Annotated in this window: 52 protein-coding genes, 1 other RNA gene and 1 pseudogene; 14 read left to right on the top strand and 40 right to left on the bottom strand. The window is 44.8% G+C overall.

The window, feature by feature from the left end; genetic code table 11:
• The first annotated feature begins 9 nt into the window (after positions 1–9).
• The 3 genes from recN to bamE all read left to right on the top strand — a co-directional run bounded on the left by recN (position 10) and on the right by bamE (position 2,780).
• The gene (recN, locus tag R7070_RS17875) at positions 10–1,674 is read left to right on the top strand and encodes a DNA repair protein RecN (RefSeq protein ID WP_005383750.1); all 1,665 of its coding nucleotides are present in this window, start codon (positions 10–12) and stop codon (positions 1,672–1,674) included.
• 21 nt (positions 1,675–1,695) lie between these two features.
• Complete coding sequence (locus tag R7070_RS17870) at positions 1,696–2,178, top strand: GNAT family N-acetyltransferase (protein ID WP_005381636.1); 483 nt, start codon at positions 1,696–1,698, stop codon at positions 2,176–2,178.
• Between the two features lie 242 nt (positions 2,179–2,420).
• Positions 2,421–2,780 (top strand): outer membrane protein assembly factor BamE, encoded by a 360-nt coding sequence (bamE, locus tag R7070_RS17865; protein ID WP_017820585.1) that lies wholly within the window; start codon positions 2,421–2,423, stop codon positions 2,778–2,780.
• Positions 2,781–2,881: 101 nt separating this feature from the next.
• On the opposite strand, the gene R7070_RS17860 is transcribed toward bamE, so the two are convergent.
• Together R7070_RS17860 and R7070_RS17855 are read right to left on the bottom strand one after the other, a co-directional pair.
• A complete protein-coding gene (locus R7070_RS17860; protein ID WP_256900439.1) occupies positions 2,882–3,241 on the bottom strand; it encodes an RnfH family protein in 360 nt (119 codons plus the stop codon).
• Positions 3,231–3,674, bottom strand: coding sequence for an SRPBCC family protein (locus R7070_RS17855; RefSeq protein ID WP_005381641.1), 444 nt, complete (start codon positions 3,672–3,674; stop codon positions 3,231–3,233). The genes R7070_RS17860 and R7070_RS17855 overlap by 11 nt, the downstream gene beginning before the upstream one ends.
• A 119-nt stretch (positions 3,675–3,793) precedes the next feature.
• On the opposite strand from R7070_RS17855, the gene smpB reads away from it, so the two are divergent.
• The 3 genes from smpB (at position 3,794) to R7070_RS17840 (ending at position 5,726) form a co-directional block, all read left to right on the top strand.
• Positions 3,794–4,279, top strand: coding sequence for an SsrA-binding protein SmpB (smpB, locus tag R7070_RS17850; protein WP_005381642.1), 486 nt, complete (start codon positions 3,794–3,796; stop codon positions 4,277–4,279).
• 66 nt (positions 4,280–4,345) lie between these two features.
• Positions 4,346–4,713, top strand: a transfer-messenger RNA (tmRNA) gene (gene ssrA, locus R7070_RS17845).
• A gap of 527 nt (positions 4,714–5,240) precedes the next feature.
• Positions 5,241–5,726, top strand: coding sequence for a DUF6795 domain-containing protein (locus R7070_RS17840; protein WP_053302978.1), 486 nt, complete (start codon positions 5,241–5,243; stop codon positions 5,724–5,726).
• A 683-nt stretch (positions 5,727–6,409) separates the two neighbouring features.
• On the opposite strand, the gene R7070_RS17835 is transcribed toward R7070_RS17840, so the two are convergent.
• A complete protein-coding gene (locus R7070_RS17835; protein WP_005381668.1) occupies positions 6,410–6,973 on the bottom strand; it encodes a porin family protein in 564 nt (187 codons plus the stop codon).
• Between the two features lie 398 nt (positions 6,974–7,371).
• On the opposite strand from R7070_RS17835, the gene R7070_RS17830 reads away from it, so the two are divergent.
• The 4 genes from R7070_RS17830 (at position 7,372) to R7070_RS17815 (ending at position 12,246) form a co-directional block, all read left to right on the top strand.
• Positions 7,372–8,250: a LysR family transcriptional regulator gene (locus R7070_RS17830; RefSeq protein WP_193837486.1), complete on the top strand. Its 879-nt coding sequence runs from the start codon at positions 7,372–7,374 to the stop codon at positions 8,248–8,250.
• A gap of 120 nt (positions 8,251–8,370) precedes the next feature.
• Entirely contained in the window at positions 8,371–9,906 is a 1,536-nt protein-coding gene (locus R7070_RS17825; protein WP_005381670.1) for a bifunctional GNAT family N-acetyltransferase/carbon-nitrogen hydrolase family protein, read from the top strand.
• Between the two features lie 204 nt (positions 9,907–10,110).
• Complete coding sequence (locus R7070_RS17820) at positions 10,111–10,698, top strand: DedA family protein (protein ID WP_005383738.1); 588 nt, start codon at positions 10,111–10,113, stop codon at positions 10,696–10,698.
• A 180-nt stretch (positions 10,699–10,878) separates the two neighbouring features.
• Complete coding sequence (locus tag R7070_RS17815; RefSeq protein WP_005381672.1) at positions 10,879–12,246, top strand: Na+/H+ antiporter NhaC family protein; 1,368 nt, start codon at positions 10,879–10,881, stop codon at positions 12,244–12,246.
• 75 nt (positions 12,247–12,321) lie between these two features.
• On the opposite strand, the gene R7070_RS17810 is transcribed toward R7070_RS17815, so the two are convergent.
• From R7070_RS17810 to R7070_RS17795, 4 genes are all read right to left on the bottom strand, one after another.
• Positions 12,322–13,161, bottom strand: a complete 840-nt coding sequence (locus tag R7070_RS17810; protein WP_318141267.1) for a 3-keto-5-aminohexanoate cleavage protein — start codon at positions 13,159–13,161, stop codon at positions 12,322–12,324.
• Complete coding sequence (locus R7070_RS17805) at positions 13,152–14,483, bottom strand: aspartate aminotransferase family protein (protein ID WP_137281745.1); 1,332 nt, start codon at positions 14,481–14,483, stop codon at positions 13,152–13,154. The genes R7070_RS17810 and R7070_RS17805 overlap by 10 nt, the downstream gene beginning before the upstream one ends.
• Before the next feature lie 207 nt (positions 14,484–14,690).
• Complete coding sequence (locus R7070_RS17800) at positions 14,691–15,959, bottom strand: O-acetylhomoserine aminocarboxypropyltransferase/cysteine synthase family protein (protein WP_005381677.1); 1,269 nt, start codon at positions 15,957–15,959, stop codon at positions 14,691–14,693.
• 117 nt (positions 15,960–16,076) lie between these two features.
• Positions 16,077–16,988 (bottom strand): LysR substrate-binding domain-containing protein, encoded by a 912-nt coding sequence (locus tag R7070_RS17795; RefSeq protein WP_053302974.1) that lies wholly within the window; start codon positions 16,986–16,988, stop codon positions 16,077–16,079.
• Positions 16,989–17,094: 106 nt separating this feature from the next.
• On the opposite strand from R7070_RS17795, the gene R7070_RS17790 reads away from it, so the two are divergent.
• Both R7070_RS17790 and R7070_RS17785 read left to right on the top strand, forming a co-directional pair.
• A complete protein-coding gene (locus R7070_RS17790) occupies positions 17,095–18,351 on the top strand; it encodes a D-amino acid dehydrogenase (protein WP_256900449.1) in 1,257 nt (418 codons plus the stop codon).
• 307 nt (positions 18,352–18,658) lie between these two features.
• Positions 18,659–20,206 (top strand): alanine/glycine:cation symporter family protein, encoded by a 1,548-nt coding sequence (locus R7070_RS17785; protein WP_005381681.1) that lies wholly within the window; start codon positions 18,659–18,661, stop codon positions 20,204–20,206.
• A gap of 100 nt (positions 20,207–20,306) precedes the next feature.
• Here the strand turns inward: R7070_RS17785 and R7070_RS17780 are convergent, their stop codons facing one another.
• From R7070_RS17780 to guaB, 5 genes and pseudogenes are all read right to left on the bottom strand, one after another.
• Positions 20,307–20,897, bottom strand: a complete 591-nt coding sequence (locus tag R7070_RS17780; RefSeq protein WP_005381682.1) for an acetate uptake transporter — start codon at positions 20,895–20,897, stop codon at positions 20,307–20,309.
• Positions 20,898–21,079: 182 nt separating this feature from the next.
• Positions 21,080–22,783, bottom strand: coding sequence for a chitinase (locus R7070_RS17775; RefSeq protein WP_258647244.1), 1,704 nt, complete (start codon positions 22,781–22,783; stop codon positions 21,080–21,082).
• Between the two features lie 212 nt (positions 22,784–22,995).
• Positions 22,996–24,518 (bottom strand): annotated as a pseudogene (locus tag R7070_RS17770) (Na+/H+ antiporter NhaC family protein).
• Between the two features lie 163 nt (positions 24,519–24,681).
• A complete protein-coding gene (guaA, locus tag R7070_RS17765; RefSeq protein WP_005381685.1) occupies positions 24,682–26,235 on the bottom strand; it encodes a glutamine-hydrolyzing GMP synthase in 1,554 nt (517 codons plus the stop codon).
• A 99-nt stretch (positions 26,236–26,334) separates the two neighbouring features.
• Positions 26,335–27,801, bottom strand: coding sequence for an IMP dehydrogenase (gene guaB, locus R7070_RS17760; protein ID WP_017633908.1), 1,467 nt, complete (start codon positions 27,799–27,801; stop codon positions 26,335–26,337).
• A gap of 232 nt (positions 27,802–28,033) precedes the next feature.
• Between guaB and xseA the strand changes: the two genes are divergently transcribed.
• Positions 28,034–29,365 (top strand): exodeoxyribonuclease VII large subunit, encoded by a 1,332-nt coding sequence (gene xseA, locus R7070_RS17755; RefSeq protein WP_017633909.1) that lies wholly within the window; start codon positions 28,034–28,036, stop codon positions 29,363–29,365.
• A 13-nt stretch (positions 29,366–29,378) separates the two neighbouring features.
• Here xseA and R7070_RS17750 read toward each other — a convergent pair whose 3' ends face one another.
• The 20 genes from R7070_RS17750 to trmJ all read right to left on the bottom strand — a co-directional run bounded on the left by R7070_RS17750 (position 29,379) and on the right by trmJ (position 48,162).
• On the bottom strand, positions 29,379–29,603 hold the full coding sequence (locus tag R7070_RS17750; RefSeq protein WP_012842112.1) for a zinc ribbon domain-containing protein: 225 nt from the start codon (positions 29,601–29,603) through the stop codon (positions 29,379–29,381).
• Positions 29,604–29,912: 309 nt separating this feature from the next.
• Positions 29,913–30,788, bottom strand: a complete 876-nt coding sequence (locus tag R7070_RS17745; protein WP_047102174.1) for a metal-dependent hydrolase — start codon at positions 30,786–30,788, stop codon at positions 29,913–29,915.
• A gap of 59 nt (positions 30,789–30,847) precedes the next feature.
• Positions 30,848–32,344: a ribosome biogenesis GTPase Der gene (gene der, locus R7070_RS17740; RefSeq protein ID WP_005381694.1), complete on the bottom strand. Its 1,497-nt coding sequence runs from the start codon at positions 32,342–32,344 to the stop codon at positions 30,848–30,850.
• Between the two features lie 167 nt (positions 32,345–32,511).
• Positions 32,512–33,672 carry an outer membrane protein assembly factor BamB gene (bamB, locus tag R7070_RS17735; protein WP_005381696.1) on the bottom strand — a complete coding sequence of 387 codons (1,161 nt, stop codon included), beginning with the start codon at positions 33,670–33,672 and terminating at the stop codon, positions 32,512–32,514.
• Between the two features lie 12 nt (positions 33,673–33,684).
• Positions 33,685–34,299 carry a YfgM family protein gene (locus tag R7070_RS17730; RefSeq protein ID WP_005381697.1) on the bottom strand — a complete coding sequence of 205 codons (615 nt, stop codon included), beginning with the start codon at positions 34,297–34,299 and terminating at the stop codon, positions 33,685–33,687.
• Positions 34,300–34,425: 126 nt separating this feature from the next.
• A complete protein-coding gene (hisS, locus tag R7070_RS17725; RefSeq protein ID WP_256900451.1) occupies positions 34,426–35,694 on the bottom strand; it encodes a histidine--tRNA ligase in 1,269 nt (422 codons plus the stop codon).
• Positions 35,695–35,720: 26 nt separating this feature from the next.
• Positions 35,721–36,839, bottom strand: coding sequence for a flavodoxin-dependent (E)-4-hydroxy-3-methylbut-2-enyl-diphosphate synthase (gene ispG, locus R7070_RS17720; protein WP_005381699.1), 1,119 nt, complete (start codon positions 36,837–36,839; stop codon positions 35,721–35,723).
• A 6-nt stretch (positions 36,840–36,845) separates the two neighbouring features.
• Complete coding sequence (gene rodZ / locus R7070_RS17715) at positions 36,846–37,796, bottom strand: cytoskeleton protein RodZ (RefSeq protein WP_005381700.1); 951 nt, start codon at positions 37,794–37,796, stop codon at positions 36,846–36,848.
• Positions 37,797–38,232: 436 nt separating this feature from the next.
• Positions 38,233–39,360, bottom strand: coding sequence for a bifunctional tRNA (adenosine(37)-C2)-methyltransferase TrmG/ribosomal RNA large subunit methyltransferase RlmN (locus tag R7070_RS17710; protein ID WP_017633913.1), 1,128 nt, complete (start codon positions 39,358–39,360; stop codon positions 38,233–38,235).
• A gap of 373 nt (positions 39,361–39,733) precedes the next feature.
• Complete coding sequence (gene ndk, locus R7070_RS17705) at positions 39,734–40,159, bottom strand: nucleoside-diphosphate kinase (RefSeq protein WP_005381702.1); 426 nt, start codon at positions 40,157–40,159, stop codon at positions 39,734–39,736.
• A 95-nt stretch (positions 40,160–40,254) separates the two neighbouring features.
• Positions 40,255–41,553: an aminopeptidase PepB gene (gene pepB, locus R7070_RS17700; protein ID WP_206954192.1), complete on the bottom strand. Its 1,299-nt coding sequence runs from the start codon at positions 41,551–41,553 to the stop codon at positions 40,255–40,257.
• Positions 41,554–41,714: 161 nt separating this feature from the next.
• Positions 41,715–41,909, bottom strand: a complete 195-nt coding sequence (gene iscX / locus R7070_RS17695; RefSeq protein WP_005381711.1) for a Fe-S cluster assembly protein IscX — start codon at positions 41,907–41,909, stop codon at positions 41,715–41,717.
• Positions 41,910–41,953: 44 nt separating this feature from the next.
• Positions 41,954–42,292: an ISC system 2Fe-2S type ferredoxin gene (gene fdx / locus R7070_RS17690; RefSeq protein ID WP_005381713.1), complete on the bottom strand. Its 339-nt coding sequence runs from the start codon at positions 42,290–42,292 to the stop codon at positions 41,954–41,956.
• A gap of 13 nt (positions 42,293–42,305) precedes the next feature.
• Positions 42,306–44,159: a Fe-S protein assembly chaperone HscA gene (gene hscA / locus R7070_RS17685; RefSeq protein WP_053302969.1), complete on the bottom strand. Its 1,854-nt coding sequence runs from the start codon at positions 44,157–44,159 to the stop codon at positions 42,306–42,308.
• Between the two features lie 21 nt (positions 44,160–44,180).
• Positions 44,181–44,696, bottom strand: coding sequence for a co-chaperone HscB (gene hscB / locus R7070_RS17680; RefSeq protein WP_017820566.1), 516 nt, complete (start codon positions 44,694–44,696; stop codon positions 44,181–44,183).
• 55 nt (positions 44,697–44,751) lie between these two features.
• Positions 44,752–45,075 (bottom strand): iron-sulfur cluster assembly protein IscA, encoded by a 324-nt coding sequence (gene iscA, locus R7070_RS17675; RefSeq protein ID WP_005381717.1) that lies wholly within the window; start codon positions 45,073–45,075, stop codon positions 44,752–44,754.
• A gap of 70 nt (positions 45,076–45,145) precedes the next feature.
• Positions 45,146–45,529 carry a Fe-S cluster assembly scaffold IscU gene (iscU, locus tag R7070_RS17670; protein ID WP_005381718.1) on the bottom strand — a complete coding sequence of 128 codons (384 nt, stop codon included), beginning with the start codon at positions 45,527–45,529 and terminating at the stop codon, positions 45,146–45,148.
• A gap of 38 nt (positions 45,530–45,567) precedes the next feature.
• Positions 45,568–46,782 carry an IscS subfamily cysteine desulfurase gene (locus R7070_RS17665; RefSeq protein WP_005381719.1) on the bottom strand — a complete coding sequence of 405 codons (1,215 nt, stop codon included), beginning with the start codon at positions 46,780–46,782 and terminating at the stop codon, positions 45,568–45,570.
• 28 nt (positions 46,783–46,810) lie between these two features.
• Positions 46,811–47,317, bottom strand: coding sequence for a Fe-S cluster assembly transcriptional regulator IscR (gene iscR, locus R7070_RS17660; protein ID WP_005381720.1), 507 nt, complete (start codon positions 47,315–47,317; stop codon positions 46,811–46,813).
• Between the two features lie 125 nt (positions 47,318–47,442).
• Entirely contained in the window at positions 47,443–48,162 is a 720-nt protein-coding gene (gene trmJ / locus R7070_RS17655) for a tRNA (cytosine(32)/uridine(32)-2'-O)-methyltransferase TrmJ (RefSeq protein ID WP_017633919.1), read from the bottom strand.
• Positions 48,163–48,393: 231 nt separating this feature from the next.
• Between trmJ and suhB the strand changes: the two genes are divergently transcribed.
• Positions 48,394–49,197, top strand: coding sequence for an inositol-1-monophosphatase (gene suhB / locus R7070_RS17650; RefSeq protein WP_005381722.1), 804 nt, complete (start codon positions 48,394–48,396; stop codon positions 49,195–49,197).
• Positions 49,198–49,267: 70 nt separating this feature from the next.
• Here suhB and R7070_RS17645 read toward each other — a convergent pair whose 3' ends face one another.
• The 8 genes from R7070_RS17645 to R7070_RS17610 all read right to left on the bottom strand — a co-directional run bounded on the left by R7070_RS17645 (position 49,268) and on the right by R7070_RS17610 (position 57,421).
• Positions 49,268–49,579: a hypothetical protein gene (locus R7070_RS17645; RefSeq protein WP_017633920.1), complete on the bottom strand. Its 312-nt coding sequence runs from the start codon at positions 49,577–49,579 to the stop codon at positions 49,268–49,270.
• A 141-nt stretch (positions 49,580–49,720) separates the two neighbouring features.
• The gene (locus R7070_RS17640) at positions 49,721–50,137 is read right to left on the bottom strand and encodes a hypothetical protein (protein WP_017633921.1); all 417 of its coding nucleotides are present in this window, start codon (positions 50,135–50,137) and stop codon (positions 49,721–49,723) included.
• Positions 50,138–50,302: 165 nt separating this feature from the next.
• Positions 50,303–51,250, bottom strand: coding sequence for a protein translocase subunit SecF (gene secF, locus R7070_RS17635; RefSeq protein ID WP_005383689.1), 948 nt, complete (start codon positions 51,248–51,250; stop codon positions 50,303–50,305).
• A gap of 14 nt (positions 51,251–51,264) precedes the next feature.
• The gene (gene secD / locus R7070_RS17630) at positions 51,265–53,121 is read right to left on the bottom strand and encodes a protein translocase subunit SecD (protein WP_005381724.1); all 1,857 of its coding nucleotides are present in this window, start codon (positions 53,119–53,121) and stop codon (positions 51,265–51,267) included.
• Between the two features lie 21 nt (positions 53,122–53,142).
• On the bottom strand, positions 53,143–53,472 hold the full coding sequence (gene yajC, locus R7070_RS17625) for a preprotein translocase subunit YajC (protein ID WP_005381725.1): 330 nt from the start codon (positions 53,470–53,472) through the stop codon (positions 53,143–53,145).
• A gap of 177 nt (positions 53,473–53,649) precedes the next feature.
• Positions 53,650–54,786, bottom strand: a complete 1,137-nt coding sequence (gene tgt / locus R7070_RS17620) for a tRNA guanosine(34) transglycosylase Tgt (RefSeq protein WP_054575095.1) — start codon at positions 54,784–54,786, stop codon at positions 53,650–53,652.
• 147 nt (positions 54,787–54,933) lie between these two features.
• Positions 54,934–55,986 (bottom strand): tRNA preQ1(34) S-adenosylmethionine ribosyltransferase-isomerase QueA, encoded by a 1,053-nt coding sequence (gene queA, locus R7070_RS17615; RefSeq protein WP_005381728.1) that lies wholly within the window; start codon positions 55,984–55,986, stop codon positions 54,934–54,936.
• A 268-nt stretch (positions 55,987–56,254) separates the two neighbouring features.
• Complete coding sequence (locus R7070_RS17610) at positions 56,255–57,421, bottom strand: trypsin-like serine protease (protein ID WP_213915296.1); 1,167 nt, start codon at positions 57,419–57,421, stop codon at positions 56,255–56,257.
• Positions 57,422–57,671: the final 250 nt, after the last annotated feature.

The following is a 57,671-nucleotide window of genomic DNA, read 5'->3' as shown; positions in this document are numbered from 1 at the left end:
GTAAATAAAATGCTGGCTCATCTAAGTGTTAATAATTTTGCGATTGTTAAGTCTTTACAACTCGAGCTTTCTAAGGGCATGACCACCATTACAGGTGAAACAGGCGCGGGTAAATCCATTGCTATCGATGCTTTAGGGCTCTGCTTAGGCGGACGAGCCGATGCCGGCATGGTGCGACAAGGTGAAGAGAAAACCGAAGTTAGCGCCGCTTTTTTATTGGACAACAACTTACATGCAACACGTTGGTTAGAAGATAACGATCTGCTAGATGGCAGTGAGTGTATTTTGCGTCGTATTATCACAAAAGAAGGCCGCTCAAGAGCCTTCATTAATGGCAGCCCTGTTCCACTATCACAACTCAAATCTCTAGGGCAGCTACTTATCAATATCCATGGGCAGCACGCTCATCATCAATTGATGAAAAGTGAGCACCAAATGGCCATGCTCGACCAATATGCTGGGCATTTAAACCTACTAAAAAGCACACGAAGTGCTTACCAGCATTGGCGTCAGGCGGATAATAACCTCAAGCAGCTAAAAGAAAATAGCCAGCAAAACCAGGCGCAAAAACAGTTGCTTGAATACCAAATCAAAGAACTGAATGAGTTATCGCTAGGTGAAGAAGAATTTGCAGAGCTCGAGCAAGAGCATAAACGACTATCCAACAGTGGTGAACTCGCCACTACCTGTCAGCAAGCCATCGAACTTATTTACGAAGGTGAAGAAGTCAATGCGCTTGGTATTTTGCAATCGGCCAATCACTCCCTAATTCAATTAGCCGAATTAGATGAAAAGCTATCTGAGCTACCTAACATGCTGTCAGAAGCGATGATTCAACTTGAAGAAACGAAGAATGAATTACGCAGCTACTTAGATGGCATCGATGTTGATCCAGCTCGTATGGCTTATGTAGAAGAACGTTTTTCTAAAGTGATGTCTGTAGCTCGTAAACACCACGTAATGCCAGAAGAACTCTACCAGCATCATCAAGATCTTCTGGCCCAAGTAGAAGCGTTAGATTGCTCCGATGAACGTTTAGATGAACTTGCTCAAGAAGTAGAACACAAGTACCAAAGCTTTCTAACACAAGCAGAAAAACTGCACAAATCACGCAGCCGTTACGCAAAAGAACTGAACAAACTGATCACACAAAGCATGCACGAATTGAGCATGGAGAAAGCAGTATTCAGTATCGAAGTTAGCAATGACAACACGCACCCATCGCCGCTTGGCATGGACAGCGTGTGCTTCTTAGTATCGACCAACCCGGGACAACCATTGCAACCTATAGCAAAAGTTGCGTCAGGCGGTGAGCTATCACGTATCTCTCTAGCTATCCAAGTGATCACCGCTCAGAAAGTAGATACACCAAGTTTAATCTTCGATGAAGTGGACGTAGGTATTAGTGGCCCAACAGCTGCCGTAGTGGGCAAAATGCTACGCAAGCTTGGCGAATCTACTCAAGTATTGTGTGTCACTCACCTCCCTCAAGTTGCCGGATGCGGCCATCAACAAATGTTTGTTGCTAAGCAAACCAAAGCAGGCCAAACCGAAACCCAAATGCACGCATTAGATGAACAACAACGTGTGGCAGAATTAGCTCGCTTACTTGGTGGTAGTCAAATAACCGACTCAACGTTGGCAAACGCAAAAGAACTGCTTATCGCCGCTTAATAAATCGACAAGGGATGAGATATGGATATCAGAGCAATACACAAAACCAACTGCTTAGATCTCATCCCTATTTTTATTGAGTTAGAACATTACTACTTCAAAGAAAAAGCTTCATCAAAACACGATCTGGTCCATTATCTAAAGAGCCAAGTCTTCTCTGAACATTCTGGTGTTAATATCATTGCGGTTTACGATAATGATGACGTCGTAGGCTTTGCATCTTATACCGTCATGTTCCCTGCCCCAAAACTCTCAGGGCAGATGTACTTAAAAGATCTGTTCGTATCTTCGAAGGTTCGAGGAAAAGGGGTTGGTCTCAAGTTAATGAAGTATCTGGCATCTTTGGCGATCAAGTGTGGATGCCAAAGGTTGGACTGGACAGCTGAAAGTAGTAACCCTACCGCAGGTCAGTTTTACCGCTCAATTGGTGCAACACTAATTCATGAAAAAGAGTATTATCGTTTTTCAGGTGATGCATTACGCGAATTCGCCAAAACCGACTAACGAGTCACTAGGCTTGGCTCACCGCTGAAAGCGTCCATCACCCTACTTCCGATTGAAATTTGCTCTTCGTCACCTAACTAATACGTCATGTGGTGACATTTACCGTCTAATATCGGTGAATAAATGCAACTCAACTCAAAATTCGTTGTCAGATTGTCTACCATACGACGCATAGCTTTTTACATCTGCGTCGAGCTTGTTTATTATCAGCGCAGTATTTTAAAGGTTACTAAGAAATTATTATGCAATTAAAGAAGTGGTTAGTTGCCGTACCATTAGCAATGACATTGCTGACAGGATGTTCGGTATTGGAAAGACTGGTTTATCGTATTGATATCAACCAAGGCAACTATGTAGAACAAAGTGCGGTTGATAAATTAAAGTTTGGGATGACTAAAGCACAGGTTCGCTTCGTATTAGGGTCGCCAATGCTTATTGAAAACGGCTATCCAAACACTTGGTATTACATCTATCATCATACTCCTGGCCATGGCGAACCAGTACAGAAAGATCTGATTGTAAACTTTAATGACCAAGGCACGCTCGCAGACATCAGTGGTGACTTTCCAAAAAGTGACGCATTTTACGAGCAAATTCAGTAAACTGACTTTTGCAAAAAAACCTCCCGTTTGGGAGGTTTTTTATTATATAGAAATCATGTTAGTCAAACTTTGAGTAACTCACATGAGCTATTGGGTTAATATTAATCCTGCTTATTTTTACGTACAGAACTAGGCTTGCCACCGGTGACTGGGTCTGCACTCCCCTCGGTTTTAGCCTGCTCCGCCCGCTTACGGCGAATCTCTTTCGGATCGGCAAGTAACGGACGATAAATCTCTATTCGATCTCGATCTCGAACGGTCGCATCCAACTTCACGTTACGACTAAACACACCCACTTTGTTCTTGGACAAATCAATTTCAGGGTACAACTCCAATACACCGGATTGTCGAATGATATCTTCTACCGTTGCGTGATTATTTACCACTAAGTTAAATACACGCTGTTCATGAGGAAGAGCGTAGACAACCTCAACGTGAATCATATCTGACTCAATACTCATAACACTCGTAGACCTGTTTTGCGCGTTTAGTAAATGCATTTACCATATTACTAGTAAGCTCGTTAAAAATCTTACCGAAGGCCATCTCAATCATTTTACTTGAGAATTCAAACTCAAGCTTTAGTTCCACCTTGCAAGCTTGCTCATCTAACGCGGTAAAAATCCAACCACCACGCAACGTCTTAAACGGGCCATCCACCAAGTTCATCATAATTGCCTGACCGGGGATCAACTCATTTGAAGTCGTAAACGTTTTGCTGATTCCAGCCTTCGCCACATCGACAGAAGCCACCATACCATTCCCCGAAGACTCAATGATTCTAGAGCCCGAGCAACCAGGCAGAAATTCAGGGTATTTAGCAACATCATTAACCAGATTGAACATCTGTTCGGCGCTAAAAGACACAAGCGCAGAACGGCTGACTTGCTTCATACATACTCCTATCGATACATGTACAGATTTAAAGCTACTCGCCAATTTTACTTTTATTCCACGATTGCGCAAATAAAAGGATTTCCTATCCGATATCCAACCCGTATAATGACGCTATTATGGCAAAGAAAAAAACGAAACAAAAAGCGGGTAGCAATACTATCGCGCTGAATAAAAAAGCTCGCCACGAGTATTTCATCGATGATGAAATCGAAGCTGGCTTGGAGCTCCAAGGTTGGGAAGTGAAAGCCCTTCGCCAAGGTAAAGCCAATATTTCTGAAAGTTACGTATTTATGCGTGACGGTGAAGCCTTTGTGAGTGGCATGACAATCACTCCTTTAAATCAGGCATCGACACACGTTGTGGCGAACCCTACACGTGTGCGTAAACTACTAATGAGTCGTCGTGAGCTGGATAACCTATTCGGACGTGTAAACCGTGAAGGTATGACATTAACGGCCCTCTCACTGTACTGGTCTCGCTCTTGGGTGAAACTAAAAATTGGCGTAGCAAAAGGTAAAAAGCTGCACGATAAACGTACGGATCTAAAAGAAAAAGACTGGGCAAGAGAAAAAGCACGCGTAATGAAGAGCGCGCTGCGTTAATCTTGACCACTTAAACGCATAGTACTGGACAGCCAATGCTTTTCTGTTACTATGCGAATATTACCTGGGGCTGATTTAGGATTCGACGGGAATTCAGAAGTCTGAGGTGCATGCCGAGGTGCGGTAGGCCTCGTTAACAAACCGCAAAAAAATAGTCGCAAACGACGAAAACTACGCACTAGCAGCTTAATAACCTGCTAAGAGCTCTCTCGCCCTAGCTTCCGCACGTAAGACGGGGATCAACGAGGGATCAAACCCAAACGCGCTAGCCCGGATTCTCCCGCCTGAGAGATGAACGGCGAATTTTAATTCAGGCTAGTCATTCATTAGCGTGTCGGTTCGCAGGTGGGTGGCGAAATTAAAGATCGACTAAGCATGTAGTACCAATGATGAACGGTTTTCGGACGCGGGTTCAACTCCCGCCAGCTCCACCAAACGTTTGGAAAAGGCCACCTTCGGGTGGCCTTTTTTGTATCAACTAAAATAGTCTCTTTTTTCAAACATTCATGCTTTCTGAAATCTTACTACATGGATTACCGCATACCTTTGGCCCATGTAGGTTTACAAACTCGTTGAGTATTAATCAGTAAACAAGAAGTTCATAAGTACTAATCAAAAAGGCAGAAAGCATGGTACTAAAAGCCCTGCAACTTAAAAGTCTTCTGCTTACCTATCCTTTCTAAGAGATAACTAGATCTAAGTCTAAAGTCTATACTCATCTCCCTCGATGAATTGATTGATGTATTCATTGTTAGTCCCTACTCGCTTGTTTCATTACAACTCTATAGATGTAATGACTACAAACAGTAGTTACAAAAAATAATGTAACTCTAATCACAAAGTTAACCTTAGATATTGAACAGAAACACAACATATATAGATTTTTAAATTTCAAAATGAAAATATTGTTGTGAAAAATTAAGTTGCTGGAATTATTACAGTCATATTAGTGAGCATTGTAATGAATTTTGAAGAAAGTAAATTGAATGACGAACACGTTAATCAATACACACCGCAAATCAATGGTGTGTTAACAAAGAAAGGAAAACCACTTAGTAGCCTAAAGGTTAGCCTTAGTATTGGTTTAAGCATGTCAGGGAAATCAATAGACTTATCAACATTCACAGACAGTACTGGTCGCTTTGAGTTTTCTCCAGTCTATGAAAATAAAGACGTCATAAGCACTCCTCTCATTGATCGCTATGTAACTATTGTTTTAGTCGCAGAACTCAGCAATGATGAAAGTACTATTATTTGGGAAGGAAGCTTTGATGGTTATAAAATAGAGGATTACGTAAAAAATAACATGGCTAACCTTGCTTGTGACACTGAGAACCCTCTTAAGTACTTTGCTTTTTCAATTGATGATGAAGAAAACGATGACTACTACGTGAACAGCCAATGTAACTTATTTGGTTATATAGACTCTGACTTGTATGGAAATTAAATAATGCACTCATGATGCAACTCCAGTTCCTATGCCTCCTCTTTGGCCATTCATTCACGGGGGCATTGAGTATCGGTTAGAAGGAGGTTCTGGTATCGACTTCCACGCTCATGGACTAGGAAAAAATCTGTTCCGGGTTATGTCAATAACGCTACAAGTAATGAGTGATCGGCACTACAATCTAAGCCTTAAACTTATCTAGAACGCAACGTATTTCTTGACTTCAACAAGAGATATAACGCTCGGATGACTGATGGTTGGGTAAGTAAAATAGTCTCTTCAACTTTGACTTTACTAAGAATTTCAGGTCTGGGTCATATAATACAACAGATGCGACCGTAGGCCTTGCTACTTGGGTTCAATTAGCTAATTTCAGAGCTAAAAAATGAACGTAACGAACACGTACGCGGTATTATAGGCCACATAAATGTAATGTCAGGCAATGCGGAAATTAACCTATCTAATATTACTTGTAGAGCAATAAAGCTTTGTTTTTCAAGGTTAGTAAAAAGGCTAGGCAGTCATGCTAGTAACGTATTAAATACCCTGGAGTAACAATAAAATAAATTAGCCATCGTTTTATATATACGCTTCATCGGTCTTAAATTATTTGAATGATAAATAATAAAAGTGCGAAGCTATTTTGCTTCGCACTTTTATTGAGTCCAGCACGGCTAACTATATTAGAAGCGATACTCTACACCTAGTGATGCTTGGTTAAAGTCTGTTTCCGTGTTTGCACCGTTCGCGACATTCTCCGCATTGAGTTCTACGTCGTACCACATATATTCTGCGTTAACTAAGAAGTTATCAGTAACTTTAAAACCCACACCGGCACCAGCGAATACACCTTCATCATCTTTGTTGCCTTGGAAGCCCGCAACGTTGTAATCCGTCGAGTACCACATTTGACCGCCTTTTGCGTAAAGGTCGACACGATCAGCAATGGGAGCGGTAACTTTTAGAGCCGCTGTATAGCCGTCCGTTTCGGCATTTGCTAGGTTATTACCATAGCTACCGAAATCAATGTAACCACCTTCCAACGCTAAGTAAGGATTAAAACGGTAACCAACTAAACCTTGAATAACATCGCTGTCATCATCAAAGTCATCTTGTCCATCAACTTTTAAGTAACCGTAGTTGGCGCCAACATATACACCATGATCGTTGGAGTCCGCAGCATGTGATAAAGTACTAAACGTTGCTAAAGAAAAAAGGCTAATCAAAGTAACAACATTGCTTTTCATTTCGTTCTCCTAATATAAGTTCCATTGAAGGTTCGAATAGTAAAGAGCAAATGCAATGCCAACTTTAAATTAATGAAAAATATATTTAATTTTATATAATACTGACAATCCTCTAAAGAACGCCGAACAAAAACAGAAAAAAAGATCTGTCTGTTTACTTTATATAAACAATACTAAATTGAGGTTAATCGATGATGTGAAAAAGATTCTTGTCAATTTGTAGATTTTTCAAAGAAATTAAATAAACATCTAAAATACTCTTGTAGATTAATCAGTCAAAAAACGCTTAGCTAGTTTTTATAAGAAAGGAAGCTAATCACACATACGTTGCATCTTACTTTGCTTCAAGCCGTGAATACTCTACTCTTTGCCTAAGCAGAGTTTAATGGAACTGAAGTATGTTAAAAGGCAGTGAATACCCTTCTATTCGAGCATTAAGGACGTTTGTCGCGGTCTCTAATTACCTCAGTTTCTCTAAAGCAGCGGATGCCCTATGTATTACGCAAAGCGCAGTAAGCAAACAAATCGCATCGCTGGAGCAATTGGTGGGTTTACCTTTAATACAAAGAAGGGCGAGTGGTATTGAGTTAACCGAAGAAGGCAAGCGTTATCTGCCGCAAGTCACAGAAGCTTTGGAGCTTATTCAGCATGCAACTGCCAACTTAATCCAGTCAGATTCAAAGCAAGAATTACTCACCGTGGACGTAACCCCTTCTTTTGCCAGTCTTTGGTTGATACCTAATATTGATGACTTCCACCAGCAACATCCTAACATCCGAGTAAGAGTCTGTACTGGGGATGGGAACGTCAAAGATTCGAGCAACGAAAGTGACTTACATATTCGCTGCCTTCCATTATCCACGCATTATGAATACAGCCACTTACTATGCGAAGAAATACTACTATTGGTCGGTACTAACGCTCCTGCACTCAAGAATGTGCACGCTGTTAGCGACTATCCGCTGATACCTCAAATCACTCGTCCTCAGTTGTGGGAGCAATTTAAGGCGGCACATGCAGTAGAATCAACCGTTACCTATCACTCTGTAGGCTTTGAACATTTTTACCTAGCTTACGAAGCCGTCAAAATGGGAAAAGGACTCGCCTTACTTCCTGATTTTATGGCGCAGAATTCTATTTTAAGAGGGGATATCCAACATATTCTCAACCTAACTTTACAGAGCGGTTATGGTTATTACGTGATGATCCCAAATTATCGCCTTTCGGCTAAAAAAGTAGCGGTGTTTCACGAATGGCTGAAGAGCAAGCTAAGTTAATGTTGTTTCTTTAAGCTCGTTTAGGTAAACCAAAACAACTCAAAGACTTCGGTATCTGTCTGCTCAAATTTATGGCATTCTCATCCATACTATTTAAAAAGGATAAATGGATAGTAGGATATGGACAGCAACACGCCAAGACTCTCTTTACGCACCATTGAGCCGACCGATTACCCAGAGCTCGCGGAATTAATGGACCTTGTTTTTCCTGATGTTGGTGGCTCATGGCCACGCCTGACCATCATGGATCTCATTCATCAGTTTCCTGATGGACAAATCTGTATTGAGGATAACGGAAAAATTGTCGGCGCAGCGCTAACAATCAAAGTGGACTACAACCGATTTTCACTTCCTCACCTATACACCGACATCATCACCGAGAACAACGTCATCCAAAACCAAGTGACCGGTGACGCCATGTATGGTCTCGATGTATTTGTTCACCCGGACTACCGTGGACTGCGTTTAGGTCGCCGTCTGTATGATGCGCGTAAAGAACTTTGCCGGAGTAAGAACTTCAAAGCAATTTTGGCCGGTGGCCGCATCCCGAATTACCACAAATATGCTGACGAATTGAGCGTGGCTGAATACATCGACAAGATAAAACGCCGTGAGCTTCACGATCCTATTTTGTCTTTTCAGCTTGCAAATGACTTCGATGTAAAGCGTATTATGCGTGGTTACTTGCCAGAGGATAGTGCTTCTAAAGGCTACGCAACTCTACTGGAGTGGGATAACTTCTTCTACGAAGAGGATATTCAATCCGTCCATGATGTAGAAAAAACGCTGATTCGTATTGGTGTTGTGCAGTGGCAAATGCGCGCCATGAATGACTTAGAGGACTTGCTCGATCAGGCTGAGTTCTTCATTTCTTCTCTTGCGAACTACAAAGCCGATTTCGCCCTATTCCCTGAATTCTTTAACGCGCCGCTGATGGGCTTGCAAAACGACCAAAATTCCGTCGAAGCAATTCGCTTTTTGGCTAGCTTTACAGAAGAGATCAAAAACCGCTTCTCGCAGATGGCAGTCACCTACAACATCAACATTATTGCTGGCAGTATGCCCGTCATCGAAGATGGCAAGTTGTATAATGTGGCCTACTTACTGCAACGAGATGGTGAAATAAACGCTCAATATAAGATTCACATCACGCCCCATGAGCAAAAAGACTGGGTGATCGACGGTGGTGACAATGTTCAGGTGTTCGAAACCGATGCAGGCAAAGTCGGCATACTGATTTGTTATGACAGCGAGTTCCCAGAGTTGGGAAGAATGCTCGCCGAGCAAGGCGCACAAATTGTGTTCGTTCCTTTCTGGACAGACACAAAAAATGGCTACCAACGAGTACGAATCTGTTCCCAATCACGAGCCATCGAAAACGAATGCTACGTTGCAATTGGGGGCAGTGTCGGCAACTTACCTCGTGTTGATAATGTCGATATCCAGTACGCACAATCTGCCGTATTCTCACCGTCGGATATCTATTTCCCACACGATGCGACCTTGACAGAAGCAAGCGCCAACACCGAAATGATAATCTTCGCTGATGTTGATTTGACTAAGTTGAAACAGCTTAATACCGAAGGCTCTGTCACCAACTTACGTCATCGCCGCCTTGATTTGTATGGCGCATTCACCAAAGCCAAAGAGTCATAAGGATCTCCCTAGTTCGCCGCTACCAAAGAGCGTGGCGGCGAGTAAAGCCAGCTGCAGGTTGATTCTGCGCAATTATCAGAGGCATGTCAGTTTTTCTCAACGGTGAGAAACAAGAATTGACCCAATAGGACATTCGGAGTATCACTCCAACTTCGTTCCGCTTTTATTAGGGGAAAGCTTTTGGAACATATTAACGAACTTCTCATGTCAATGAAGCCTTTGCTTGAGCAATACGGCTACGTTGCGCTGATTGTCAGTATATTTCTAGAAGGGATAGGTATCCCGATGCCTGGTCAATCACTGATGATCGCGGCATCTTTGCTCTCGTCAGAACAAGTCATGAACCTAAGTATGGTAATGATGGTATCGTGGCTGAGCTGCTTTTTTGGTAATACCTGTGGCTACTTAATCGGTTATTACTTTGAGGGGTGGTTAGATAAAAAAGGCTACATTTCCGGCCCGAAGATGCAAACGCTTCAATTGACTATCCAGAAATACGGCCCTACGTGCTTGGTGGTCAGCCGCTTTATTGAAGGAATGAAGCAATTTATGCCTCTTGCATGCGGTATCGCGAAAATGCCACGTAGAGAGTTTTTGCTCGGTAACGCCCTCGCGGCGACGGTTTGGGTATTGGTATTCAGCTTGTTAACTCACTTTGCATTTGAACATTTAAGCGTGTTGAGCAACCTGTACACCGAATACAAATATCTGGTATGGGCATTTGCTGCTGTCTTATTTACGTGGATGGTTTTAGGTATTGTTAAACGCAAAAAAGCCAAATCAATGCAATAACGACAGTCTCTTCATTAGCGCATAACTAAAGCTCGTGGTATCAGTGAGATACGCAACACGAGCTTTTATCTTTTTCTTTACGTGTAAAATTTAAACAGCCATTTAGACGTCTAGACGTTGACAATGCGTAAATGTGATATTAGTCTGCTCTTCTCTCTTATTATTAACATTGTCGTTTACATGTCCGGTTCCCAACAAACAACTAAAACAGTTGCACCGTCTGCGGTCGCACTGATCCCATTAATTGTATTCCTTGCGCTATTTATTGGCGTAGGCACTTACTTATCTTTGCAAGGCGTGGAATTTGCCTTCTACCAGCTGCCTGCACCCATCGCGGTATTACCAGCCATCATCATTGCGTTTCTTTTAAGTAAAGAGAAACTTAACCGCTCAATCGAACACTTCATGCGTGGTGTTGGCCACCCAGACATCATCGCAATGTGTATGATCTATCTGCTTGCTGGTGCCTTTGCTGCGGTAGCAAAAGCCTCTGGCGGTGTTGATGCAACGGTGAACCTTGGTTTATCCGCAATTCCAACCAGTATGATTTTACCGGGCATTTTTCTGATTTCTGCTTTTATCGCAACAGCAATGGGCACTTCGATGGGTACCATCGCAGCCGTTGCACCCGTAGCCTTAGGCATTGCTGAATCAGCCGGGATGAGCTTACCGTTAACCGCAGGCGTTGTGCTGAGCGGCGCTATGTTTGGTGACAACCTTTCTATCATCTCTGACACCACGATCGCGGCGACACGCTCTCAAGGTTGTGAGATGAAAGACAAGTTTAAAGAGAACATTCGTATTGCTTTGCCTGCCGCGTTGATCGCGATTGCAGTGTTCGCTTTCAACAGCACCGCGACTCAAGTGCCTGCAACTGGCGATATTGAGTGGCTAAAAGTCTTGCCGTACATCACTATTTTGATCCTAGCGGTATCTGGTGTGAATGTGTTTGTGGTTCTGTCGATTGGTATCCTTTTGGCTGGCGGCGTGAGCTTGGCATCAATTGACAATTACGGACTGACTAATCTAGCCCAAGACGTTTATAAAGGCTTTGGTAACATGCAAGAGATCTTCTTGTTATCCATGCTGATTGGTGGTTTGAGTGAACTGATGCGTCGCCAAGGTGGTCTTGCTTTTCTAACAAATTTCGTTAGTAGCCTTATCCACGCGTTTGGCTCTAGCCACTCTAAGCATGCGAACAGTCGTGCAAGCGAGCTAGGTATTGCAGGTTTGGTTTCAATGGTCAATGGCTGTACGGCAAACAACACCGTAGCCATCATTGTATCGGGCAGCGTTGCTCGCCAACTGGCGGAAGAGAATAATGTCTCTCCTCGCCGCTCAGCAAGCTTATTAGACATTTTCTCATGCGTGGTGCAGGGCGTGTTGCCTTACGGTGCTCAAGTATTGCTGCTAGGTTCCGTGTTCAACCTCTCGCCACTTGAAGTAGTTGCCAATTCTTACTACTGTTTTGCATTAGCGATAGCGGCTGTTGTCGCGGTGTTTATCAAACACCCCGCTCGTCAACCTGTAGCGCAAACTGAGAACTAACGACAAATACCGAAAAGGCTCCGATGGAGCCTTTTTACTTTCCTTTCTTCTTTTTTTTCTTTTCCGCGAGCAGATTTACTTCAAAGCTGAACGCAAACTTTGCGCACTGTGTAAAGGAATAGCAAAGCGATGCGCCACATCGCGTAGAGCTTCCACCTGAGCCGCGTTACTGATTGCTAATTCGCCTGCCACATCGACGTGGTTATTCTCAAACCCCACTCTCACATCGAATCCAAGTAACATCGCACTCGCTAAACAGTCTTGCTCTCGCGCGCCAAAAGCACAAATGGCACATCGAATTTCTTCCTCGACAAAACGCGCCAAATTCAAACCTCGTAAATCCCATGGCGAAGACTGTTGAGCTTGGTGATAACGCCCTAACACCACTAATGCATGCTGATGCGTTTTAGGTAACACGCCCGCATCACGCAGTTGGAAATAACGTTCAATGTCGGTTGCATCGTAGAGAATAATTTGGCTCACGATGTTGTGTTCTGCCACCCAATGGAAAAAGGCATGCCCTTCTTTCTCACTTGCGCGATCAGGGATTAACTCCCTCAATGCAAAAGAAGCCGCTTCTGGTTTCACAGCTTTAACTAACGCCATCTGTTGTGGCGGAGAATACAAGCCCACCGCCTCTGTGGTGAGCTGTACCATCATGTTTTGTCCCACCGCTTCTTTCACGGCATGGTAAATTGCCATGTTGTCGTCGATGTCTAATGAATGACGTCCGTTGGCGTCTCTAGCATGCAAATGGATCATGGCAGCCCCTGCCGTTTGACAAGCGATAGCCTCTGCAACCAGTTCGTCTGTTGTCATGGGTAAGCTGGCGTGATCGTGCTTAGTTTTTCTTGCACCGTTTGGGGCCACGATAATAGCGATAGGCTCTCGTATAGATCGATTTTCTAATTCCATTCCTTCGCTACCTCTTTTAGCGTTAATGAGAGTTTGCCAACTAGCTCATCAATATGGTGAGGCTGAATAATGAATGGCGGCGCAAGCAAGATATGGTGCCCATTAACGCCATCAATCGTTCCGCCCATTGGATAGCACATTAAGCCATTTTCCATTGCTCGCTGTTTGATGCGTTTGTCTGCCAATGTGGCTTTACTCAGAGGCGCCTTGCTTTCTTGATCCGCCACCAGCTCAATGCCAAAAAACAAACCTTTACCACGAATGTCGCCAATGTACGGTAAATGGGCCAATGCAGAAGTAAGCTCATTACGCAGCAAAGCACTTTGCCGATTCACCGCCGTTAACAAATTATCTTGGAAGATGGTTTGAATGGTCGCCACGGCAGCAGCGCACGCCACAGGGTGCGCCATAAAAGTATGACCATGTTGGAAAAAACCGCTTCCATCAGCAATAGCTTGATAGACTCGATCATTCGCAACCACCGCGCCAATAGGTTGATAACCCGCACCAAGCCCTTTAGCCATACACACCAGATCGGGTTCTGCCTCTTCTTGCTCAAACGCAAAAAAACTGCCACTGCGTCCAACGCCACACATGACTTCATCCAAGATCAATAACACATCGTATTGGTCGCATATTTCGCGAATACGCTTGAAGTAACCTTGTGTGGCAGGCACAGCTCCAGCGGTGGCTCCCACAATGGGCTCAGCGACAAAAGCCATGACATTATCAGCCCCCAACTCAAGAATTTTTGCCTCTAGCTCATTCGCCGCTCGCAATGAGTAATCCAATTCCGACTCATGACTCTGCTGATAACGATAAGCATAGCAAGGGGCGATATGATGGCTCGGGTGTAAGATGGGTTTGAACGGTTCACGTCGCCATTCATTACCTCCGACAGCCAGAGCCCCCAAGGTATTACCGTGATAACTTTGCTGACGCGCGATGAATTGCTTTTTCTCTGGCTTACCTGATTCCACGAAATACTGCCGCGCCATTTTTAGTGCCGACTCCACCGCTTCTGATCCTCCACTGACTAAATACACATGGTTGAACTGTTCAGGCATATGCTGACAAATCAATTCTGCTAGGCGCTCACTGTTGTCACTAGTAAAAAATCCAGTATGAGCAAATGGCACTCGCTCGATCTGTTCCAACATGGCTTTTTTAACGGCGTGATGACTGTGGCCAAGGTTTGATACCGCAGCACCACCACAAGCATCGAGATACTGCTTTCCATGCTTATCGAATAGATAAACACCTTCACCTCTATCGATGATTGGTAGCGTGGCATGGCAATGACGGTGAAATACGTAAGACATTTGAGTCCCTTCCAATGTGTAATACTTGCACACATCATCAGGAACAAACCCAAACGTGACAAGAGAATAAATCTCACCCTCTATGAGCTTTTGGAATGCCACAAACCAAAAACACCAAAACCCTTGATATTTAAACAATAAAATAAAAATAGGCCAGCTTTTTTAAAGGCTGGCCTATGGGTAACCCAAAGCTAAAAACAGAATCGTTTACGCGTTTAGTGCCTGTTCTAAATCGGCTAGAATATCGTCAATATGTTCAATACCCACCGATAAACGAATCATCTCTGGAGACACACCAGCTTGTTTTTGTTCTGCTTCGCTCAATTGACGATGAGTCGTCGATGCAGGATGACAAGCCAATGATTTTGCATCGCCAATGTTCACCAAACGCTTAAAGATTTTCAAAGCATCATAAAAACGCACACCAGCGTCATAACCATCTTTTAAACCAAACGACAAAATCGCAGAAGGCTTACCTTTCATGTATTTTTCGGCGAGATGGAAGTGTTCAGAACTTGGCAATCCGGCATAACTTACCCAACTGACTTTGTCATTCTGTTCCAAGAATTCAGCCACTTTGAGTGTGTTCTCGGTATGGCGCTCCATACGCAGCGGTAACGTTTCTAGCCCTTGCATAAGCATAAATGCATTCATCGGTGATAATGCGGCTCCGGTATTACGCAGTGGTACGGTACGCGCACGCCCGATAAATGCCGCCTCACCAAACGCTTCGGTATACACCACGCCGTGGTAAGAAGGTTCTGGTTGGTTGAAAACAGGAAAGCGGTCTTTGTGCTGCGCCCAAGGGAATTTACCTGAATCCACAATCACGCCACCCAATGTGGTGCCATGCCCACCAACGTATTTAGTGAGAGAGTGAACTACGATATCCGCACCGAACTCGATGGGTTTGCACAGCACTGGCGTCGCGACGGTGTTATCCACAATCACAGGCACGCCTTGTGCGTGAGCAAGCTCCGCCACACGTTCTAAATCGATGATATTGCCCGCAGGGTTCCCAATGCTCTCGCAGTACACCGCTTTGGTATTTTCATCAATTAATTCGGCCAAACTTTCTGGCTTGTCATCTTTAGCAAACTTCACCTGAATACCTTGATTTGGGAGCATGTGCGCAAACAAGGTATAAGTACCGCCATAAAGTTGCGGCGTAGAAACGATGTTATCGCCCGCTTGCGCTAACGTCAGAATCGCATAGTTAATCGCTGCACTCCCCGCACTCACGACCAATCCAGCAATGCCGCCTTCTAACGCTGCCATGCGTTTTTCCAGAACATCGTTAGTCGGATTCATGATGCGAGTGTAGATATTCCCCGGCACTTCCAAGTTAAACAGATCAGCACCATGCTGCGCGTTGTCAAACTCGTACGCGACTGTTTGATAAATCGGCGTCGCGACAGATTTAGTGGTAGGGTCAGTTTCGTAACCAAAATGGATGGATAGCGTTTCGTCTTTCATGTTCTTCCCTGTCTTTCATCACTCAAATAGCGGCAAGAAAAGCACTTACCTTGCTTAAAACTTATATTGCCCAATTTTTCAACAAATAACGTAGGGATGAATCACAGAGATAAAACGCTATTTCAACTGTCCAAGTAACCAGTGACGAAACGTTTCTGTCGCATTCGTACGTGTGTTCATGATCAAGTAATACCCTGCATTAGCAGGAATCGGTTTGAATGGAGAAACCAAACGCTCTGTCGTCAATTCATCCTCAATCAGTGCCATTCGTGCCATCGCAATCCCAACGCCTGCTTCGGCTGCAGACATTGCCATATCCGTTCGATTAAAAAAGTGTCCGATATCGGTTTTAAAATCCAACCCCATCGCTGACGCCCAATATAGCCACTCATAGTCACGCGTCGCTTTTTCCCATGGCATCGCATCGTGTAGTAGCGTCGCCTCTTGCCATTGCTTCACTGGCATTGAGTTTTTTTGCTCACCAAACAACGTTTTTAGCCAGCCATGATCCTCAAGGTATTTTGGACTCATCACCGGTAGCAGATGCTCATCCAAAATCAGCTCCGCGTTAGCATTTCTATAAGGATGAAGACCATAGTCAATTGCGACGTCATAGTCTTTTATCTCACTATTTACCAGCGCACCTTCCGCAAAGATTTGTACTTGGATATCCGGATTATCATGATGGAAGCTTTCGAGCTTTGGGACTAACCATTTGAAAGCAAAAGAAGGCGTCAACTTCAAACGAATTTCATTGGTTTGCTTTTCTACTTTGAGCTCATCAAGCAATTTGCTCAGTTCCGAAAAGTGAAACTGCGTCGCTTGGTGTAACTGAGTGCCTTTTACGGTTAAACGAATACCGCGAGAATGGCGTTCAAATAAAGTAAAACCTAATAACGCTTCCAAATGAATAATTTGTTGGCTTATGGCACCAGTGGTGAGGTGTAAATGTCTTGCAGCACCAGTAAAGCTGTTGTACTCCGCGACTTGGCTAAATAAACACAAACCACTTATCAGATTACTTTTCATCCTTGAGCCTATAGTTTTTCTAAACGCTGTGTGTAATTTATATCGATTGTTAACAAAAGGTAAAGAAAAGAAACTGAGCACTCTGATAAATGTGTGGAGTGCATCAATGGAAGTCATCGTATTAGGCAGCGGCGTTATCGGCTTAACCTCTGCTTGGTATTTATCTCAAGCAGGCTATCAAGTTACCGTCATTGACCGCCAAGCAAGCAGTGCCATGGAAACGAGCTTCGCCAATGCCGGGCAGATCTCATATGGCTATTCTTCGCCTTGGGCTGCGCCTGGTGTTCCTGTTAAAGCCATTAAGTGGTTAATGGAGGAGCATGCTCCACTTAAAATCAAACCCACTCTGAATGCCGACATGATCCGCTGGGCAAGTAAAATGGTCGCGAACTGCACCCTACCTCGCTATCAAGTTAACAAGGCTCGCATGCTTTCGATCGCCAACCACAGCCGTATTTGCTTAGAACAGTTACGCCAAGAACACGCCATTGAGTATCAAGGGCGTCAGTTTGGGACCTTGCAAGTATTCCGAACACATCAACAGCTGCAAGCTATTGAAAAGGACATGCAGCTCCTTGAACAAAGCGGAACCCGATTTAAGCTAATGGACGTCGAACAATGTATTGAACAAGAGCCAGGGCTTGCACTTGTGAAAGACAAACTGGTTGGTGGCTTGCATCTACCTGATGACGAAACGGGCGATTGCCATCAATTTTGCCAACAACTAACAGAGCTTGCTAAGGCACACGGTGTCCGATTTGAGTTCGATACTGAAGTAAGCAATTGGGTTACAGTAGGCAAAAAGATCATAGGTGTCCAAACGAACCGAGGACAATTTAAAGCAGACCAATATGTGGTGGCCTCTGGCAGCTACTCTACAGCGCTACTCAAGCAACTCGATATTGATATTCCGGTCTACCCTGTCAAAGGCTATTCACTCACCATCCCGATGGAAGATGAACACTTCTCTCCTCGATCTACTGTGATGGATGAAACCTATAAAGTCGCTATAACTCGATTTGATGACAGAATTCGCGTAGCTGGCACCGCAGAATTAGCAGGGTTTGATGCTTCCCTTCCACAAAAGCGCAAAAACACCATCGAAATGGTCATCCGTGATCTTTTTCCTCGTTGTGGTGACTTCAGCCAAGCTGAGTTTTGGAGCGGCTTTAGGCCAATGACGCCTGATGGCACACCAATTATCGGCGCGACTAAATACGATAACCTTTTTACTAACACCGGACACGGAACTCTGGGTTGGACGATGGCTTGTGGTTCAGGTCAATTGCTAGCAAGCGTAATGAAAGGTGAAAAAACAAAAGTGATGGATAATGCGGAGCTTAACCTTTGTCGTTACGCCTGAGGACATGACTGAACAAAAAACAGGCAGACACTTACTCCACAAAATGCATAACCACTGGCATTTTTAACTCATCAAAATCGCAGCACATTTAAATGACAATGTGCTGCATAATTAATCATCAGGCAAATCTTCTACCTAAAAGGAGCAAATAAGCAACAAGAACCAAATTTTAACAACTACTCTCCATTCTGTGTTCATCATCACGCTACAAAGGATTTGTAGCTAAAAAAGTTAACAATTGCATTACATAAAGGGTAATGTATTGTGTGAAAAACAACCACAAACACAACTAACAGGGAAAATACTCATGCAGTCATTAGTTGATTTTCTGAATGGAATTATTTGGAGCCCGGTACTGATCTATTTGTGCCTTGGCGCAGGTTTGTTCTATTCAATCATGACGCGTTTTGTACAAATTCGTCACTTCTTTGAGATGTGGCGCTTATTACTTTCAGGGAAGAGTTCAACAAAAGGGATATCATCATTTCAGGCACTTGCCGTTTCACTGTCTGGCCGTGTAGGTACAGGTAACATTGCTGGTGTTGCTGCTGCTATCGGTTTCGGTGGCCCAGGCGCCGTATTCTGGATGTGGGTCGTAGCCTTCTTTGGCGCTGCAACCGCATACGCAGAATCAACACTTGCACAAATTTATAAAGAAGAAGACGAAGGCGAGTTCCGTGGTGGCCCTGCTTACTATATTGAGAAAGCAATGGGACAAAAATGGTACGCTTGGATCTTTGCTATCGCGACCATCTTTGCTTGTGGTGTCCTACTTCCTGGCGTTCAATCGAACAGTATCGGTAACGCAGTAGAAGCCGCATTTGGCTCAGGTGACATGATTGAAACCGCTATTGGTACCTTCAGTTTTGCTAAAATTTTCACTGGTACGGTTGTTTGTGTCATTTTGGCTTTCATCATTTTTGGTGGCGTAAAGCGTATCGCGAACTTTACCCAAGTCGTTGTGCCATTTATGGCGTTAGCTTACATCATTACTGCGTTTGTCATCATCCTTCTAAACATTGGTGAGGTTCCACGCATTTTCGGCATGATCATTGGTGACGCATTCACACCAATGGCAGGCGTTGGTGCAGCAATCGGCTGGGGTGTAAAACGTGGTGTCTACTCCAACGAAGCAGGTCAAGGTACTGGTCCTCACGCAGCAGCAGCAGCGAGTGTTGATCACCCAGCTCAGCAAGGTCTTGTTCAATCTTTCTCTATTTACATCGATACACTACTTGTGTGTTCAGCAACCGCGTTCATGATTCTTATCACTGGCGCGTACAACGTAAATGGTGCGATTGAAGGTACATTCCTGGTTCAAAACCTACCAGCGGATATTGGTGCAAATGGTCCTGTGTTTACACAGATGGCGATCGAAAGCGCACTACCTGGCGTGGGTAAACCATTCATCGCAATCGCTCTATTCTTCTTCGCGTTTACGACCATTCTGGCTTACTACTACATTGCAGAAACGAACATTGCTTACATTCGTCGTACGTTCAAAGTAAATGGACTGATGTTTATTCTGAAAGTCATCATTATTTCATCCGTGTTCTACGGAACCGTGAAAACCGCCAACTTAGCATGGGCGATGGGTGATGTAGGCGTAGGACTGATGGCGTGGCTAAACATCATCGGTATTTTGATCATCTTCTTTATGTCGAAGCCTGCACTCAAAGCACTGAACGACTACGAAGAGCAACAAAAACGTGGTGTGACCGATTTTACATTTAACCCTGTTGCACTGGGCATTAAAGGCGCAGATTACTGGGAAGATAAGTACCGACGTAAAACGGGTAAAGCACCAACGGCAGACAGCAATAGCGCAGAAACTGTTGAGCAACCATCAACATAGCGTTATCACATAAATAAGAAAAAGCAGTGGTCCGATTGAGGACATAAAAAAGGGGGATTAACCAATGGTTAATCCCCCTTTCTTCATTATGAGTAGCAGCTTAGGCGATAACCGCTTCAACTTTACGAGCGATTTTTGCTTTACCTACAGGTAACACTTCACGACCAAATTCGTTGTTCAGTACTTGTGCCATTGCGAAGTAAATTGCACTTGCGCCACAGAAGATACCCTCGAAGCCAGCGATAGCACCGATCACTTCGCTACCAGTGAAATCACGAGCAGCAAGCAAGAAGAACAGGATAGTTAGAGAGCCAAATACCACTTGCTTCGCTGTTGGGTAACATAGAGAACCAATGAACATGAAACCAGTGAAGATGCCCCAAAGCGCTAGGTACCAACCCATAAAGCTTGCAGGGCTTGCAGGAAGACCCATGTGAGGCATTACGATTAGACCAACCAATGTTAGCCAAAATAGACCGTAAGAAGTAAACGCAGTTGTGCCGAATGTATCACCGCGTTTAAAGCACATGATGCCAACGATTACTTGGCTAAGGCCACCGTAAAAGATGCCCATCGCTAGGATCATAGAGTCAATTGGGAAAAATCCTGCATTATGAATATTGAGCAGAATAGTGGTCATACCGAAACCCATTAGACCTAGCGGTGCTGGGTTAGCCAGTTTTGTCGACATGTACAAATACCTTTTTTCAAAAATGTTGATAAAAAATGCGCGCGAATTTTAATGGGCTGCAGAACAAAAGAGAAAAGCTGTTATTGAAAACTTAGATTCCACAAATAAACCACTACATATATAAAAAAAGACCCTGCAAAAAAGCAGAGTCTTTATAGATAGTTAGGTTGTTTTTTACTCGATCACTGACAAGAAATCTCGTCCCAGAACCAGTTGCTTTGCGTTGGGCTTTCCCACACTCCTGGGCCATTTTTCGCAACAAAACATTTGTTTTGGTACGTCACTTTATCGCCGTTAGCGACTTGCGTTACACCCGGCTCCCACTGAATAAAATTGCCTGTCACTGGTGGTTCTGGCTCGGTTACTGGCGGCTCAGGTTCTGTGACGGGCGGCTCTGGCTCAGTCACCGGTGGTTCAGGTTCCGTTGTAGGCGGCTCCGTAGGAGTGCCTGAAACCAGCTTCCACGGGTCTCCTTTCGTTGGCTCATTACCTTGTGACCACCATTTCGCTTCGTAAACAGCACCTTGGTAAGAGACTTGATCACCCGTGTTATATACTTTGCCAGAATCCCAAGCTGCCACACCACCTACAGGCGGATCGACCGGATCCACTGGGTCTAACTTGTCAACTACACGAACTTCTGGCCAACCCGCATGAGATTGGTAGAAGTTAGTTACACATTTCTCATAATCACCTGCAACTAGCGCAGAGTAAGCCGTTTGGAAACCAACAAGTTCACATTCAAAAGAGTGGCCTCCAGGACGATCTGAGTAGTATTTCCAGTTACCATCCCAGTTGGTGTAAAGCACGTCTGTCGCACCATTTAGATTTAAGCTGCCGTAAGGCGTCTGCTGCCAACAGGTATTGGTCTCATCGGCTTCAATTGGAATTTGATAATGAGCGGCAAGTCCTTCCCAATAGCGAATACGGTTAACAGGTTGACCTTTATCTTTGTTTTGCTCACCACACTCAATACCACCATTGATCACGTTGATGGTGGTACCAAAGCCGTAACCAATGCCAGCATCAAGCTCACGCTGTGAAGGCACCCAAGTACGGTCAATCACATGTAGCATTGCAGGTTTCGGTGCTTGTGGAGTTAGGAAGAACCAGATAGCCGATGCCAAGTTCAGCCATGAATCCGCAACCAAGCCTGGATTTTTTAGCAATACAGATGCATCGCCATCAAACATCACTTCAGAGAACGCGCCATAGTTAAAATGGTAAGAAAGCTGTTTAGCACCACGTCCAAAGTAACCTTGTCCTGGTTCACATGGCCAACGCTTATTTTGCCAGTTATTCTGACCACAACCGGTCGTGTAACCTTCTTGACCTTCTGACCAGCCCATTTCACGCACATGAACCAAAGCTTGCTGCCACTCTTCCAATCCAAGAGGGTTATCCGATACGTTATCAATCGAAATATGACCACCAGTTTCCTGCGCAAAGTGAGCAAAGGCTGTCACGATCGATTTTTTACAAATCGCATCCGAATCTCGACCATCCGTGTACTCACCACAGAATGCAGGGAACTTACCAATTGCACGTAGGAAACGCGTGTAAGTGTATTCAGGTGCCGCCATTTGAGTCAGGAAGTCCCACTCACTTTCAGGGAACACACGCTCTACACGCTTCACGTTTTCTGGATTGGTTGCCGCTCCTGGAACAATCGCCTCCACCACTGAGTTCGGGCGCGTCTCTAATGCTTGTGACCAAATGGCATACATAGGGTCAGAAGTTTTGCTTTGCTCTACGGCTTGAACGTCACCACGAGCAATAACATAACCATTCGGATTTTGCGGATCGGGCTGAATATTCATACTCGCATTCACTTGTGCTGCTAAGACACAACTCAATGCAAGAGGAAGATGTTTGAGTGCAAACATGTCTAGTCTCCGGATTTCAACAATACAATATACGAGGAATAACTAGACATATAGTGGATCATATATACGAAACACCGAGCCAAGTACGTTGATTCTGCGAGACAAAATGAATAAATAGGTCCTCACACACATTTTGTCACAAGAAAAATGTTACCTTGACTCAAAAGAAAAGCGGAGACCCTGTGAGCCTCCGCTTTGTGATGTTTCTCTCTTTATTGTTCTGCCGAAACCACCTCTAGCTTCGCGGTTGACTTTTGTTTAGACAGCACAAAATAAACCACACACTGAGAAATAATTGCGGCAAGCACAATCACTGGTGAGGCGTTGATTCCAGCTAAAAGAAAACACCCCAATGCGATCATTCCATTGAGTAATGCGTAAGGTAATTGTGTACGGAAGTGCTCATACTGTTCACACCCCGCTCCTGTCGACGACAAAATCGTAGTTTCAGAGATGGGAGAACAGTGATCGCCAAACAAGCCACCAGATAATACCGCACCAATACAAACCAACAGTGGTGCATCAATCGCAACGGCAGTTGGGATTACTAATGGCATCATGATGGCGAACGTCCCCCAAGATGATCCCGTAGCGAATGAGATAACACCAGCAAGCAAAACGCAACCGCTGGCAATAACCAGTAAGGGAAACCGGCTTGAGCTTGTTCAGCAATGTATGCAGCTGCACCTAATTCTTTCCCAACCGAGCTAAGCGCCCAAGCCAATACCAGAATCACCGCCACTGACATCATGTTTGACATCCCTTTCAGATAAACCTGAATACCATCCGAAAGCTTTCTTACGCCATAAAACGCCATCAGCGCAATTAAAGTGAAGGCCGCGAAGAAATATGCCGAAGAAAGTGCAGCCCTAAACGTTGATCCTGCCACTTTTTGAAATGGAAAACCGTGTGGCACGAGGATGGTACATAGAACCACCAGCATAACGAGCAAAGGTGCCCATACAAAACTAGATTTTGCATTTTTATGCGTAAACACATTCATAGACTCCTGTACTTTCCCAAAGTCGGAGCCCTGCTCTGCTAGTTGTTCAGCCTTCGCCATCGGTCCGAAATCTAATTTGAAGAAAGAGACAATCGGCACAATCGCGATCGCAAGAAAGGCGTAAAACTGATACGGGATCGCACCAATGAAAGCATCCCAATCACTCATACTGACATTCAGGGCAGTAAACTCTTTTTGAATCAATCCCATGATGTAAACGCCCCATCCGATAAAAGGGATCAAGATTGCGACGGGAGAGGAAGTAGAGTCGATAATAAAAGCTAATTTTTGGCGTGATACTTTTAACTTATCAAATAAAGGGCGAAAAACAGGGCCAACAATCAGTGGTGTACCAAGGTCTGAGAAGAAAATAACCACACCACCGAACCATGCGGACAGTTGAGCTTGGCATTTACTCGCAACCCATTGAGTAACCTTTTTAGCAAACGCCACACCACCGCCAGATTTCTCCATCAAGGCAACAAAGCCACCAATAAAGACCAAGAGCAAAATGACGCCCGCATTGTAGCTGTCAGTTAATTGCGGCAGTAGATAGCTTTTCATCAATGCACTAAACGAGTCTAGTGGCCCTTTTTCGACAAATGTCCCTTCGAGCATAGCGACACCACTCACCACACCCGCGAATAAACCAACAACGACATTTCTTGTGGTCAGCGCGAGGAAAAGAGTAATAAGGATGGGAATGAGAGAGGTAACGTCAGCCTGTTCCATAGCAATACCATTTATGATAATCAAACAATTAAAATGAATATATATTTAATTTAACCGCATGTATATATCTCACAAAAAAGTTGAGCCACCTCTTCACAAACTTGAAGTACAAAAAAACCAGCCCGAAGGCTGGTTCTTATAAACTCAACAGTCTAGAGGAAAATTATTCCCACTCGATAGTCGCTGGTGGCTTACCTGAAATGTCGTAAACAACACGAGAAATGCCATCAACTTCGTTGATAATACGGTTAGATACCTTACCTAGGAAGTCGTATGGTAGGTGTGCCCAATGAGCAGTCATGAAGTCGATAGTTTCTACCGCACGTAGAGACACAACCCAATCGTACTTACGGCCATCGCCCATTACACCAACAGAACGTACTGGTAGGAATACCGTGAACGCTTGAGATACTTTGTTGTATAGATCAGCTGCGTGCAGTTCTTCAATAAAGATAGCATCAGCACGGCGTAGCAAGTCACAGTATTCTTTCTTGATTTCACCAAGAACACGAACACCTAGACCTGGACCTGGGAATGGGTGGCGGTAAAGCATGTTATAAGGCAGGCCTAGCTCTAGACCAATCTTACGTACTTCATCTTTGAACAGCTCACGTAGTGGCTCAACAAGACCCATTTCCATGTCATCTGGAAGACCGCCTACGTTGTGGTGCGATTTGATCACGTGCGCTTTACCAGTCTTAGATGCAGCTGACTCGATTACATCAGGGTAAATCGTACCTTGAGCTAGCCATTTCGCGTTTTTCAGCTTCTTAGACTCTTCATCGAATACATCTACGAATACGTGACCGATAGTCTTACGCTTCTCTTCTGGGTCAGACTTGCCTTCAAGTGCTTTTAGGAAGCGTTCTTCAGCGTCAACTTTGATGATGTTCAAACCAAATTGGTCGCCGAACATATCCATTACTTGTTGACCTTCGTTTAGACGAAGTAAACCGTTATCAACAAATACACACGTTAGCTTGTCGCCGATTGCACGGTGAACCAGCATCGCGACTACCGATGAATCAACACCACCAGATAGACCTAGGATAACTTCGTCGTCACCCACTTGCTCTTTAATGCGAGCAACCGCGTCTTCGATGATAGATTCCGAAGTCCATAGACGCTCACAGCCACATACGCCAAGAACAAAGTTCTCAAGCATTTGTAGGCCACCTTTTGTGTGTGTCACTTCTGGGTGGAACTGAACACCGTAGTATTTCTTCTCTTCGTTCGCCATCGCAGCGTAAGGACAAGTGTCTGTCTCACCAACTTTTACGAAATCGGCTGGGATCTCTACTACTTTGTCGCCATGGCTCATCCAAACGTCTTGAGTTGCTTCAAGGTCTTTAAATAGAGCACATTCACCAGAAACTTTAACCTGAGCGTAGCCAAACTCACGTTCGTTAGAGCCCGCTACTTTGCCTCCTAGCTGTTCCGCCATGGTTTGCATGCCGTAACATACGCCAAGCAAAGGAACACCAGAATCAAACACATATTGAGGCGCGCGTGGAGAGTTCTCTTCCGTTACGCTTTCTGGACCGCCAGATAGGATAATGCCATCTGGGTTGAATTCGCGAATATCCGCTTCTTCTACATCCCAGCTCCATAGTTCACAGTAAACGCCGATTTCACGTACGCGGCGTGCTACTAATTGAGTGTACTGAGAACCGAAGTCCAAGATCAGAATACGTTGGTCATGGATATTTTTAGTCATTTTGAGCAGTCTTTTTAAGGCTAAGTGATTAAAACCGAGGCGAGTGTACTCGCCTCTTCTTAATGCTTCAAGGAAAAAGCAAACGTTTCCGTTGGGTAATTAGTTCCCTAGACGGTAGTTCGGTGCTTCCTTAGTAATTTGAACATCGTGTACATGAGACTCTTGCATACCAGCACCAGAGATACGTACAAATTCAGCTTTCGTACGCATATCTTCGATAGTTGCAGAACCAGTTAGACCCATGCTTGAACGTAGACCACCCATTTGTTGGTGTACGATCTCTTTTAGACGGCCTTTGTATGCGATACGACCTTCGATACCTTCTGGTACTAGCTTGTCCGCTGCGTTGTCAGACTGGAAGTAACGGTCAGAAGAACCTTGAGACATAGCACCAAGAGAACCCATGCCGCGGTAAGACTTGTAAGAACGGCCATTGTATAGAATCACTTCACCCGGCGCTTCTTCAGTACCAGCAAACATAGAACCAACCATCACACATGATGCGCCAGCTACGATTGCTTTACAGATATCACCTGAGAAACGGATACCACCGTCAGCAATAACCGGAATACCATAATCATTAGCCACTTCTGCCGCATCTGCGATTGCAGTGATTTGTGGAACTCCCACACCCGTTACAATACGAGTTGTACAGATAGAACCAGGGCCGATACCAACTTTCACTGCGCTTACGCCAGCTTCGATTAGTGCTTTAGCACCAGCACCTGTTGCTACGTTACCACCGATGATGTCTAGATCTGGGTAAGCAGCGCGAGTTTCGCGGATGCGGTTTAGTACACCTTCAGAATGTCCGTGTGAAGAGTCGATAAGTAGAATGTCAACGCCTGCTTCAACTAGAGCAGCAACACGCTCTTCGTTACCCGCACCAGCACCAACTGCTGCGCCAACACGTAGGCGACCACGCTCATCTTTACATGCGTTTGGTTTACGTTCTGCTTTGTGGAAGTCTTTCGCAGTAATCATACCGGTTAGTTGGAACTCATCATTCACAACCAATACTTTCTCTACACGAGCTTCGTGCATTTTCTCTTGCACTTCTTCTCGTGTTGCACCTTCTTTAACTGCTGCCAACTTCTCTTTTGGCGTCATTACTGAAGATACTTTCTTAGAAAGGTCCGTCACAAAACGAACGTCACGACCAGTGATAATACCAACAAGCTCATTGCTCTCAGTGACAACAGGGAAACCTGCAAAACCATGCTTTTCAGTGAGTGCAACAACATCAGCGATGGTCGCGTCAGGGTTTACAGTAACCGCGTCAGTTACCATACCAGCTTCGAACTTCTTAACTTTACGAACTTCGGCTGCCTGCTGCTCAATAGACATGTTCTTGTGGATAAAGCCAATGCCACCCTCTTGCGCTAGCGCAATTGCTAGACGAGCTTCAGTAACAGTGTCCATAGACGCTGAAATCATTGGGATGTTTAGGGTGATGTTCTTAGTTAGCTGAGTGCGAAGATCAGCTGTGTTTGGGAGAACGGTGGAGTGTGCTGGCACAAGTAGTACGTCATCGAATGTCAGCGCTTCTTTGGCAATTCTTAGCATTTGCAATATCTCACAATTAGAGGAGTAAAAAGAACAATCCAATCTCATCGTTTCGCATAATGAGGGTAACCAGTTTTAGGTTGTTGGCTACATTTGGATTAGATATTGCGGAGGGATTATACGGTTAACGCAATCGCTTGACCACAAATTTTTTAATTTTTTTCTTGCAATTACCCCCTTGCTATGTATTATATTGCCGCTAATTTCCATACTCACGTCTAAGAGATTAGCTGTGCTCTCCAAGACCAATCAAAACATCTTTACTGTTTCTCGTCTCAACGCAGAAGTTCGCTTACTCCTTGAAAACGAAATGGGGATCGTTTGGCTCGTCGGAGAGATATCCAACTTTTCAGCTCCTGTCTCTGGTCACTGGTACCTCACTCTTAAAGACTCTCGCGCTCAAGTTAAATGTGCCATGTTTCGTGGTAACAATCGCCGCGTTACTTTCAAGCCCGCTAACGGTAATCAAGTCCTAGTAAAAGCTCGTCTTTCTCTTTATGAGCCTCGCGGTGACTACCAATTGATCATCGAAAGCATGCAACCGGAAGGTGATGGCCGTCTTCAACAAGAGTTTGAAGAGCTGAAAATGAAGCTTGCAGCAGAAGGGTTGTTCGCGCAAATCAATAAGCAATCTTTGCCTGAGCACCCTAAACGTGTTGGCGTCATCACATCGAAAACTGGTGCCGCGCTTTACGATATCTTAGACGTATTGAAACGTCGTGATCCTTCCCTACCTGTTGTGATTTATCCGACAGTGGTACAAGGTGAGGACGCAGCCATTCAAATTGCACAAGCCATTGGTCGCGCTAACAGCCGTGATGAATGTGATGTGCTAATTGTGGGCCGAGGTGGTGGTTCATTAGAAGACTTATGGTGCTTTAACAACGAGATATTAGCTCGCACGATTGCAGCAAGCCAAATTCCTATTATTAGCGCCGTTGGACATGAAGTTGACGTGACAATAGCTGATTTTGTCGCCGACGTACGCGCGCCTACTCCATCAGCAGCCGCTGAGCTAGTAAGCCGTGATAACAGCCACAAAGATCAAGCTTTAGTTACCCGCCAGCATAAGTTAGCGAGCGCGATGCGTTACTACCTAGCACAACAAAAGCAGCAATCTGCTCAATTAGTGCACCGTCTAGAGAGACAGCACCCAAGCTATCGCTTGCAACGTCAGACGCAACAGTTAGATGAGTTGGACATGCGCTTACAGCGAGCGATGAGTCGTTTTATTGCCTTGCGTCAACAGCGAATCGAGCGTCAACATTATCGGCTGCAATTAAATTCTCCTGTAACACGCCTTGCCGAGCAGAAGTCGAAGCTAGAACGTGTTGAGCAAAAGCTCATGGATGCAATGGATCGCAAGTTACTGACTATGCGCCATCAACTCGCGATTGCTGCAGAGAAGTTAGACACCGTCAGCCCACTAGCGACATTGAAACGAGGTTACTCAATTACTCAAACTGAGCAAGGAAAAGTAATTACGCAATCTTCAGATGTAAAATCGGGAGATGTATTGATTACTCGATTAGCCGAAGGCGACGTTCGCTCTACCGTTAACTGAATACAAACTCTGGTTAACTGATTTTCTGGAACTCAAATCGGACACGTGATTTTGACTTGAGTTCATTACACACATTGCAAAAGTAACTCGCAGCACCGCATGCTTGCAGCTTCTCCAGCTCCGCCTCACAATCAGGGCAAAAACCTACTTTTTTAAAATCCGATTCACACTGTGCACAATGGTATTGTCCTGTCCATTCCAGTTCGACATTGCAAGTCGGGCAAATGTTCTGCTGCATATCCCGTTCCTCTCTCTAAACTAAGCAATTTCGAGTAACGCATGCTACTCAAAATAACGAACAAGTATGTTGATCTTCATCACCGCCCCAACAAGTTTCACGAGGCGTTAACCATACTTGATACGTAGGATCTTATACTGATCGTCTGATATTTACTCCTTGATCAGCGATCACCCCTTAAAAGAATATTTATATAACCACACACCGAAAGCATAAGTTACATATTCTGCATTCCAATTTAAGGCAGAATAAAAAACCTTATAGCAATTTAATTAAACGTAAAATTAGAATTTAATAAAAAGATCTTATTCAGAAAGCAGTGTTTACATTGGTGTGCATTTCGATAGTTTGAGCGTCGAGCTCAACGAGTTTAACTTGGATAAAAGCAAACTCATTTAAATGGCTCGCATGCGTTCCACCACAAGGGATTACCGCTAATTGACCTTCCCCTAAATCGCACTTCCAATAGCGAGAATCCGTTAATCTGTCACCGTGGCATTCCATGGTGATCATCGCATCTCGTCGAAGCCATTCCACAAGTTGGCTATTCACTTTTTTTGCAATCGCCTGGAGGTCATTCAGCATATCTGCACTGTTTAATCCTCTTTTACGGAGTGTTTTGCCTAAACGGTACGTATCGAGGCACTTGTCTGGAGTAACATAACTCGTAACTTGTGCATAGCTATTAAAGTCATAATAACCATGTGGGTCTTTGCGGTCTGCGTCTTTTCGCCAATAGTCTTCCGCTAGTACTTTATTCAACGCCAAATACGCTAAGTGTCCTGCAGTGTGGCCTCGACTCAAAGCGCGTTGGTAATCCTTATCTACCGCCAATGTCACCAAATCATCAGTAACAAGTGATTCCGTACGTGATAAAACATGCACGACGACAAACACCCAACCTTCAGCATCACGCTTTACAGGGATGTCACTACCCACATACAGAGCACCACTTTCCTGCTCCACTGCCCCAACTTGGCAATCTACTACGTCATGCTCAGCCCCATTCACCTTCAACGTTCCTTTGTCTGCAGGGTGATCCGGCCATATGTGACTAACGGGATGGAACGGCGTGACATCTGTAATAACGTAAGTCACTTCTTCCGTATATTGAACGAGCTGTATTTGTGCTTCTAATTGCCATGTTTGATGACAAAAACGAGTCTTTGTTGCTGTGATAGTCATTTTTACGATTACTTTTGATAAAAAAATACCCAAGTAGAAACTTGGGTATTCGAATTTCATTATTTATTGCGGTTTTTCACCATCGACATCATACGCTTACGTTTACGCTCTTGTGATAGCGTAAGCTTATTCGTACGGTTCTCGTATGGGTTATCACTGTTGTGGAAGTTAATGCGAATCGGTGTTCCCATAATTTCCAGAGACTTACGGAAGTAGTTCATCAGATAACGTTTATACGAATCTGGCAATTCACGAACCATGTTACCGTGGATAACAACGATCGGTGGGTTGTAACCACCTGCGTGTGCGTATTTGAGTTTGATACGACGACCACGAACCATTGGCGGTTGGTGATCATCCACAGCCATCTTCATGATACGCGTCAGTACTGACGTACCCACACGCGTTGTCGCCGAGTTATATGCTTCTTGGATAGATTCAAACAAGTGACCAACGCCAGTACCGTGCAGCGCAGAGATAAAGTGGATACGCGCGAAGTCGACGAATCCTAGACGGCGGTCCAGTTCTTTCTTCACGCTTTCTTTCACGTCACTGTCTAGACCATCCCACTTGTTAACGGCGATGACAATTGAGCGGCCAGCATTCAGTGCAAAACCAAGCAAGCTTAGGTCTTGGTCTGAAATATTTTCACGAGCATCAATCACCAGTAGAACGACGTTTGCATCTTCTACCGCTTTCAGCGTCTTAACAACAGAGAACTTTTCAACCGTTTCATTGATACGACCACGACGACGAACACCTGCGGTATCAATTAGTACGTACTCGCGTCCATCACGCTCCATCGGGATGTAGATAGAATCGCGCGTTGTACCAGGCATATCGTATACAACCACACGTTCTTCACCCAGAATACGGTTAGTCAGTGTCGATTTACCTACGTTAGGACGACCGATGATCGCCAACTTAATCGGCTGCTCTTGAAGGCGTTTGAACTCTGCTTCTGCGTCTTCTTCAGTGTAATCTTCAACAAGAGGCTCTTCGTCTTCGAATCCAGTCAGGTCTTCAATCTCACCGTCTTCAGACTCACTTGTTAGTAGATCATCAAAGAATGGAGATAAAGCACGCTCAAGCAAAGCGGTCACACCACGGCCATGAGCGGCCGCAATCTGGTACATATCATCCACGCCGAGCTGCCAAAAGTCAGCACACGCCGCATCGGCATCAATACCATCGATTTTGTTTACTACCAGCATCGCTGGCTTTTCAATTTTACGCAGATGCGCAGCAATTGCTTCATCTGAAGGTGTCAGACCAGCACGACCGTCAACAAGGAACAATACAACATCAGCCTCATCAATCGCGGCTAATGACTGTTCTGCCATCTTTGTTTCCACGCCTTCTTCTGTGCCATCGATACCACCAGTATCAATCACAATGAATTCGTGCTCTTCACCAAGTCTCGCCTGGCCATATTTACGGTCTCGCGTTAGGCCTGGAAAGTCCGCAACCAACGCGTCACGAGTGCGAGTCAATCGGTTAAATAGTGTAGATTTACCTACGTTCGGACGCCCTACTAGAGCTACAACAGGTACCATAACAACCTCTACAATAATCTTTCTTCTGTAGTTATAGGTAACGACTTGCTCGATGCCAAATCAAACCAGCTTTTTACCTATAACCACGTCAGGGTTAATAAATTCAAACAACAAAACGGCTCCTAGCTGTCACCAGCCAGGAGCCGAATGTGAATTATATCACGATATTATTCGTTAATGGTTAGTTTCTTTACATCGCCGTTGCGAGTTGTAATCACATAACCATCCGACAATAACGTCGGGCCAACTGCCAAGCCACTATCATCGACAAACTGCTGCGCAACAAATTCGCCCGTTGAACGATCCATCCAGTGAAGGTAACCAAGCGTGTCACCGACAACGAGATAATTGCCAACAATAACTGGCGCTGTAAGTTGTCGGTGCTCAAGCAAGCTGTTTTCCCACAACTCAGTTCCGCTTCGTGAATCAACGGCAACAACATGATCTTTTTCCGTTATCACAAAGATGCGACTACCATCTGTAGAAATGTCTGTCGCAGATGAGTAATTACGCTTCCAAATCGGGTTCGCTGAACGCAAGTCAATGGCGATAAGTTGACCATTGTATCCAATGGTGAAAAGAGTACCGCCTAGCACAATTGGCGATGAATCAACGTCAACCAAACGATCAATTTCTGTCGCGCCTTTTGGCGTACCAACAGGCTGTTGCCAAATCAACTGACCACGCTCAACGATAGCAGCTGCGAGTCGGCCATTTGCCGTTCCCCAAAATACACCGCCGCCAATTGCAGTCGGAGTACTGTCGCCACGTAAAGTTAAGTTCGGCACTTCTGTGCTCAATGCCCAGCGTTGCTCACCTGTACTCTCATTAAGGGCAATCAGCATGCCTCGGCTAGTATTGATGATAATAAGGCCTGAATCTGCAACTGGCTTCGCCAGTACCTCACCACCAACTTTTACACGCCAAACAATTTCACCTGTTTCTTGGTCAAGAGAGATGACTTCACCATTCTCAGAGCCAATGTAAAGGTTTCCGTATGCCGCTGTGATACCACCAGAGAGACGAGCAATGACATCTTCTTCTAGGTCCGTTTGCCAACGTTGTTTACCATTCTCAGGATCCAGCGCTTTTACTAAGCCATCACGACTTGCCACGAACAATGTATCATTCGCAAATACAGGGGATAGTTTTGAAAAGTAATGACCAACACCATCGCCAACCGATGTGCTCCACTCACTACTGGTTGTAAACTGACTGTCTACCTGAGGTAGTGGCGCCATTACAATGGTGTCTTTCTCACCTGCACAACCGGCAAGTACTCCCATTGTTAACGCCCCTAGCAAGGCTTTCTTAAAGACTCTTTTCATCCAATGCGGTCCTTATTTCGCCAGATCGTCCAATTTCATTTGTAGTGTCGGGCTTGCATCTGCCGCTTGCTGAGCTTCAGTATACGCAGCGTACGCAGCATCTTTGTCACCTTGGCGAATCGCAATATCGCCACGAAGTTCAGCAATACGACCTGTCCATGCTGTATCAGTGACGTTACTTAGCTCTGCCGTTGCAGCGTCGAAGTTACCCATTTCCGTCTCAATACGCGCAATGCGGTAACTAATCAATGGTAACAACGCAGCATCTTGAGTGTTGCTTTGCGCCCACTTCAGTTGCTCCAATGCAGCAGAAAGGTCTTGAGCTTCAACTTGTGCTTTAGCAAGTTGTAGTGCAGCCAATACTGAATATTCTTTTACTTCATTTGACTCAATGAAAGCTTTCACGTCAGCTTGAGCATCAGTGCCTTTGTCTTGCAAAGCATTCATTGCTGTCGTGTAGCTTTGAGAAGCTGCTTCACTCGCCTGAATCACAGAATCCTGGTAGTAACGCCAGCCAAATAGACCACCTAAACCAACAACCGCACCGATGATGACGGCTTTGCCGTTTTCCTTCCACCAGTCTTTAATGGCTTCAACTTGTTGTTCTTCAGTATCGTAAAGTTCCACTTCCTGTCCTCTTAAAACATGTAAATGGCAGCTTAGCTGCCATTGTTCCTATTTCGTTTAAAGGCTCCACATTTGGGAGCCTTAGCTTACGAACTAGGATGTAATTTTGTTAGATTACTAAAAGACTTAAATCAGTGCTGCGATCTTTTCTGCAACTTCTGCTTGGTTGTAAGTCTCTTGCTCACCACCAGCTAAGTCTTTCAGTACTACGGTATTATCCGCAACTTCGTTTTCGCCCAGAACCAATGCTACAACAGCACCAACTTTGTCTGCGCGTTTAAACTGTTTCTTGAAGTTACCGCCACCGAAGTGATTCATCACACGAACGCCTGGAACAGACTCGCGAAGCTGTTCTGCTAGCTTCATTCCTGCCATCATGGTGCCTTCACCCGCAGTGACTACGTACACGTCAACACTGCGACGAACGTCTGTCAGTTCCAACGTTTCTAGCATCAGTACTAGACGCTCTAGGCCCATTGCAAAGCCAACCGCTGGTGTTGGTTTACCACCTAATTGCTCTACAAGGCCATCGTAACGACCACCGCCACATACAGTGCCTTGAGCACCTAGGCTCTCAGTGATCCACTCAAATACCGTGCGATTGTAGTAATCCAGACCACGAACTAGACGTTCGTTAACTGTGTATTTGATACCTGCGGCGTCTAAAAGTTCACATAGACCTGCGAAGTGTGCTTTAGATTCTTCACCCAAGTAATCTGAAAGGCGAGGCGCATCACCTAAAATAGCTTGAACGTCTGGGTTCTTCGTATCCAGAACACGCAGTGGGTTCGTGTGCATGCGACGCTTACAATCTTCATCTAGCACATCAATATGTTGCTCAAGGAATGCAACCAGTGCAGTACGGTAGTCTGCGCGGTCTTCTTGAGAACCGATAGAGTTCAGCTCAAGACGGACATGTTCATTGATACCTAGCTCACGCCATAAACGCGCCGTCATCATGATAAGCTCTGCATCAACATCTGGACCATTTAGACCAAACACCTCAACACCACACTGGTGGAATTGACGGTAACGACCTTTCTGCGGACGTTCATGGCGGAACATAGGCCCCATGTACCACAGACGCTGTTCATCACGGTTGATCAGGCTGTTTTGGATACATGAACGTACACAACCCGCCGTACCTTCTGGGCGAAGTGTTAGGCTGTCGCCGTTACGGTCATCAAAAGTGTACATTTCTTTTGAAACGACGTCTGTTTCTTCACCAACAGCGCGGCTGAATAGGTTTGTTTCTTCAACGATTGGCATGCGCACTTCGTTATAACCGTATGCGCTAACTACATTTTTCACTGTGTTTTCTAATTTTTGCCACAGTGGCGACTGAGTTGGGAGGCAATCGTTCATGCCTCGAATTGCTTGAATTGTTTTTGCCACAATACTTACCGTAATTCTCGTTGAGATTAATCTTGTACTTTAACTTCGATGCGGTTTTCGCCATTCATCATAGCTGCTTTCGCACGGATCTTAGCTTCTAGCTTATTCACAAGGTCATCGTTATCAAAGCGCTCTTTCTGGCGTTTACCATCTTCGTAGAATGCGCTCTTCTTGTTACTACCTGCTAGACCTAAGTGAGAAACTTCTGCTTCACCAGGGCCGTTTACCACACAACCGATGATAGACACATCCATTGGCGTGATGATGTCTTCTAAACGTTGCTCCAGTGCATTCACCGTACCAATCACATCGAATTCTTGGCGTGAGCAGCTTGGACACGCAATAAAGTTGATGCCTCGAGAGCGAATACGCAGAGATTTAAGGATGTCGAAACCGACTTTGATTTCTTCAACTGGATCGGCAGCCAAAGAGATACGCAGCGTATCGCCTATCCCTTCAGATAACAGCATACCTAAGCCAACAGATGACTTAACAGCGCCAGCTCGAGCACCACCCGCCTCTGTGATACCTAAATGAAGAGGCTGATCGATTTTCTTCGCCAGCAGACGATATGAATCCACCGCAAGAAAAACGTCTGAAGCTTTCACGCTAACTTTAAATTGGTCAAAGTTAAGACGATCGAGATGATCTACGTGACGCATCGCCGACTCAACCAAGGCTTCTGGCGTAGGCTCACCGTATTTCATCTGTAGATCTTTTTCCAAAGATCCACCATTGACACCAATACGGATCGGGATGTTTTTATCGCGAGCGCAATCAACAACAGCGCGAATGCGCTCTTCATTGCCGATGTTACCTGGGTTGATACGTAAACAGTCAACTCCGTACTCCGCAACTTTCAGCGCGATACGATAGTCGAAATGAATATCAGCAACTAATGGGACAGAAACTTGCTGTTTAATCAGTTTGAAAGCTTCTGCTGCGTCCATCGTAGGTACAGAAACTCGAACGATATCTGCGCCGACTTTTTCTAGTGCTCGGATTTGAGCGACTGTCGCTTCTACGTCAGTCGTGCGAGTGTTAGTCATTGACTGTACTGCAATTGGCGCACCATCACCAATTGGCACATCACCCACATAAATACGCGTCGATTTACGACGAATAATTGGAGATTCGTGTTGCATAATTTTTTATAACGGTAGAGTGAATCTAGCTACTTTGCCTGAAGTATACCCAGAAAGGTCGACAGGTTCACTTGCAAATGTCATTGTAACCCCTTCCGGTGCGCCCAATATCACTTTAAATGGCGCTTTTCCGGTAAGTTCTACATCTTGTCCTGGCTTATGAGTACCACTTACCAGCGTTTTACCATTGGTGTCTTTTACTTGAATCCAACAGTCCGCTTTAAACTTCATAGTAAGAAGTGTCATGCCTTCAGGTACTACTGGCGCAGGCTGTTCCTCTTCCGCCGCTTCAATCACGGCAACAGGTTCTTCAGAATCTACGCTTGTTGTATTTTCAGTTTCAGTCAGCAAAGGATCCGCCCCTTGCTCAACGGATGCTTCAGTCGATTCAGCAACGCCTTCATTAGTTGAAGCAACTTCTTCAGGAGTGCTTGCGATTAACTCTTCAGCCGTCATCAAATCGATATCAGCTAATTCTTGAGCAGTGGGCTGCGGCGCTTCAACACTTGAATCCGTTACTTCCTTAGTTAGGCTATTCTCTTGTTGGTTTTGCCACCACCATGCCGCTGAAATGCCAATAATGACCAGCCCGATAACCCAAGTAAGGAGCATAATACGGCTATTGTGCTTCTCGTCTTTTGTTTTACGAGAGAAGCTTTGCATTTCAATTTCTTGCTCTTGAGGCTGAGCATCGGCAGTCTGCTCTAACGCCGTCAAAACCACCTTCTCATCAAGACCTACGAATTTAGCGTAAGAGCGTAAGTAACCACGCGTAAATGTCGCGACTTGTTGAGATTCAAATCGGTTATTTTCAATATCTTCAATCACAGAAATGCGAAGCCTCAGGCGATCGGCAACTTGCTTTTGGCTCATTCCCAAGGATTCACGTTTGTTTTTCAGTAATGTGCCAGCTTCAATAGAGAGTGGCACTTCATTCGTATTTTCGTGTTCTGTCATAATGGCGGTATTTAATCTGTTTTAGTGGCTAACGTGGTCATGTATTTTCGTTATTGTTCTTAAGCCTCTTTAAAAGATAGCTAGCCTAAACGCGTTAACCAAAAATAATAATTTTAAGAAACTCTCAGCGATCTGAGTGCGAATACCCGTTTTGCAAAAATCAGCAAAACGTATGTGAGAAAGTGCTGAGAATTATCGGTGTCATCGTTAGTGTTACATATCATGATAAGCGAATGCGCAACGAAGACAAAAACTCTTTACACTCAAACTAACAGATAGCTCAAGCTTTTGTCCAAACTTTGACAAAGGAATTCGAAATTATACCCAAATAACCTTAGGTTGAAGAGTGATAGTCCCAAATCTTGGCGAAAATGTCCTAAACAATAAACAAAATAGCCAGAGCGAATGGCTCTGGCTATTTTTGAATTCCGGTCGTTTATACAGCTTTCACTTCAATGGTATCGGCACCGCGTGACGCTTTCAGCATTGCCGTACGTTTAGTTCGGTCAATTACATCACCGACCAACTGACCACATGCGGCATCAATGTCATCACCACGTGTTTTACGAACCGTAACTGTGTGCTCGTATTGCATCAATGTTTTTTGGAAGCGATCAATACGTGAGTTACTTGGTTTCTTGTAAGGTGAACCTGGGTACGGGTTAAACGGAATCAAGTTAATCTTACATGGTGTGTCTTTCATCAATTCAGCCAGCTCGCGTGCATGGTCCATGTCATCGTTCACATGATCAAGCAACACGTACTCGACTGTTACCTTGCCACGGTTTGCATTCGATGAAGCAATGTAACGACGAACGGATGCTAGGAAATCTTGAATATCCCAACGATCGTTAATTGGCATGATTTCACTACGCAGCTTATCGTTTGGCGCATGAAGAGAGATCGCCAACGCAACGTCGATTTTGCCCGTCATCTGATCAAGACCAGAAACCACACCTGATGTTGATACGGTTACGCGACGCTTCGACAAACCAAAGCCAAGGTCATCCAACATTAACTCCAGTGCTGGAATCAAGTTCTTCATATTAAGAAGCGGCTCACCCATACCCATCATCACGACGTTCGTAATTGGGCGACGGCCTGTTTCTTTCTCAAGACCAATTTCACGTGCAGCACGCCACACCTGACCGATGATCTCTGAAACTTTCAAGTTACGGTTAAAGCCCTGCTGTGCTGTTGAGCAGAACTTACATTCCAATGCACAACCTACTTGAGAAGATACACAAAGCGTTGCGCGATCATCTTCTGGAATGTAAACCGTTTCTACATCCTGATCACCAACCTTCATTGCCCACTTGATCGTGCCGTCTGAAGAATGCTGAGCTTCTGCTACAGTTGGTGCTTTAATTTCACACTTGTGTAAAAGCTTTTCGCGCAGCTTCTTGTTGATGTTTGTCATTTTTTCGAAGTCATCTACACCGAAATGGTAGATCCACTTCATAACCTGATCGGCACGAAACGCTTTCTCGCCAAGTTCTTCCGCGAAAAACTGACGCATGCCTTTGCGATCAAAGTCGAGTAGATTGATTTTTTCAGTGGTCATGTTGCCTCTCAATGACTGAAACAAGAATAAGGGCGCGAATTGTACAGCCTTTATGCAGCTACAACAAGGGGTGTAAGACCCTGAGTTTGCTAAGGCATTAAAATAAAAACGATTAAATTTTAAACAGACTTTGCGGTGAGAATAATGATTAGACAACCGACAGCAAAAGCGTAGAAGTGATACAGAGAAAACAGTGAGAACAAACACACTTAACTAAGCTTTCCCACCTGTAAGATGCTCAGATTAGCCAACGTCTTCGCGAATAATTACGAATGAACTCGCCGATGAAATGGAGAACGCGGAATAAAAAACCTCGGACAATTCCGAGGTTATTACGAACTAGATCATCACGCAAAAGTGATGCATGAACGAGTTAGCGAGAGAAAACTTCTGATTCAGGGAAGAAAAACTCAATTTCACGAGCGGCAGACTCAGGGCTATCTGAACCATGAACTGAATTGTGACGCATGCTGAGTGCGTAATCAGCACGCAAAGTGCCACATGCCGCGTCCTCTGGGTTGGTTTTACCCATTAGCTCGCGGTAACGTGCAATCGCATTTTCGCCTTCCAATACCTGAACCATAATAGGGCCAGATGTCATGAACTCTTTTAGAGGAGGGAAAAACTCTTTACCTTCATGCTCTGCATAAAAGCCGCTTGCCTGATCTTCTGTCAGGTGAACCATTTTGGCAGCGATGATACGGAGGCCAGCCTTTTCAATACGATTGTAGATTTCACCAATTAGGTTTCGCTCTACAGCATCAGGCTTAATGATTGAAAATGTTCTTTCTAGAGCCATAAAATTTCCTTTCTGTACTTGTAATAATAGTTGTGCTTTTAAAGTGACTTACTGGGTAAGAGCAGCACTCAAACAAGAGAGTGCTGCAATCAATCTTATTTTCCAGCTTGCTCATTGAGGAAACGAGCAAGTGTACGAACACCCATACCCGTTGCTCCCGCAGCCCATTTATCAGAAGCGGCTTTACGATACGTACCCGCACAGTCGAAATGTAACCAGCCTTTTTTGTAGTCCTCAACGAAGTAAGACAAGAATGCAGCTGCAGTACTTGCACCCGGAGAATAATCACCAGAGCTGATATTCGATAAATCGGCAAAATTAGATGGCAGCATTTCTCGATGGAAATCAGCAAGTGGTAGCGGCCACAAGCCTTCTTTTTCCTGGTTTGCCGCCGTAAGCGCTTGATGCGATAGCTCATCATCAAAGCTCATTAGCGCATGGTAATCGTTACCTAACGCATTCTTCGCTGCGCCTGTTAGCGTCGCGCAGTCAATAATTAACTCAGGCTTTTGCTCACTAGCGTAGATAAGACCGTCTGCAAGCACCAAGCGACCTTCCGCGTCGGTATTCATAATCTCAACGGTTTTGCCGTTTTTGTAAGTGATGATGTCGCCAAGCTTAAGGGCACGGCCAGAAACCATGTTCTCAGCACAACACAAGATCAGTTTTACGCGCTTGTTCAAACCGCGTAAGATAGCTAACCCTAGGCCACCAGTGATAGTACCCGAGCCACCCATATCTGCTTTCATTGCACTCATGAAGTTAGAAGGCTTCAAGCTGTAACCACCGGAATCAAAGGTGATGCCTTTACCCACAAGACATGCGAATACAGGTGCGTTTTCGTCACCAGTTGGGTTGTAGTCTAACTGAAGCATCGCAGAAGTACGCTCAGAACCACGGCCTACTGCGTAAATACCTTCCCAACCTTCTGCCAACAAGTCTTTGTCTTTGACGATACGTGCTGTCACAGTGCCTTTCGGCGCAACAGATTTGATGAATTCAGCAGCCATTGTCGCTAGCTGACGAGGAGCAACTTCTTCTGCCGTTTTGTTGATAATATCGCGGGTAAAATCAGTCGAAGTAATACGAGCTTGAAGCTCTGCTTGATCTTCATCAGACAATGCTGCCCACTCAACTGAGCCATGTTTTTTAGGGTTACGGAACCCTTGGTGGAAAGCCCATACGCTCTCTAGATCCCAGTTATCACCAGAAAGAAAAATAGAACGAATTCCTTGGCCATCTAGCTGACGAGCTGCACGTTGAATTGCGCCGAGATCATGACCTTCACCTAAGTGAATAGTTGCGCCGTTTTCAGCGAATGAAAGCAGTGCTTTTTCACCCCAATGTGGTGCTGCCGACTCTTGACTTAAAAATACAGACATCTGTGTAGACATGGTTTCTCCTTGTCTTATAGCAGCGTTGCCTACGCTGCTTCTTTTTAATAACTCACGGATGTTAGCATTATGTAGGGCAAAAATGTCAATTGGATAAAAAAACGGACCTAAAGGTCCGCTTTTTTTAGTAAGAATTGTTAACTAGGCTGTGTTTTACAGACTTAGTCCGCTTCGTCCATCCAGCACATGATAACGGCTTCTAGAATCTTTTCATTAGAACGGTTTGGCTCATCGTCAAACTCATCTAACTCCATGATCCATTGATGAAGATCGGTAAAACGCACTGTTTTTGGATCGACATCTGGAAACTTGTCACAAAGTTCAATCGCGATATCGCGAGAATCTGTCCATTTCATTGCTCATCTTCCTTTTGCTTCTTCCCTATATTGGGAAGATAGTTTTAGTGATCTTCTGAAGCGTGGTTTAGTGTGTATTTAGGAATTTCTACCACCAAGTCTTCATCAGCAATTCTCGCCTGACACCCTAGGCGTGACTCAGGCTCTAGACCCCACGCTTTATCTAGCATGTCGTCTTCTAGTTCTTCACTTTCTTCAAGTGAATCAAAACCTTCACGGATGATTACGTGGCAGGTAGTACACGCACATGACTTCTCACACGCATGTTCAATACCGATACCGTTTTTTAGCGCTACGTCTAGAACGGTGTCACCAGAGTTTGCTTCCAACACTGCACCTTCTGGGCACAAATCGTCGTGTGGTAATACAATAATCTTAGGCATAACTACTTATCTCTTATATATCGTCTACTGATTGACCTGACAACGCAGCTCGAATCGATTTATCCATACGGCGTGATGCGAAATCTTGGCTCGCTTTATCGGTATCTTTAATGCCCTGCTCTATCGCATCTGCATCATCACCATTACGCAGCTCAATCAAGGCTTCGATGGCTTTAATCAAGTTTTGTTTCTCTTGTTCTGATAGTAAGTCATCACCATCAGCTTGCATCGCTGCAATCAAACCTTCTATCACTCGGTCGGCTTCAACACGCTGCTCAGCTAAGGCACGAGCTTGCATGTCTTCTTTTGCGTGCGTCATTGAATCACGCAACATATCCGCCACTTCATTGTCACTTAAGCCGTAAGAAGGTTTTACTTGAATCTCTGATTGAACACCAGTGCTCTTCTCCATTGCCGTAACAGAAAGAAGACCATCTGCGTCAACTTGGTAAGTCACGCGAATATGTGCCGCACCCGCTGCCATCGGAGGAATACCTTTTAACGAGAAGCGAGCAAGTGAACGACAGTCATCAACCATTTCACGTTCACCTTGTACCACATGAACACTCATCGCCGTTTGGCCATCTTTGAATGTGGTAAATTCTTGCGCACGCGCAACGGGAATCGTAGTGTTGCGGGGGATGATCTTCTCGACCAAACCACCCATGGTTTCAATACCGAGCGACAGTGGAATCACATCAAGAAGCAACATTTCAGAGTCAGGTTTGTTACCCGCTAGGATATCAGCTTGAATACCCGCACCGATTGCGACGACTTCATCTGGGTTAATGCTTGTCAGTGGTGTACGGCCAAAGAATTCGCCAACCATTTCTCGTACAAGCAATGTGCGTGTTGAGCCACCGACCATGACTACTTCAAGTACATCTTCCGCATCTACATCCGCATCTTTCAGCGCACGGCGGCAAGACATCAGGGTTTTCTTCACTAGCGGACGAATCAGATCTTCGAACTGCTCGCGAGTCACGGTGCCTTTCCAACCAAAAACGTCAACGTCAACACTGTCTTGCTCAGAGAAAGCAATCTTAGCTTCAGTAGCAATGTTCAACAGTGTACGGTTCTTTTCTGCAGAAAGCGGAGCTTCTAGACCCGCTTGCTCCATTAAATAATCGGCAAATAGATGGTCGAAGTCGTCACCGCCTAATGCAGAATCGCCACCTGTTGCTAATACTTCAAATACGCCTTTCGATAAACGTAGGATAGAGATATCAAAAGTACCGCCACCTAGATCGTAAACCGCAATCACACCTTCTTGACCAGAGTCTAGGCCATAAGCAATTGCCGCAGCGGTTGGTTCATTAAGTAGACGGAGAACATGAAGACCAGCTAATTTCGCCGCATCTTTTGTACCTGCACGTTGCGCGTCATCAAAGTAAGCAGGAACGGTAATAACGACACCTGCTAACTCACCACCTAACGTATCTTCAGCTCGCTTACCCAATACTTTTAGGATGTCCGCAGATACTTCAATCGGGTTTTTGTCACCTTGAGGTGTTTGCAGAATTGGCAGGCCGTTTTCACTCTCTTTAAAACGATAAGGAAGTGAAGAGTAACGGGACTGAATGTCCTTTAATGAACGACCGATCAAACGTTTTACAGAGATAATCGTGTTCTCTGGTTCAAACTCTGCTTTGGCTTTGGCTTCGTGGCCGACCGTTAACGTTTCCTCAGCGTAATTAACGACTGAAGGTAAAATAGTACGGCCCTGCTCGTCCGCAAGTGGAGTTGCATCGCCGCTACGTACAGAAGCAACCAAAGAGTTGGTAGTACCTAAGTCGATACCCGCTGCTAACTTATGCTCATGAGGTGCCGAGCTTTGGCCCGGTTCTGCGATTTGAAGTAGTGCCATGATAGGTCCTTGTCACGCTTACTAGCCGAGGAGTTTGTCTTCGACTAGCTCAATTTCGTTCTTTAGTTTGGCAATGAATTTTAGCTTACGAACTCGGTCTGCGGCTTCAGCCCATAGACCATCATCAAGCTCTTGCTCGACGCTTGCCAGATGCTGTTTGTACATTTTGCTGACCTTAGAATCGAAGTCAAAAAGCGCCGATTCGGGATCGGAGCTGTCAGCAATCTCTTCCAGTTCTTCGCGCAGTTCCATTTGCTCCATTAAGAACATCGGATCTTGCATTGTTTGCTGTTCACCTCGGATCTCAACACCTTGCTCTGCGAGGATATACTCGGCGCGAGAAATAGGATTTTTCAGAACTTGATAGGCATCGTTGATTTGCGCCGCCTTTTGCACCGCCATCAAACGGTCACGTTCTGAGCCCGTTGCAAAGTTATCCGGGTGGAAGCGTTTTTGTAGTTCTCGGAACTGAGAAGAAAGAAGGCTACCATCCAGCTTAAACTGACTTGGTAGCCCAAATAATTCAAAGTGATTCATTAAGTTCGGGTCCTAGTAAAGCCTTCCGGACTCGTTTGCCCAGAAGGACAATCAATTAGACGTTGAAGCTTTCACCACAACCACATTCACTTTTCGCGTTAGGGTTGTTGAATTCAAAACCTTCATTCAACCCTTCTTTCACGTAATCCAATTCAGTACCATCTAGGTACACTAAGCTCTTTTGATCGATGATAATTTTCACTCCAGAGAGTTCAAATACTTCGTCTTCTTCATTGAGCTCATCAACAAACTCAAGTACGTATGCCATGCCGGAACAACCAGTCGTCTTCACTCCAAGACGTAAACCGATACCCTTGCCTCGGTTATCTAGGAATGCTCTTACGCGACTTGCCGCTGATTCTGTCATTGTGATGGCCATACTGCACCTTAGTCTGTCTAAATTTCGATTGGAATGGGAGCGTCAAAGCTCCCATTATATTACGGAATAATTATTCTTGGTGTTTTTTCTTGTAGTCAGCAACCGCTGCTTTGATTGCATCTTCAGCAAGAATAGAACAGTGAACTTTCACTGGTGGAAGCTCTAGCTCTTCAGCAATCTCAGAGTTTTTAATTGCTGCCGCTTCATCAACTGACTTACCTTTTACCCACTCAGTTACTAGTGAGCTTGATGCGATTGCACTACCACAACCGTATGTTTTGAACTTCGCATCTTCGATGATACCTTCAGGTGTCACTTTGATTTGAAGCTTCATTACGTCACCACACGCAGGAGCGCCAACCATGCCGCTACCTACTGATGGATCTTCTTTATCGAATGAACCAACGTTACGTGGGTTCTCGTAGTGATCAATTACTTTTTCGCTGTATGCCATGATAAATTACCTCGAATCCTCTATTTCAATCCCTGAGATTAATGGTGAGCCCATTCAACAGTGCTCAAATCAATCCCTTCTTTGTACATATCCCATAGAGGAGACATGTCGCGTAGCTTAGTCACTGCAACGCGGATTTGTTCAATTGCGTAATCAATTTCTTCTTCAGTCGTGAAACGACCAAACGAGAAACGAACCGAGCTGTGAGCCAATTCGTCATCCATGCCTAGGGCACGAAGAACGTAAGAAGGCTCAAGGCTTGCAGACGTACAAGCACTACCAGAAGATACCGCTAGATCTTTAAGCGACATTAGTAGTGATTCACCTTCTACGAATGCGAAGCTGATGTTTAGGTTGTGTGGTACACGCTGCTCAAAGTCACCGTTTACCGTCACTGCTTCTAAGTCTTTCACGCCATCAAAAAGACGGTTACGAAGCGCTAAAGCATGATCGTAATCTTTTTGCATGTCTTCTTTTGCAATGCGGAATGCTTCACCCATACCTACGATTTGGTGAGTAGGAAGTGTACCAGAGCGGAAACCACGCTCATGACCGCCACCGTGCATTTGCGCTTCAAGACGAATACGAGGCTTACGACGTACGTAAAGTGCACCGATACCTTTAGGACCGTAAACTTTGTGAGCAGAAAGTGAAATTAGATCAACTTTCATCTCTTGAACGTCGATTGGTAATTTACCAGCAGATTGCGCAGCATCCACGTGGAAAACAATTTTACGCTCACGGCACAGTTCGCCGATCGCTGTAATGTCTTGAACCACACCAATCTCGTTGTTTACATGCATAATAGACACAAGCACGGTGTCATCACGCATGGCTGCTCTAAGCTTCTCTAGATCGATCAAGCCATTTGATTCTGGCTCAAGGTAAGTCACTTCAAAGCCTTCACGCTCAAGTTGACGACATGGGTCAAGAACGGCTTTGTGCTCTGTTTTACAAGTGATTACGTGCTTGCCTTTCTTCGAGTAAAAGTGCGCTGCACCTTTAATCGCAAGGTTGTCTGATTCTGTCGCACCAGATGTAAATACGATTTCGCGAGGATCTGCATTTAGAAGGTCAGCAATTTGCTCACGAGCAGTATCGACCGCTTCTTCTGCCTGCCAGCCGTAACGGTGCGAACGTGACGCTGGGTTGCCAAATGTGCCATCCATTGTCATGTACTGAACCATTTTTTCAGCAACACGTGGATCAACTGGACATGTAGCGGAATAATCAAGATAAATCGGCAGTTTCATTCTCTACTCCAATGTAAAAAGCTGACCGCTAAGAGCGGACGTTTACACCGATGGGCGCGGCGGTTGTATTTTTGTTTGATAGCCCATGGGTTACCGCCAGATCAATGTCCTGACGATCAGAAATTTCGAGTACTTCATTGTCTGTCATCAACTCACCAAGAGTGATGTTATTCAAAAAGTCACTAATGCGAGAGCTTAGGTCACGCCACAGCGTGTGAGTAAGGCAACGTGTTCCACCTTGGCAATCTCCTTTACCTTGGCATTTGGTTGCATCTACTGACTCATCAACGGCAGCAATCACGGTACCAATAGCGATACTGTGAGCGTCGGCACCAAGTCGGTAACCACCACCAGGACCACGAACGCTGGCAACGAGACCTGCTTTACGCAATTTTGAAAATAGCTGCTCTAAGTAAGAGAGCGAGATCCCTTGACGCTCTGAAATATCAGCCAGAGGTACAGGGTTTTGTTGCGAATGCAGTGCCACATCCAGCATGGCTGTCACCGCATATCTTCCTTTAGATGTAAGTTTCATACCACACCGTATCCACATGGTTTGTAATGGTTAAGATTTTTCCATACCTGAGTAATTTGGTCAAGTATTTATTTGACCATTTTACTCAGGTATTCATCCTCACATCTAAAGTGGTTATTATTCACTCAGAACTTCTTTTCTATCGAAGTCAAAACGCCTCGTAGAATATTAAGTTCTTGGGTTTCTGGTCGAGCACGAGAGAACAAACGGCGCAACTTATTCATCACCTGTCCAGGTTGCTCTTTGTTAATAAACTGGGTCTCAACCATCACCTTTTCAAGATGCTCGAAGAACAATTCGAGTTCTCGATGACGCGGGTATTCTTCCGATTCATTTGGGGAAAACTGGCTTTGCTCTAAGTTCAAGTGTGCAACTCGCACTTCGTAACTGAGAGTTTGTACAGCCATCGCTAGGTTAAGCGAGCTGTACTCAGGATTAGCGGGAATACAAACATGGTAGTGGCACTTTTGTAGCTCTTCGTTTGTCAAACCAGTTCTTTCTCGGCCAAACACGAGCGCAACCGGATGCTTTCGGCCTTCAACTGCAAATTTCTCACCGCATTCACGTGGCTCGAGCATTGGCCATTCTAATGTACGAGAGCGGGCGCTAGAACCCACAACAAGGCCACAATCTTCAACCGCTTCTTCTAATGTGCCGACAATCTTTGCATTTTGAGCAATATCACCAGCACCCGCAGCTAAAGCAAGAGTTTGTTCATCCACTTCACATTGTGGATCGACTAATACTAGTTGGTTTAAACCCATCACTTTCATTGCTCGAGCTGCTGAGCCAATATTGCCTGAATGAGAGGTACCTACGAGTACAATTTTTACTTGATCCAACATCTGTGTTTGCTACCTAAATTAAAACCGCAGAATGTTATCATAGTTTTTTAAGACACCCTAGAGGCAAGCAGACCTCTCTTCTCATTCTTGGTTATTGTTCTCGTCCGCAGTATGATCTGTACACTCAGTCGGCCGCAATTAGAGTAAAAAATAACCACTTCCCTTTTTGATTATCTCTGGTATACTCGCCGCCGCTTTCATTTGTTCTTTAACATCCGTTGGGAAATTCGTATGCATCCAATGCTAAACATTGCTATTCGCGCTGCGCGAAAGGCAGGCAATCATATTGCTAAATCATTAGAAAACACTGATAAAGTAGAATCTACTCTTAAAGGCACTAATGACTTTGTCACTAACGTAGACAAAGAAGCAGAATACATCATCATCGATACTATCAAGCAGTCTTACCCTGAGCACTGTATCGTTGCTGAAGAACAAGGTCTTATCGAAGGTAAAGATAAAGACGTACAATGGATCATCGACCCTCTGGATGGCACCACTAACTTTGTAAAAGGTTACCCAACTTTCGCGGTTTCTATCGCTGTTCGTATTAAGGGCAAAACTGAAGTTGCTTGTGTTTACGATCCAATGCAAAACGAGCTATTCACTGCACAACGCGGTGCCGGCGCTCAACTAAACAGTGCACGTATTCGTGTTGCTCAACTAAAAGACCTTCAAGGTACTGTTCTAGCAACAGGCTTCCCATTCAAGCAGAAACAACACGCTGAGTCTTACATCAAGATCGTTGGTGCGCTATTCACTGAATGTGCTGATTTCCGTCGTAGCGGCTCTGCTGCTCTTGACCTTTGTTACGTGGCTGCTGGCCGTGTTGATGGTTACTTCGAGCTAGGCCTAAAACCTTGGGATATGGCAGCAGGTGAGCTTATTGCTCGTGAAGCTGGCGCAATCCTAACAGACTTTGCTGGCGGCACTGACTACATGAAGTCTGGTAACATCGTTGCTTCAAGCGCTCGTGGCGTAAAATCTATCCTTAAGCACATCCGCGAAAACGGTAACAGCGCGATCCTTAAGTAAGATTTGAAAGTCATATATAGCCCGTCACGCTGATGACTTTAGAAAGCCCCGCTCATTGAGCGGGGCTTTTTTATTTCGAACAATCAGCCTGTTTGTAGAAACGGTCGTAGTCAGATAAGTGGTCTATTTTTACGTGCTTAACCTTCCATATTTGTTCCTTCATTAAAAACTGCAGCGAAACCGTGACTGGCTGGTATACATCACCAAAGCCGTTTACAGAAAGACATCCAACTCCTCCATCCTCACTGTACTCTTCAAAGTAAGACAGCTCTGTAACCAAACTTGATGGGATAGATGATAAAAATGGAAATTGATGACCAAATTTTATTGGGTGAGACTTAATACTGTTCAGCTCTTCAATCGATAGATTTGGTCCTGCCATAGCTTCTACCACCTCTATATACTGCATCTTGTATAAATTATTACGTATATCAAGGTAAGTATCGTGGAGTGGACTTGCGATGCAGGGCGTTGAAACACTTAGTAAAACCGGAATAGGTAGAATTCTATTTAGCATAACCAACTAAACCCCAGCTTCACGGAGCGCTTGATCAATTTTACTCGGCTTAAATCTGTACTTACAAAGCCCCCACTCGCACTGCTCTAAAAGCTCACGGACATTTACCTGCCCAGTAACTCCAAAGGAAACAACACCAAAAAGAGAAACACTCCCACTGTATGTCAAAACACCATCACGAGTAGTTTTAAAAGTAACAGAAACGGCTTTTAATTTTATGCCCAGCTCTTCAACCATTTCTTTTGAAACTTCAAACTTAGTAAATCCAAGCTCACCAGATAAAGTTACTTTACCTGACTCATCAACTGCTAACTTGAACCTTTTCCCTCCAGTAACTAGCTTGGTGGTAACACCTTTATTGTGCTTGTAAGAAATCTCTACAAACTTCAGTAACTGTACTTTTATTTCAGCTTGCCTTGACATTATTTCCTCCCGAAATTGTTGAACATACTTCCGATATTCAACTCAATCAAAAAACTACAATTCAAGCTGGAAGTACCTCAAAAAAAAAATGAAACTTTCAAATCTATCAGGCATAAAAAAACCGCTGATTGTTCAGCGGTTTTTGTTTTCGGTTCTCAATCTGCCTTATGGCATTTCGTCGAACTCTGCACCCTCTTTTTCTACTTGAGGTGGCATCAAGTGCTCTTTCTGGATACCCAGTTTTAGAGCCAGTGCTGATGCTACGTAGATAGAAGAGTAAGTACCTACAGTGATACCGAGTAAAAGTGCGGTTGCAAAGCCGTGAATCATAGCACCACCCTGCATGAACAGTGCAATTACCACGAACAACGTCGTACCAGATGTAATCAATGTACGGCTCAACGTTTGAGTGATTGAGGCGTCCATAATGTCTGAAGGTTCACCCTTACGCATCTTACGGAAGTTTTCACGAATCCGGTCAAATACAACGATGGTATCGTTGAGTGAGTAGCCCACAACCGTCAGTAGCGCAGCTACGATAGTCAGGTCAACTTCAATTTGTAGAAACGAGAAGACACCTAGCGTGATAATAATATCGTGAGCCAATGCCATTACCGCACCAGCCGCTAGACGCCATTCAAATCGCATCGATACATAAAGCAGGATACAGATCAGCGATACCAAGATCGCTAGACCACCAGCTTCTGTTAGCTCATCACCAACGTTGGGACCTACGAACTCAATACGACGCATTTCTACGCTTTCGCCAGTACCATCTTTGATAGCACCAATGATTTGGTTACCTAGCGTTTCACCAGAAACGTCATCACGTGGACGAAGACGGACCATGACTTCACGAGCACTACCGAAGTTTTGCACTGTCGCATCGCCAAAGCCTTTTGAATCTAGTGCTGCACGAATCTCTTCAAGGTTTGCTGGCTGTTCAAAACCGACCTCGATAAGCGTACCGCCAGTGAAATCTAGACCCCAATTAAGCCACTTGGTTGACAAAGTGAAGATAGAAGCAGCAATCATTATAATTGAAAAAACGAATGCTACTTTCGACCAACGCATAAAGCCGATCGTCTTCTCTGCTTTTAGAATTTGAAACATATTAATTCCCAGCCTTAGATCGACAATTTATCAACGCGTTTGCCACCGTAGATCAGGTTCACGATACAACGTGTACCAATAATGGCGGTGAACATTGAAGTTAAGATACCGATAGATAGAGTAACTGCGAAACCTTTCACCGCACCTGTACCGACCGCAAATAGAATGATTGCAGTAATTAGTGTTGTGATGTTCGCATCAGCAATCGTGCTGAATGCATTCGCGTAACCTTGGTGAATCGCTTGTTGTGGACTGCGTCCATCACGAATTTCTTCACGGATACGCTCGAAGATCAGTACGTTCGCATCAACCGCCATACCGACTGTTAACACGATACCGGCTATCCCCGGAAGCGTCATGGTAGCGCCTGGAATCATCGACATAACACCAATGATAAGCACCAAGTTTGCCATTAGAGCGATGTTTGCAATCAAACCAAAGCCGCGGTAGTAAAGCAGCGTAAATAGCATTACGGCAACCATACCCCAGATACATGCTTGGATACCCATATCGATGTTTTGCTGGCCCATTGATGGACCAATGGTACGTTCTTCAACGATAGAGATAGGTGCAATCAGTGCACCAGCACGTAGTAGAAGTGCTAGGTTGTGTGCTTCTGCAGCAGAGTCGATACCTGTAATACGGAAGTTACGACCAAGAGCCGATTGAATCGTTGCTTGGTTGATGACTTCTTCATGCTTATCCAGAATAACTTTGCCTTCAGGCGTACGACGGCCACTGTCTTTGTATTCTGCAAACACGGTAGCCATTAGCTTACCAATGTTCTTCTTAGAGAACGCAGACATCTTATTACCACCTTCGCTGTCTAGCGAGATGTTAACTTGTGGACGACCATATTCATCAACACTTGAGCTTGCATCTGTGATGCTTTGACCGCCAAGAATAACGCGCTTCTTAAGCACAACTGGGCGACCATCACGGTCCATCTTGATTTCACTACCTGCTGGCGCACGACCATTTGCCGCTGCCGATAGGTCAGCTTTATCATCAACTTCACGGAATTCAAGCGTTGCCGTAGCTCCGAGAATTTCTTTTGCACGAGCAGTGTCTTGAACACCAGGCAGTTCAACCACAATGCGACTAGCACCTTGACGTTGAACCAATGGTTCCGCAACACCTAGTTCGTTGACACGATTACGTAAAATCGTAATGTTTTGCTCAACAGCATAGTTACGGATCTCTTGTAAACGTTGCTCAGTAAAGGTGGCAGTAAGAGCGTAACGGCCATTTGAATCAGAATCGACAAAAATCATGTCCGGGTGATTCTTTTCTAGCGTTGCTTTCGCTTCTGCTAATTGCTCTTCGTTACGCAACAACACTTCTACCGCTTCTTTTCCAGAAGGGCGGATTGCACGGTAACGAATCTTGGCGTCACGAAGTTCGCTACGGAAAGCTTCTTCTTGTTGACCAACAAGCTTTTCCATCGCTGCATCCATATCCACTTCCATTAAGAAGTGAACACCACCGCGAAGGTCAAGACCTAGCTTCAATGGTGACGCGCCAATCGCTTCTAGCCAATCGGGTGTAGAAGGTGCAAGGTTAAGTGCAACAATTGTGTCTTTGCCTAGCGCTTCGCTGATGACATCACGAGCACTGATTTGTGTGTCAGTGTCGTTAAAACGAACAAGAATTGATCCATCTTCGAGAGCAATGGATTTATGAGAAAGTTGCTCTTTGTTAAGAGCAGTAGTGACAGCATCCAGCGTTGACATATCTACAGAGGCGCCGCGCGCCCCTGTAACTTGAATAGCCGGATCTTCACCGTAGATATTTGGAAGTGCGTATAACGCAGCGGTGATGATGGCAAAAAGCACCATCAAGTACTTCCATAATGGATAACGGTTTAGCACAGCGAGGATCCTTTAGCTGTTTTATAGAGACTTAAGCGTACCTTTTGGTAGCACTGCAGTGATGAAGTCTTTCTTGATTACTACTTCATTGTTCGCGTTAAGCTCAATTGAAATGTAGTCATTGTCTTCAGCAATCTTAGTGATTTTACCCACTAGGCCACCGCTAGTTAAAACTTCGTCGCCTTTGCCCATAGAAGCCATTAGGTTTTTGTGTTCTTTTACGCGTTTCGCTTGTGGGCGGTAAATCATGAAGTAAAAGATCACTGCGAACATGCCAAGCATGATTAGCATTTCAAAACCACCGCCTGCTGGCGCGCCTTCTGCTGCTGCGTGAGCCTGAGAAATAAACATTAAAACATCCTCATTATATTTTATTGATAATCAAACAAATTGGGCTTTCGCATTTTAGATTCAAGTCTGAGAGTAACTAATAGAGATCGCTCTCTCAAAAATAACGTGCGTTAGCCTACTTTATTAGCAAAAGCCTCTGGCGACATGCCAAAGGCTTTAATTCTTTTAGTTTTTCAATTACTGCTCTTTTGCTAGTGGTGGCACTTCACGGCCACGACGATCATAGAACTCAGTAACAAATTCATCGAAGCGATCTTCATCAATTGCTTTACGAATGCTTTCCATCAGACGCTGGTAGTAACGCAGGTTATGGATTGTATTCAAGCGAGCGCCTAAGATTTCATTACAACGCTCTAAATGGTGAAGGTACGACTTGCTGTAGTTTTGACAAGTGTAACAGTCACAATGCGGATCCAATGGTGTTGTATCCGTTTTATGTTTCGCATTACGGATCTTGATCACACCACCAGTCACAAATAAGTGACCATTACGTGCGTTACGCGTTGGCATTACACAGTCAAACATGTCGATACCACGACGAACACCTTCAACCAAGTCTTCTGGCTTACCTACGCCCATCAAGTAGCGAGGTTTGTCTTCAGGAAGTTGAGGACAAGTATGCTCAAGAATACGGTGCATGTCTTCTTTAGGCTCACCTACTGCCAAACCACCAACCGCGTAACCGTCAAAACCGATTTCCGTTAGACCTTTTACCGACACATCACGTAAATCTTCGTAAACACCACCTTGAACAATACCAAATAGGTTGTTCGGGTTTTCTAGCTTCTCGAAGTGGTCACGTGAACGCTGTGCCCAGCGTAATGACATTTCCATCGATTTCTTCGCTTCATCGTGTGTCGCTGGGTAAGGCGTACACTCGTCAAAAATCATAACGATGTCAGAGCCCAGGTCTTTTTGAATTTCCATCGACTTTTCTGCGTCCATGAAAATCTTGTCACCGTTTACTGGGTTACGAAAATGGACACCTTCTTCAGTGATCGTACGCATCTTACCAAGGCTGAATACTTGGAAGCCGCCTGAATCAGTAAGAATAGGACCGTGCCAGTTCATAAAATCGTGCAGGTCACCGTGCATTTTCATCACTTCTTGACCAGGACGTAGCCACAGGTGGAACGTATTACCTAGCAGAATTTCTGCACCAGTACCTTTTACTTCTTCTGGTGTCATACCTTTAACGGTACCGTAAGTACCTACTGGCATGAACGCAGGAGTTTGAACAGTGCCGCGTTCGAAAGTCAGTTGACCACGACGTGCATTGCCGTTTTTCTTCTTAAGATCGAATTTTAATTTCACGATGCCTCCGGGTGTCAGAGAAACAGTCTGACTGAGTGTTTAGGGCTCTACCCTACTTTAAGGAGCGGTCGCTTTTCCTTGCGAGAGACAAAGCAATGGATGCTTTATTTCCTAGCTTACTGCTAGCACTCGTAAATCTATTTTTAACTACGCCGTTTTCTTCTTGATGAACATTGAATCGCCATACGAGAAGAAACGGTATTTGTTTTCCACCGCATGTTTGTAAGCATTCATGGTGTTCTCGTATCCAGCAAATGCACTCACCAACATGATCAGTGTTGATTCAGGCAAGTGGAAGTTTGTGATCAAGCAATCCACCAACTGATATTCGTAACCAGGGAAAATAAAGATTTCTGTATCGCCAAAGAATGGGGCCAGCTCAGTCCCTTTTTGCAATGCATCTTGCGCTGCACTTTCAAGTGAACGCACAGATGTGGTACCAACAGCAATAATTCGTCCGCCACGCGCTTTCGTCGCTTTAATTGCTTCGACGACTTCTTGCGGTACTTCTACGTACTCGGCATGCATGTGGTGATCGTTGATATTTTCCACTTTTACTGGCTGGAATGTACCCGCCCCAACGTGCAAAGTAACGTAAGCAAACTCTGCACCTTTCGCTTTGATTTTCTCCAAGAGAACATCATCAAAGTGAAGGCCCGCTGTTGGTGCCGCAACCGCACCTGGCTTTTGATTATATACCGTTTGGTAACGCTCTTTATCTGCATCTTCGTCTGGACGGTCGATGTAAGGAGGAAGCGGCATATGGCCGATTTCTTCCAGAATTTCTAGTACCGTCTTATCAGAACTAAATTTCAGTTCAAATAAAGCATCATGGCGTGCAACCATTTCTGCTGAATATTCATCATTCTCGCCAACAATAATGGTTGTACCTGGTTTTGGTGATTTAGAGCAACGAACGTGCGCGAGGATGCTTTTCTCATCCAACATGCGCTCCACTAGCACTTCTAATTTACCGCCCGATTCCTTGCGGCCAAAAAGACGAGCAGGAATAACACGAGTATTATTAAACACCACTAAGTCACCGGGTTGAACTTGGCCCAATACATCAGTAAATGTGCCATCAATGAGCTCTCCGGTATTGCCGTCCATTTGCAGCAGTCGGCTAGCGGTACGCTCTGGTTGAGGGTAGCGAGCGATGAGTTCATCTGGAAGGTCGAAATGGAAATCTGATACTTGCATGTTACTTGTCTTATCTATTGGTCAAATCACGTCTAGGCGACGATAAAATTGCGACGAGTTTTTCGCAGCAGACTAGTATATGTTTACATGCTGCAATAGCAAGCAAATCACCAGAATATAGCAGTAAAAGCCATGGTGAAGAGTGTAATAAAACGTGAAAAGCCTCGATTACTTGGCACTATTTTTAATTTGAGCCCCAAAGAGAGAACATGAAAAAAGCAAAGCAACGTATACCGCTGCTTATTAGTTTGGCATTCCAATCGCCCTATCAAACCTCACGCTTTCGCCACAAGAATAACGGCACGAATAAACCCAATAACCAAAACCCTAGACTGCCACCTTCATCATCTGAGCCTTTGAAATCACAGTTATTGGTCGCAATGCCATCGTGACACTCTTTATTGTCACCACTTTCATTGTTAGCACTTTTGATAAAATTCGGCGCAATGATGTAACGACTTGGTGGCGCATCGGCAGTGATGTAAGACTGTACCCAGTCGTAATAGTGGCTCACCTTGGTATAGAAACTTGGGATCGTCAAAGAGCCACACGTTGGTAGAATAAGAGGGCCGCCACTAACAATACCAATTTGTTTGCCGGTCGCCACATCGACCAACGGGCCACCACTGTCACCTTTACATGCAGAGTTGCCATATTGGGTATGGCTATCCGGCTCCAATACATGGTTTTGTGTTGGTAGCGTACAAATTTTGGTTTGGTTGTCTCTTGAATCAATGATCCTCGGAAAACTGCTGCCAATTTCTAAACGCTCATAACATTTGTCGATGGGCAAAAATGTGCTAATGGTGGTTTTGAGCGTATTAGAAGGTTCAGAAGCATCCGGCTGAGTAGCCCCCCATCCAAACACTTGCACATTTTCGACACGTTGATTGGTCAGGTAATTATCGTTCCAGTCCGCCGCCAAACGTGCTTCGATACTCTCCATGTCAACTTTACTCGCTAGGTCAGCAAAGCTCGCGTTTGCCACTGGGCGCGTGAGATACAGCAACGCGATGTCTGAATCTAAACCGGTTTGGATAGGTTTCACGTTGCCATTACTGTCGGTCTCAGCTTTTGAAATCCGGGTGTAATCCGGATGAACCACAACGTGAGACACCGGATAGAAGTTATCAAGCCCTGCAGAATTAAGTTCATACACATTCGCATTCACCGACAGCTCACCCGGCGGGGTCACATAGTAGGTTGCTTCATTGGTTCCTTGTCCCATCACCACACAGTGCGCCGCAGTCAGTACCCATTGCTCTGTCAGCATCGTTCCACCACACAGCGGAAACTCTGCCATATTACTTGCTCGCAAAGTAACGCGGTCAACAGGATCGGTTTGTTCATCTCCTAACACAATCGCCTGTGTTGATGGCACACTGAATGCCGCCACTGCCAGCGCAATAAGTTTGTTACACGTTGTTCGTTTCATCTAGGTTGCTGTCTTCAATTTGGTAAGCCTGGACGTATCTTCTTCGAGAGAAGAATCTTGGAAAATCCAGCGAATAAAAATGTGCGATTCAATTCATTGGATTACCTTGGGAACACATTCAATATCAACTAAAAATGCCAACTGACTCGCACACAAACCGACTTATTCAAATTAGTAAATTACCACCTTCTAAAGAAGGTGGCTTTGTGTGAGCCCCCTAAAAGGGGGCCTTTGTTTAGTCCAGCGCCAA

Origin of the sequence: Vibrio sp. 1557 (genome assembly GCF_033340175.1) — a bacterium.
Classification (GTDB): Bacteria; Pseudomonadota; Gammaproteobacteria; order Enterobacterales; family Vibrionaceae; genus Vibrio; species Vibrio alginolyticus.
The sequence above is the reverse complement of the archived record's forward strand: the minus strand, read 5'-3'. Positions and strand labels throughout refer to the sequence as shown.

Coding starts and splice junctions, on each gene's coding strand:
- recN (WP_005383750.1), top strand. CDS start 10: ATGCTGGCTCATCTAAGTGTTAATAATTTTGCGATTGTTAAGTCTTTA.
- R7070_RS17870 (WP_005381636.1), top strand. CDS start 1,696: ATGGATATCAGAGCAATACACAAAACCAACTGCTTAGATCTCATCCCT.
- bamE (WP_017820585.1), top strand. CDS start 2,421: ATGCAATTAAAGAAGTGGTTAGTTGCCGTACCATTAGCAATGACATTG.
- R7070_RS17860 (WP_256900439.1), bottom strand. CDS start 3,241: ATGAGTATTGAGTCAGATATGATTCACGTTGAGGTTGTCTACGCTCTT.
- R7070_RS17855 (WP_005381641.1), bottom strand. CDS start 3,674: ATGAAGCAAGTCAGCCGTTCTGCGCTTGTGTCTTTTAGCGCCGAACAG.
- smpB (WP_005381642.1), top strand. CDS start 3,794: ATGGCAAAGAAAAAAACGAAACAAAAAGCGGGTAGCAATACTATCGCG.
- R7070_RS17840 (WP_053302978.1), top strand. CDS start 5,241: ATGAATTTTGAAGAAAGTAAATTGAATGACGAACACGTTAATCAATAC.
- R7070_RS17835 (WP_005381668.1), bottom strand. CDS start 6,973: ATGAAAAGCAATGTTGTTACTTTGATTAGCCTTTTTTCTTTAGCAACG.
- R7070_RS17830 (WP_193837486.1), top strand. CDS start 7,372: ATGTTAAAAGGCAGTGAATACCCTTCTATTCGAGCATTAAGGACGTTT.
- R7070_RS17825 (WP_005381670.1), top strand. CDS start 8,371: ATGGACAGCAACACGCCAAGACTCTCTTTACGCACCATTGAGCCGACC.
- R7070_RS17820 (WP_005383738.1), top strand. CDS start 10,111: ATGTCAATGAAGCCTTTGCTTGAGCAATACGGCTACGTTGCGCTGATT.
- R7070_RS17815 (WP_005381672.1), top strand. CDS start 10,879: ATGTCCGGTTCCCAACAAACAACTAAAACAGTTGCACCGTCTGCGGTC.
- R7070_RS17810 (WP_318141267.1), bottom strand. CDS start 13,161: ATGGAATTAGAAAATCGATCTATACGAGAGCCTATCGCTATTATCGTG.
- R7070_RS17805 (WP_137281745.1), bottom strand. CDS start 14,483: ATGTCTTACGTATTTCACCGTCATTGCCATGCCACGCTACCAATCATC.
- R7070_RS17800 (WP_005381677.1), bottom strand. CDS start 15,959: ATGAAAGACGAAACGCTATCCATCCATTTTGGTTACGAAACTGACCCT.
- R7070_RS17795 (WP_053302974.1), bottom strand. CDS start 16,988: ATGAAAAGTAATCTGATAAGTGGTTTGTGTTTATTTAGCCAAGTCGCG.
- R7070_RS17790 (WP_256900449.1), top strand. CDS start 17,095: ATGGAAGTCATCGTATTAGGCAGCGGCGTTATCGGCTTAACCTCTGCT.
- R7070_RS17785 (WP_005381681.1), top strand. CDS start 18,659: ATGCAGTCATTAGTTGATTTTCTGAATGGAATTATTTGGAGCCCGGTA.
- R7070_RS17780 (WP_005381682.1), bottom strand. CDS start 20,897: ATGTCGACAAAACTGGCTAACCCAGCACCGCTAGGTCTAATGGGTTTC.
- R7070_RS17775 (WP_258647244.1), bottom strand. CDS start 22,783: ATGTTTGCACTCAAACATCTTCCTCTTGCATTGAGTTGTGTCTTAGCA.
- guaA (WP_005381685.1), bottom strand. CDS start 26,235: ATGACTAAAAATATCCATGACCAACGTATTCTGATCTTGGACTTCGGT.
- guaB (WP_017633908.1), bottom strand. CDS start 27,801: ATGCTAAGAATTGCCAAAGAAGCGCTGACATTCGATGACGTACTACTT.
- R7070_RS17750 (WP_012842112.1), bottom strand. CDS start 29,603: ATGCAGCAGAACATTTGCCCGACTTGCAATGTCGAACTGGAATGGACA.
- R7070_RS17745 (WP_047102174.1), bottom strand. CDS start 30,788: ATGACTATCACAGCAACAAAGACTCGTTTTTGTCATCAAACATGGCAA.
- der (WP_005381694.1), bottom strand. CDS start 32,344: ATGGTACCTGTTGTAGCTCTAGTAGGGCGTCCGAACGTAGGTAAATCT.
- bamB (WP_005381696.1), bottom strand. CDS start 33,672: ATGAAAAGAGTCTTTAAGAAAGCCTTGCTAGGGGCGTTAACAATGGGA.
- ispG (WP_005381699.1), bottom strand. CDS start 36,839: ATGCAACACGAATCTCCAATTATTCGTCGTAAATCGACGCGTATTTAT.
- rodZ (WP_005381700.1), bottom strand. CDS start 37,796: ATGACAGAACACGAAAATACGAATGAAGTGCCACTCTCTATTGAAGCT.
- R7070_RS17710 (WP_017633913.1), bottom strand. CDS start 39,360: ATGACCACTGAAAAAATCAATCTACTCGACTTTGATCGCAAAGGCATG.
- ndk (WP_005381702.1), bottom strand. CDS start 40,159: ATGGCTCTAGAAAGAACATTTTCAATCATTAAGCCTGATGCTGTAGAG.
- pepB (WP_206954192.1), bottom strand. CDS start 41,553: ATGTCTACACAGATGTCTGTATTTTTAAGTCAAGAGTCGGCAGCACCA.
- iscX (WP_005381711.1), bottom strand. CDS start 41,909: ATGAAATGGACAGATTCTCGCGATATCGCGATTGAACTTTGTGACAAG.
- fdx (WP_005381713.1), bottom strand. CDS start 42,292: ATGCCTAAGATTATTGTATTACCACACGACGATTTGTGCCCAGAAGGT.
- hscA (WP_053302969.1), bottom strand. CDS start 44,159: ATGGCACTACTTCAAATCGCAGAACCGGGCCAAAGCTCGGCACCTCAT.
- hscB (WP_017820566.1), bottom strand. CDS start 44,696: ATGAATCACTTTGAATTATTTGGGCTACCAAGTCAGTTTAAGCTGGAT.
- iscA (WP_005381717.1), bottom strand. CDS start 45,075: ATGGCCATCACAATGACAGAATCAGCGGCAAGTCGCGTAAGAGCATTC.
- iscU (WP_005381718.1), bottom strand. CDS start 45,529: ATGGCATACAGCGAAAAAGTAATTGATCACTACGAGAACCCACGTAAC.
- R7070_RS17665 (WP_005381719.1), bottom strand. CDS start 46,782: ATGAAACTGCCGATTTATCTTGATTATTCCGCTACATGTCCAGTTGAT.
- iscR (WP_005381720.1), bottom strand. CDS start 47,317: ATGAAACTTACATCTAAAGGAAGATATGCGGTGACAGCCATGCTGGAT.
- trmJ (WP_017633919.1), bottom strand. CDS start 48,162: ATGTTGGATCAAGTAAAAATTGTACTCGTAGGTACCTCTCATTCAGGC.
- suhB (WP_005381722.1), top strand. CDS start 48,394: ATGCATCCAATGCTAAACATTGCTATTCGCGCTGCGCGAAAGGCAGGC.
- R7070_RS17645 (WP_017633920.1), bottom strand. CDS start 49,579: ATGGCAGGACCAAATCTATCGATTGAAGAGCTGAACAGTATTAAGTCT.
- R7070_RS17640 (WP_017633921.1), bottom strand. CDS start 50,137: ATGTCAAGGCAAGCTGAAATAAAAGTACAGTTACTGAAGTTTGTAGAG.
- secF (WP_005383689.1), bottom strand. CDS start 51,250: ATGTTTCAAATTCTAAAAGCAGAGAAGACGATCGGCTTTATGCGTTGG.
- yajC (WP_005381725.1), bottom strand. CDS start 53,472: ATGTTTATTTCTCAGGCTCACGCAGCAGCAGAAGGCGCGCCAGCAGGC.
- queA (WP_005381728.1), bottom strand. CDS start 55,986: ATGCAAGTATCAGATTTCCATTTCGACCTTCCAGATGAACTCATCGCT.
- R7070_RS17610 (WP_213915296.1), bottom strand. CDS start 57,421: ATGAAACGAACAACGTGTAACAAACTTATTGCGCTGGCAGTGGCGGCA.